This is a genomic window from bacterium, from assembly GCA_019637795.1.
Lineage (GTDB): Bacteria > Desulfobacterota > Binatia > HRBIN30 > CADEER01 > JAHBUY01.
The window spans coordinates 171898-229014 of sequence record JAHBUY010000002.1; the positions used below are offsets into that span (position 1 = coordinate 171898).

General features: G+C 72.0%; 45 protein-coding genes and 1 pseudogene. 17 read left to right on the forward strand and 29 right to left on the reverse strand.

All coding sequences use genetic code 11. The annotated features are described in order from the left end of the window. Nucleotides 1-661: 661 nt before the first annotated feature. The 10 genes from KF840_06140 to KF840_06185 form a co-directional block, all read right to left on the reverse strand. Nucleotides 662-1858, reverse strand: a complete 1197-nt coding sequence (locus KF840_06140; protein ID MBX3024473.1) for a tyrosine--tRNA ligase — start codon at nucleotides 1856-1858, stop codon at nucleotides 662-664. Continuing rightward, nucleotides 1855-2643: a TIGR00282 family metallophosphoesterase gene (locus tag KF840_06145; protein ID MBX3024474.1), complete on the reverse strand. Its 789-nt coding sequence runs from the start codon at nucleotides 2641-2643 to the stop codon at nucleotides 1855-1857. Before KF840_06145 ends, KF840_06140 begins: the two co-directional genes overlap by 4 nt. 97 nt (nucleotides 2644-2740) lie before the next feature. Next, nucleotides 2741-4303 carry a ribonuclease Y gene (gene rny / locus KF840_06150; GenBank protein MBX3024475.1) on the reverse strand — a complete coding sequence of 521 codons (1563 nt, stop codon included), beginning with the start codon at nucleotides 4301-4303 and terminating at the stop codon, nucleotides 2741-2743. After that, nucleotides 4215-4913 (reverse strand): 5-formyltetrahydrofolate cyclo-ligase, encoded by a 699-nt coding sequence (locus tag KF840_06155; protein MBX3024476.1) that lies wholly within the window; start codon nucleotides 4911-4913, stop codon nucleotides 4215-4217. Before KF840_06155 ends, rny begins: the two co-directional genes overlap by 89 nt. Nucleotides 4914-5168: 255 nt before the next feature. Beyond that, nucleotides 5169-5477 carry a cell division protein ZapA gene (locus KF840_06160; GenBank protein MBX3024477.1) on the reverse strand — a complete coding sequence of 103 codons (309 nt, stop codon included), beginning with the start codon at nucleotides 5475-5477 and terminating at the stop codon, nucleotides 5169-5171. Between the two features lie 4 nt (nucleotides 5478-5481). Continuing rightward, entirely contained in the window at nucleotides 5482-5778 is a 297-nt protein-coding gene (gene zapB / locus KF840_06165) for a cell division protein ZapB (GenBank protein MBX3024478.1), read from the reverse strand. Nucleotides 5779-5836: 58 nt separating this feature from the next. Continuing rightward, nucleotides 5837-6868: a signal recognition particle-docking protein FtsY gene (gene ftsY, locus KF840_06170; protein ID MBX3024479.1), complete on the reverse strand. Its 1032-nt coding sequence runs from the start codon at nucleotides 6866-6868 to the stop codon at nucleotides 5837-5839. 8 nt (nucleotides 6869-6876) lie between these two features. Then, complete coding sequence (smc, locus tag KF840_06175; protein ID MBX3024480.1) at nucleotides 6877-10455, reverse strand: chromosome segregation protein SMC; 3579 nt, start codon at nucleotides 10453-10455, stop codon at nucleotides 6877-6879. Nucleotides 10456-10569: 114 nt separating this feature from the next. Continuing rightward, on the reverse strand, nucleotides 10570-11166 hold the full coding sequence (locus KF840_06180; GenBank protein ID MBX3024481.1) for an HNH endonuclease: 597 nt from the start codon (nucleotides 11164-11166) through the stop codon (nucleotides 10570-10572). Between the two features lie 80 nt (nucleotides 11167-11246). After that, nucleotides 11247-11621 carry a hypothetical protein gene (locus tag KF840_06185; protein MBX3024482.1) on the reverse strand — a complete coding sequence of 125 codons (375 nt, stop codon included), beginning with the start codon at nucleotides 11619-11621 and terminating at the stop codon, nucleotides 11247-11249. Nucleotides 11622-11846: 225 nt separating this feature from the next. On the opposite strand from KF840_06185, the gene KF840_06190 reads away from it, so the two are divergent. From KF840_06190 to KF840_06205, 4 genes are all read left to right on the forward strand, one after another. Beyond that, nucleotides 11847-14663 (forward strand): TIGR03960 family B12-binding radical SAM protein, encoded by a 2817-nt coding sequence (locus tag KF840_06190; GenBank protein ID MBX3024483.1) that lies wholly within the window; start codon nucleotides 11847-11849, stop codon nucleotides 14661-14663. A 7-nt stretch (nucleotides 14664-14670) separates the two neighbouring features. Then, on the forward strand, nucleotides 14671-16236 hold the full coding sequence (locus KF840_06195) for an Rne/Rng family ribonuclease (protein MBX3024484.1): 1566 nt from the start codon (nucleotides 14671-14673) through the stop codon (nucleotides 16234-16236). 237 nt (nucleotides 16237-16473) lie between these two features. Beyond that, nucleotides 16474-18360, forward strand: coding sequence for a 2-oxoacid:acceptor oxidoreductase subunit alpha (locus KF840_06200; GenBank protein ID MBX3024485.1), 1887 nt, complete (start codon nucleotides 16474-16476; stop codon nucleotides 18358-18360). Beyond that, nucleotides 18357-19373 carry a 2-oxoacid:ferredoxin oxidoreductase subunit beta gene (locus KF840_06205; protein ID MBX3024486.1) on the forward strand — a complete coding sequence of 339 codons (1017 nt, stop codon included), beginning with the start codon at nucleotides 18357-18359 and terminating at the stop codon, nucleotides 19371-19373. Before KF840_06200 ends, KF840_06205 begins: the two co-directional genes overlap by 4 nt. A 57-nt stretch (nucleotides 19374-19430) precedes the next feature. On the opposite strand, the gene KF840_06210 is transcribed toward KF840_06205, so the two are convergent. From KF840_06210 to KF840_06220, 3 genes are read right to left on the reverse strand one after another with little or no spacing between them, the layout of a single operon-like run. Further along, entirely contained in the window at nucleotides 19431-19826 is a 396-nt protein-coding gene (locus KF840_06210; protein ID MBX3024487.1) for a DoxX family protein, read from the reverse strand. Nucleotides 19827-19854: 28 nt separating this feature from the next. Further along, a complete protein-coding gene (locus tag KF840_06215) occupies nucleotides 19855-20517 on the reverse strand; it encodes an HAD family phosphatase (protein MBX3024488.1) in 663 nt (220 codons plus the stop codon). Then, entirely contained in the window at nucleotides 20514-21086 is a 573-nt protein-coding gene (locus tag KF840_06220) for a peptidyl-prolyl cis-trans isomerase (protein ID MBX3024489.1), read from the reverse strand. Before KF840_06220 ends, KF840_06215 begins: the two co-directional genes overlap by 4 nt. A gap of 117 nt (nucleotides 21087-21203) precedes the next feature. Between KF840_06220 and KF840_06225 the strand changes: the two genes are divergently transcribed. Beyond that, complete coding sequence (locus KF840_06225; GenBank protein MBX3024490.1) at nucleotides 21204-21554, forward strand: Rieske (2Fe-2S) protein; 351 nt, start codon at nucleotides 21204-21206, stop codon at nucleotides 21552-21554. 45 nt (nucleotides 21555-21599) lie between these two features. Here KF840_06225 and KF840_06230 read toward each other — a convergent pair whose 3' ends face one another. Beyond that, nucleotides 21600-22445 carry an SDR family NAD(P)-dependent oxidoreductase gene (locus tag KF840_06230; protein MBX3024491.1) on the reverse strand — a complete coding sequence of 282 codons (846 nt, stop codon included), beginning with the start codon at nucleotides 22443-22445 and terminating at the stop codon, nucleotides 21600-21602. Nucleotides 22446-22647: 202 nt separating this feature from the next. Between KF840_06230 and KF840_06235 the strand changes: the two genes are divergently transcribed. Continuing rightward, nucleotides 22648-24267: a hypothetical protein gene (locus tag KF840_06235; GenBank protein ID MBX3024492.1), complete on the forward strand. Its 1620-nt coding sequence runs from the start codon at nucleotides 22648-22650 to the stop codon at nucleotides 24265-24267. Between the two features lie 19 nt (nucleotides 24268-24286). Beyond that, on the forward strand, nucleotides 24287-25243 hold the full coding sequence (locus tag KF840_06240; protein ID MBX3024493.1) for a threonylcarbamoyl-AMP synthase: 957 nt from the start codon (nucleotides 24287-24289) through the stop codon (nucleotides 25241-25243). Between the two features lie 406 nt (nucleotides 25244-25649). Here KF840_06240 and KF840_06245 read toward each other — a convergent pair whose 3' ends face one another. Further along, nucleotides 25650-25973 carry a hypothetical protein gene (locus KF840_06245; GenBank protein MBX3024494.1) on the reverse strand — a complete coding sequence of 108 codons (324 nt, stop codon included), beginning with the start codon at nucleotides 25971-25973 and terminating at the stop codon, nucleotides 25650-25652. A gap of 75 nt (nucleotides 25974-26048) precedes the next feature. Then, nucleotides 26049-26924 (reverse strand): phosphoribosylaminoimidazolesuccinocarboxamide synthase, encoded by an 876-nt coding sequence (locus KF840_06250; GenBank protein ID MBX3024495.1) that lies wholly within the window; start codon nucleotides 26922-26924, stop codon nucleotides 26049-26051. Nucleotides 26925-27039: 115 nt separating this feature from the next. Here KF840_06250 and KF840_06255 point away from each other — a divergent pair, with 115 nt between their 5' ends. Beyond that, complete coding sequence (locus KF840_06255; protein ID MBX3024496.1) at nucleotides 27040-27474, forward strand: hypothetical protein; 435 nt, start codon at nucleotides 27040-27042, stop codon at nucleotides 27472-27474. Next, entirely contained in the window at nucleotides 27471-28046 is a 576-nt protein-coding gene (locus KF840_06260) for a YIP1 family protein (protein MBX3024497.1), read from the forward strand. The genes KF840_06255 and KF840_06260 overlap by 4 nt, the downstream gene beginning before the upstream one ends. Before the next feature lie 7 nt (nucleotides 28047-28053). Here the strand turns inward: KF840_06260 and KF840_06265 are convergent, their stop codons facing one another. Further along, on the reverse strand, nucleotides 28054-28521 hold the full coding sequence (locus KF840_06265; protein MBX3024498.1) for a nuclear transport factor 2 family protein: 468 nt from the start codon (nucleotides 28519-28521) through the stop codon (nucleotides 28054-28056). A 116-nt stretch (nucleotides 28522-28637) separates the two neighbouring features. On the opposite strand from KF840_06265, the gene KF840_06270 reads away from it, so the two are divergent. Both KF840_06270 and KF840_06275 read left to right on the forward strand, forming a co-directional pair. Beyond that, nucleotides 28638-29942, forward strand: coding sequence for an acyl-CoA dehydrogenase family protein (locus KF840_06270; protein ID MBX3024499.1), 1305 nt, complete (start codon nucleotides 28638-28640; stop codon nucleotides 29940-29942). A 274-nt stretch (nucleotides 29943-30216) separates the two neighbouring features. Next, entirely contained in the window at nucleotides 30217-31212 is a 996-nt protein-coding gene (locus tag KF840_06275; protein ID MBX3024500.1) for a phosphotransferase family protein, read from the forward strand. A gap of 171 nt (nucleotides 31213-31383) precedes the next feature. Here the strand turns inward: KF840_06275 and KF840_06280 are convergent, their stop codons facing one another. Beyond that, a complete protein-coding gene (locus KF840_06280; protein ID MBX3024501.1) occupies nucleotides 31384-35496 on the reverse strand; it encodes an HYR domain-containing protein in 4113 nt (1370 codons plus the stop codon). A 149-nt stretch (nucleotides 35497-35645) separates the two neighbouring features. Continuing rightward, a pseudogene (locus KF840_06285) lies at nucleotides 35646-36655 on the reverse strand (IS630 family transposase). A 98-nt stretch (nucleotides 36656-36753) separates the two neighbouring features. Here KF840_06285 and KF840_06290 point away from each other — a divergent pair. Beyond that, complete coding sequence (locus tag KF840_06290) at nucleotides 36754-39573, forward strand: AAA family ATPase (protein MBX3024502.1); 2820 nt, start codon at nucleotides 36754-36756, stop codon at nucleotides 39571-39573. Nucleotides 39574-39633: 60 nt separating this feature from the next. Here the strand turns inward: KF840_06290 and KF840_06295 are convergent, their stop codons facing one another. Then, nucleotides 39634-41217 carry an AarF/ABC1/UbiB kinase family protein gene (locus KF840_06295; protein MBX3024503.1) on the reverse strand — a complete coding sequence of 528 codons (1584 nt, stop codon included), beginning with the start codon at nucleotides 41215-41217 and terminating at the stop codon, nucleotides 39634-39636. Nucleotides 41218-41348: 131 nt separating this feature from the next. On the opposite strand from KF840_06295, the gene KF840_06300 reads away from it, so the two are divergent. From KF840_06300 to KF840_06310, 3 genes are all read left to right on the forward strand, one after another. Continuing rightward, on the forward strand, nucleotides 41349-41783 hold the full coding sequence (locus tag KF840_06300) for an OB-fold domain-containing protein (protein MBX3024504.1): 435 nt from the start codon (nucleotides 41349-41351) through the stop codon (nucleotides 41781-41783). A 26-nt stretch (nucleotides 41784-41809) separates the two neighbouring features. Continuing rightward, nucleotides 41810-42940, forward strand: a complete 1131-nt coding sequence (locus KF840_06305; protein ID MBX3024505.1) for a thiolase family protein — start codon at nucleotides 41810-41812, stop codon at nucleotides 42938-42940. Nucleotides 42941-43132: 192 nt separating this feature from the next. Beyond that, a complete protein-coding gene (locus tag KF840_06310) occupies nucleotides 43133-43942 on the forward strand; it encodes a CPBP family intramembrane metalloprotease (protein ID MBX3024506.1) in 810 nt (269 codons plus the stop codon). An 18-nt stretch (nucleotides 43943-43960) separates the two neighbouring features. On the opposite strand, the gene KF840_06315 is transcribed toward KF840_06310, so the two are convergent. Genes KF840_06315 through clpS form a run of 3 tightly spaced genes read right to left on the reverse strand, consistent with a single transcriptional unit; the run spans nucleotide 43961 to nucleotide 48081 of the window. Next, nucleotides 43961-45391: an arylsulfatase gene (locus KF840_06315; GenBank protein MBX3024507.1), complete on the reverse strand. Its 1431-nt coding sequence runs from the start codon at nucleotides 45389-45391 to the stop codon at nucleotides 43961-43963. A gap of 52 nt (nucleotides 45392-45443) precedes the next feature. After that, nucleotides 45444-47735 carry an ATP-dependent Clp protease ATP-binding subunit ClpA gene (gene clpA / locus KF840_06320; protein MBX3024508.1) on the reverse strand — a complete coding sequence of 764 codons (2292 nt, stop codon included), beginning with the start codon at nucleotides 47733-47735 and terminating at the stop codon, nucleotides 45444-45446. 28 nt (nucleotides 47736-47763) lie between these two features. Continuing rightward, complete coding sequence (gene clpS, locus KF840_06325) at nucleotides 47764-48081, reverse strand: ATP-dependent Clp protease adapter ClpS (GenBank protein ID MBX3024509.1); 318 nt, start codon at nucleotides 48079-48081, stop codon at nucleotides 47764-47766. A gap of 108 nt (nucleotides 48082-48189) precedes the next feature. Here clpS and KF840_06330 point away from each other — a divergent pair, with 108 nt between their 5' ends. Continuing rightward, on the forward strand, nucleotides 48190-49206 hold the full coding sequence (locus KF840_06330; protein MBX3024510.1) for an aldo/keto reductase: 1017 nt from the start codon (nucleotides 48190-48192) through the stop codon (nucleotides 49204-49206). 51 nt (nucleotides 49207-49257) lie between these two features. Here the strand turns inward: KF840_06330 and KF840_06335 are convergent, their stop codons facing one another. Beyond that, a complete protein-coding gene (locus KF840_06335) occupies nucleotides 49258-49851 on the reverse strand; it encodes a hypothetical protein (protein ID MBX3024511.1) in 594 nt (197 codons plus the stop codon). 223 nt (nucleotides 49852-50074) lie between these two features. Further along, nucleotides 50075-51526, reverse strand: coding sequence for a beta-N-acetylglucosaminidase domain-containing protein (locus KF840_06340; protein ID MBX3024512.1), 1452 nt, complete (start codon nucleotides 51524-51526; stop codon nucleotides 50075-50077). A 76-nt stretch (nucleotides 51527-51602) separates the two neighbouring features. On the opposite strand from KF840_06340, the gene KF840_06345 reads away from it, so the two are divergent. Next, the gene (locus KF840_06345; GenBank protein MBX3024513.1) at nucleotides 51603-52604 is read left to right on the forward strand and encodes an LLM class flavin-dependent oxidoreductase; all 1002 of its coding nucleotides are present in this window, start codon (nucleotides 51603-51605) and stop codon (nucleotides 52602-52604) included. A 1-nt stretch (nucleotide 52605) separates the two neighbouring features. Here the strand turns inward: KF840_06345 and KF840_06350 are convergent, their stop codons facing one another. The 4 genes from KF840_06350 to KF840_06365 all read right to left on the reverse strand — a co-directional run bounded on the left by KF840_06350 (nucleotide 52606) and on the right by KF840_06365 (nucleotide 57077). Next, nucleotides 52606-53634: a tRNA-dihydrouridine synthase gene (locus KF840_06350; GenBank protein MBX3024514.1), complete on the reverse strand. Its 1029-nt coding sequence runs from the start codon at nucleotides 53632-53634 to the stop codon at nucleotides 52606-52608. Nucleotides 53635-53703: 69 nt separating this feature from the next. Further along, a complete protein-coding gene (locus tag KF840_06355; protein ID MBX3024515.1) occupies nucleotides 53704-54552 on the reverse strand; it encodes an LLM class F420-dependent oxidoreductase in 849 nt (282 codons plus the stop codon). Between the two features lie 46 nt (nucleotides 54553-54598). Then, on the reverse strand, nucleotides 54599-56128 hold the full coding sequence (locus KF840_06360) for a sulfatase-like hydrolase/transferase (GenBank protein ID MBX3024516.1): 1530 nt from the start codon (nucleotides 56126-56128) through the stop codon (nucleotides 54599-54601). A gap of 1 nt (nucleotide 56129) precedes the next feature. After that, entirely contained in the window at nucleotides 56130-57077 is a 948-nt protein-coding gene (locus tag KF840_06365) for a hypothetical protein (protein ID MBX3024517.1), read from the reverse strand. Between the last annotated feature and the right edge of the window lie 40 nt (nucleotides 57078-57117).

Here is a 57117-nt window from a genome sequence, read left to right on the forward strand (position 1 = left end):
CGGCGCGCCGCCCGCCGACTGCCGCCCGCCGGGCAAGGCCCTGCTCCGGCTGCAGCGCGCCGGCAACGCGGCGAGGAACCGGCTGCGCTTCGGCTGGCTCGCGGGCGCCGCGGTCGCCGCCGGCGAGCTCGGCGACCCGCGGCAGACGACGGACTACGCCATGTGCGTCTACGCCGGACCGTCGCGGACGCGCATCGCCGCCCTGACCGTCGCGGCCGGCGGCGGCAAGTGGTCGCCCCTGTCGCCGGCCGGCTTCGCTTACAAGGACGCGGCCGGCAGCGCCGCCGGCGTGACCCGCGTCCGCCTCAAGCCGGGCGCGGCCGGAAAGGCGCGCGCCCAGTTGCTCGGCAAGGGGACCAACCTCGCCCTCCCTTCCTTCGGCAATCTGCCGCTGCCGGTGCGCGTCGAGCTGCTCAACGACGAGACGGCCACCTGTCTCGCCGCCACGTTCGCCGCCGACGACGTGCGCCAGAACGACGCCGGCCTGTTCGGCGCGGTGGCGAAGTGACGCGTGCGCAGGGAGCCGCGCCATCACCGGCGGCGCGGTTCCCTCCCGGCGCCGCCGTGCCCGTGGGGGCGGGCACGCGTCAGCCCCCGCTCCCGGCTCGCGCCGGCACGCCGTCACCGATTCGAGCGGGACAGGCCGGGGGCCAACGCCGGGCTAGGCGACGCGGACGCGGAGCGCGCGGCGCTTGCCGACCTCGAGCACCAGCTCGGCGCCGGCGGCGCAGGCGAAGCGCTCGCTCTCGACGGTGGCGCCGTCGATGCGCACGGCGCGCTGCTTGAGCAGGCGGCGCGCGTCCGAATTCGACTTCACCAGCTTGGCCTGGAACAGCAGGCCGGGCAGCCAGAGGGCGCCGTCCTGGCGGCTGACGGCGATCTCCTCGAGCGAGGCCGTGTCGAGATGGCGTTGCTGGAAACGCTCTTCGAAACCGCGCCGCGCCAGCGTCCCCGCTTCGGCGCCGTGGAAGCGAGCGGTCAGGGTCTCGGCGAGGCGCTTCTTGGCCTCCATCGGATGGGTGGCGCCCGACTCGAGATCGCGTCGCAGGGCCAGCAGGTCGACGTCGGTGAGCAGCTCGTACCAGCGCAGCATGAGCTCGTCGGAGATCGACATCACCTTGCCGAAGATCTCGCCCGGCGCTTCGGCGACGCCGACGTAGTTGCCGAGCGACTTGCTCATCTTCTGCACCCCGTCGGTGCCCTCGAGCAGCGGCAGGATGAGCGCCACCTGCGGCGGCTGGCCGGCGTCCTTCTGCAACTGGCGGCCGAGCAGGATGTTGAACGTCTGGTCGGTGCCGCCGAGCTCGACGTCGGCGCGGATCTCCACCGAATCGTGCGCCTGCATCAGCGGGTAGAGGAACTCGTGGATGCCGATCGGCGCGCCCTCGCGATAGCGGGTCGCGAAGTCGTCGCGCTCGAGCATGCGCGCGACGGTGCACTGCGCCCCGAGGCGGATGACGTCCTGGAAGGGCATCCTGGCGAACCACTCGCCGTTCCAGCGCACCTCGGTGCGGGCGCGGTCGAGGACCTTGAACACCTGCTCCTGATAGGTCTGCGCCGCCGCCTCGACGGCGGCGCGGGTGAGCTGCGGGCGCGTCGCCGAGCGGCCGCTGGGGTCGCCGACCATGGCGGTGAAATCGCCGATGATGAGGATCGCGGTGTGGCCCAGATCCTGGAACTGGCGCAGCTTGGTGAGCCCGACGGTGTGCCCGAGGTGGATGTCGGGGGCCGTGGGGTCGACGCCGAGCTTCACCCGCAGCGGCCGCCCGGCCGACAGCTTCTCGAGCAGCTCCTGGCGCGGAATGATGTGGATCGTGCCGCGCTCCAGGCGCGCGAGCTGTTCGTCGGGACTGATCATGGGCGGTCGACGACCTCCTGAATGCGGCGGATGTCCGTGGCGCGGCCGCTCGTGTCGTCGATGGCGATGACCGCGCCCTGCACCCAGGTCGCGCCGCTGGCAGGCTCGAAGCGCACCGGCAGGTGGGTGACGAAGCGGCGCAGCGCCAGCTCGGCCTTGACGCCGATGATCGAATCGACCGGCCCGCACATGCCCGCATCCGTCATGAACGCGGTGCCGGCATCGAGCAGGCGTTGATCCGCCGTCTGCACGTGGGTGTGGCTGCCGACCACGCCGCTGACGCGGCCGCCGAGGTGATACGCCATCGCCGCCTTCTCCGAGCTCGCTTCGGCGTGCATGTCGACGAAGATCACCGGGGTTTTCGCCCGCAGGTCGCGCACCAGCGCCTCGCCGGCCTGGAAGGGACAGTCGACGGCATCCATGAACACCCGGCCGATGAGATTGACCACCGCGACGGTGGTGCCGCCCGCGGTGCTGAAGGTCGCCGCGCCGCGCCCCGGCGCGCCGGGCGGGAAGTTCGCCGGCCGCAGCAGGCGCGGCTCGCGCTCGAGATAGTCGGCGATCTCCTTGCGCCGCCAGATGTGGTTGCCGGAGGTGAGCACGTCCGCCCCGGCGTCGAAGAGCTCGCGGCAACTGTCGGGATCGACGCCCGCGCCATGCGCCACGTTCTCGCAGTTGGCGACGACGAAGTCGGCCCGTTCGCGATGGATCAGCTTCGGCAGCCGCTGCCGCACCGCGAGACGACCGGGCTTGCCGACGATGTCGCCGAGGAAAAGGAGGTTCATGAAGGCAGGTTGTTAGTTGCTAGGTTGCTAGTTGTTAGGTTGCCGAGGATCAGCGCCCTTCTGACCTAGCAACCTAACAACGTAACAACCTAACAACCTACTTGGCGAATTCCGACGCCCGGATCTCGCGAATGACCGTCACCTTGATCTGCCCCGGATAGGTCATCTCGCTCTCGATCTTGCGCGCCACCTCGCCGGCGAGCATCGCGGCCTGGTCGTCGCCGACCACGCTGGGCGCGACGATGATGCGGATCTCGCGCCCGGCCTGCACGGCGAAGGAGCGCTCGACGCCCTTGAACGAGTTGCTGATGCGCTCGAGGTCCTCGAGGCGGCGGACGTAGCTCTCGAGCATCTCCCGCCGGGCGCCGGGACGGGCGCCGGAGAGCGCATCGGCGGCGTCGACCAGGGGCGCCAGGATCGTTTCCGCCTTCACCTCCTCGTGATGGGCGGCGATGGCGTTCACGATCTTGGCCGATTCGCCGTACTTGCGGGCGATGTCGGCGCCGATCAGGGCGTGCGAGCCCTCGACCTCGTGGGTCAGCGCCTTGCCGATGTCGTGCAGCAGCGCCGCCCGCCGCGCCTGTTTCTCGTTCAGGCCGAGCTCGACGGCCATGGCGCCGCAGATGAACGCCGCCTCGATGGAGTGGCTGAGCACGTTCTGGGCGTAGCTGTAGCGGTACTGCAGCATGCCGATGAGCTTGACGATCTCGGGGTGGACGCCGTGGATGCCGACCTCGAGCACCGCCTTCTGGCCGGCCTCGCGGACGCTCTCCTCCACCGACTCCTCCGCCTTGCGCACCACCTCCTCGATGCGGCCCGGATGGATGCGGCCGTCGGAGATGAGCCGCTCGAGCGCCCGCTTGGCGATCTCGCGGCGGATCGGGTTGAAGCAGGAGATCACCACCGCCTCCGGCGTGTCGTCGATGATCAGGTCGACGCCGGTGGCGGCCTCCAGGGCGCGGATGTTGCGCCCCTCGCGGCCGATGATGCGGCCCTTCAGATCGTCGCTCGGCAGGTGGACGACCGACACCGTCCGCTCGGCGACGAATTCGCCGGCCAGGCGCTCGATGGCGATGGAGACGATCTTCTTCGCCTGCCGGTCGGCGCTCTCCTTCGCCTCCTGCTCGACCAGGCGGATCTGCTTGGCGGCCTCGTGGCGCGCCTCGTCCACCATCGAGGTGATGAGTTGCTTGCGCGCCTCGTCGCGGGTCAGTCCGGCGGTCTGCTCGAGCTGGTTCCGGGTCTGCTCGACCAACCCCTCCAGCTCCTCCTGCCTGCCGGCGATCGTCTGTTCGCGGTCCTTGAGCGACTGCTCGCGCCGCTTCGACTCGGCGTCGCGCTTGTCGATCTGCTCGGCGCGCCGATCGAGCGTCTCCTCGCGCGCCGCCAGACGCCGTTCGCTCTGCTGGATCTCCCGCCGCTGCTCCTTAACCTCCTGTTCGAACCCCTCCTTGGCCTGTAGGACCGCTTCCTTTCCCTGGAGCTCCGCCTCCTTGCGAATCGCCTCTGCTTCGTTGCGCGCCTCGGCCAGCACGCGTTCGGCCGCCTCCTGGGTGGCCTTCGTCTCTCCGTCAGCCTGCCGCCGCCGCAAGACGTCGAGCAGGACCGCCAGCACGGCGCCGATCACCACGCTGGCGATGATCATCCCCACGGTATCCATTGGTGTCTTCAACCTCCTTGCGGTTCGGGGACGCGGCGTCCCCCGTCCAGCATTCGGCCACCCCGCGCTCGCTGACGACGCCGTCGAGCCGCACGTCCCAGGGATCGTGCGGCACGCGGGGCAGATGCTGGAACGCGTAGGCGAGCCCGAGCAGGCACCGGGGCCGGGCGGGACCCGCGAAAGCGCGGTCGTAGTGGCCGCCGCCGCGGCCGATGCGGCCGCCGGCGTCGTCCCACGCCAGGACAGGGAGCACCGCCACGGCCGTCGCCAGCAGTCCGGGCTCCCCGGGGTCGCCCTCCGGCTCCGGGATGCCGAAGGCACCCGGCCGCAGGGCGGCGCCGAGCCGATGCTCGGCGAAGGTCATCCGGTCGCCGTCGAGGCGCGGCAGGAACACGCGCTTGCCGGCGGCCAGGGCCGACGCGATCAGCGCGTCGGTGGGAATCTCGTTGTCGTGATCGACGTAGGCGAGCAGCGCCGGCGCGGCGCGCACGACGCCCAACGCCAGCACGGCGTCCGCCACGGCGGCGCCGGCGGCGGCCACGTCAGTCGGCGCGAGCGCGCGCCGTCGCCGGCGCATCGCAAGCCGAATCGCTGCTTTGCTCTCGTCCATCCCAGTTCGACGCTGTCGAATCGGGACGGGGATCCACGGTCGGTGCCCTATGAGGTCTCGCGCGCGAGCTGCGCGGCGCCGTCCCCCCACGGCCGGCGCCAATCGCTCCTTCTGCCACTCGTGACTGCCATCAACCCCGCTGCGTCAGTTCCCGATGTCCGTTGCGCGTTCAACCAATCCCGAGAAGTGAACCGGCTTGCCCTACCGCTCCACCGCACCGACCGTCCGCGCCGCCCCGTGTTGACGAGCGGCCCATCACCCGTTCCGAATCGCTCTCTCCTTTATAGCGCCCGTCGCATCCCCGGCTGTCGCCAGCCGGTCCGCCAAGCGCTCAATCGCGGCATCCGTCTCCGCGACAGTCTGGCGCAGTTTGTGCCATTCGCTGGCAATATTCAATGCAGCGAGCACGGCGGCGGTGAAGGAGGACACCACCTTGCCGCGGCTGGCGATCTCGCGCATCGTCCGGTCGACGTGGGCCGCGACCTCGCGGACGTGCTCTTCCCCGTCGTCACTGGTGACGGAGAAGGTCTGCCCCATGATCACGACCTCGACCGGTTGCGGCATCGGCTCAGCTCAGGTCGAGCCCCTCGAGTCGGCCGAGAATGCTCTCCACCCGGGCCCGGATCTGGCCCCGCTCCTTCTCGAACGTCTCGAGCTGGGCGGTGAGCTCGGCGATGCGGGCCTGCGCCGCGCGCAGCTCCGACTGCAGACGGTCGCGCTCCGTCGCGATGGCCGCGTGGCGGGCCACGACGTCGTCGACCCGACTCTCGAGAACTTTCAAGCTGTCAAGGCTCATGGAGCGATGATCTTCAACAATTGCTTCAGTGGCGTATACGCCCTGCCCATTGCCGTTTTCAAGCGCCATCGGTTTCTCCTCCCCCGGTTGTGCGGATCAATTGCCCTGCCTAGCAGGCGCTACTCCACTAGCCATTGCCGTCGTCGTCGCTGAACAGCGCGTTCGCGAACGCCTCGGCGTCGAACGGTGCCAGGTCGTCGGGCTGCTCGCCGAGGCCGACGTAGCGGATCGGCAGGTCGAGCTCGCCGCGGATGGCGAGGGCGACGCCGCCCTTGGCGGTGCCGTCGAGCTTGCTGAGCACGACGCCGGTGATGCCGAGCGCCTGGTTGAAGGTGCGCGCCTGCGCCAGCGCGTTCTGGCCGCTGGTGGCGTCGATCACCAGCAGCACCTGGTGCGGCGCGTCGGGCACCAGCTTGGCGGTGGTGCGAGCGATCTTCTTCACCTCTTCCATGAGGTTCGCCTTGACGTGCAGCCGGCCGGCGGTGTCGACGATCACGACGTCGGCCTGGCGGGCCAGCGCCGCCTGGACGCCGTCGAAGGTCACCGCCGACGGATCGGCGCCGTGCTGGTGCTTGACGATCTCGGCGCCGACCCGCTCGGCCCAGGCGGTGAGCTGCTCGATCGCCGCGGCGCGGAAGGTGTCGCCGGCGACCAGCACCACCTTGCGGCCCTGCTGGCGGAAGCGATGCGCCAGCTTGCCGATGGTGGTGGTCTTGCCGACGCCGTTGACGCCGACCACCACGATCACCTCCGGCGGCTGCGCCGGCGCCGACGGCGCGGGGGCCGCGAGCAGATCGCGCACGGCATCGCGCGCCGCGGCGCGCAGCTCGCCGGCATCGCGGGCGGCGCGGCCGGCGGCGCCGAGGCGGCCGAGCAGCGCCTGCGTCGCCTTGATGCCGACGTCGGAGCTGAGGAGGATCTCCTCGACCTGCAGCAGCCAGCCGTCGACGTCGCCGCTGCCGCTCCAGCTCTCGAACAGCCGCCGGGCGAGGTGGCCGCGCGTCTTGGCGAGGCCACTGGTCCAGGACGCGCGCCCCGCGCCGCCGCCCGCCGCGGCGCGCCCGCGCCGGCGGCGGGCGAGCAGCAGCAGGAGACCGACCAGCAACAGCAGGGCGGCGCCGGCGGCCGCCAGCGCGACGAGGTGCTCCTGGCCCTGCATCGCGGCGATCAGTTGATGGCGACCGAGATCACCTTCGACACGCCGGGCTCCTGCATGGTGACGCCGTACAGGATGTCGGCGCTCTCCATCGTCCGCTTGTTGTGGGTGATCAGGATGAACTGCGAGTGGGCGCTCATCTCCTTGATCATCTGGCTGTAGCGGCCGATGTTGGCGTCGTCGAGCGGGGCGTCGACCTCGTCGAGAATGCAGAACGGGGTCGGGTTGATGAGGAAGAGCGAGAAGATCAGGCTCACCGCCACCAGCGCCTTCTCGCCGCCCGAGAGCAGGCTGACGGTGTCGAGCCGCTTTCCCGGCGGGCGGACGACGATCTCGACGCCGCTCTCGAGCAGGTCGTGCTCGTTGGTGAGCACCAGTTTGCCCTCGCCGCCGCGGAACAGGCGCGGGAAGACGCGCTGGAAGGTCTCGTTGGCCTTGGCGAAGGTCTCGGCGAACTTGGTGCGGGAGGCGCGGTTGAGCTTCTGGATCGTCCGCTCGAGGTCGGCGAGCGAGGCCTGCAGGTCGTCGCGCTGGGTGCGCAGGAACGTGCCGCGCTCCTCGAACTCCCGCAGCTCGTCGATGGCGCCGACGTTGACCTCGCCCAGGCGCAGCAGGCGCTGGCGCACCGCGTCGACCCGCGCCCGCTCCTCCTCCTCGTTCACGTCCTCGTCACTCGCCACCGGTTCGAGGGTGGCCAGGTCGACCTCGTATTTCTCGCGCATCGCCCCGACCAGGTGCTCGCCGCGCAGGCGCGCCTCCGAGCGCGCGATCTCCGCCTGGCTCTGCGCCGTCCGCAGCTCGTCGATCGCCGCCTGCAGCTCCCGCCCCCGCTGTTCGGCGGCGCGCAGGCCGCCACCCGCCGCCTCGACCGCGACCGCGCCGGCGGCCACCGCCGCCTCGAGGGCGGCGCGCTGCGCGACCTGCTCCACCTCGCGGGCGCGCGCCGTGGCGACGTCCTGCTCCAGTGTCGCCCGCTCGCCCTCCGCCTGCTCGCGCTCGGCCTGCAGGGCGGTCAGCCGCTCGTCGAGCTCGCGCTGCTGGCGGCGCAGCGCCTCGACCGCCGCCGCGGCGGCGGCCTGGCGTTCGCGGCGCTCGGCGACGCGCACCTTCACCGTCGTCACCTGGCTGGTCAGCGCCTCGGCGCGCGCCACCGCCTCGTCGGTCTCGGCGCGGCGCTCGATCAGCGCCTGCTCCAGCGCCTGGTGCTGGCGGGCGAGCTCGTCGTGCCGCTGGCGCAGGGCCACCTCGTCGGCCGCGGCGGCGCGCTCCTCGTCCAGCAGGCTCTCGATCTCGTAGCGCACGACGTCCCGCCGGCTGCAGCACTGCGGGCGCTCGATCTCGAGGCGCTCGATGTCCTTCTCGGCGGCGACGATCTGCACCGTCAACTGGTGCGCGCCCTCGCCGAGCGACTGCACCGCCGTCTCGGCGGCGGTCATCGCGTGCCCGACCTCCTCGAGCTGCGCCCGCACCTCCGCGAGCTCGCGACCGCTGCGCGCCGCGCTCTCGCGCAACTGCTCGATCTCCCTCCGGCGCGCCAGCAGCTCCTCCTCGATCGGCCGGTCCGACCCGCCGGTGATGACGCCGCTCGGATCCAGCACGTCGCCGTCCGGCGTCACCAGGGTCACGCGCACGCCATGCTGGCGCCACATCGCGATCGCCGTCGCCAGATCCGGCACCAGCACCACCTCGCCGAGCAGCGCCTGGGCGACGCTGCGGTACTCGTCGCGCACCCGCACCAGGTCGAGCATCTGGCGCGAGGTGCCGTTCAGGCTCTGCACGGCGGCGAGGTCGGGCACGCGCGGCTGCAGGGGGATGAAGCTCGAGCGCCCCATCGCCTCCTGGCGCAGGCGGTCGACCGCCTCGGCGCCCTCTTCCTCGCCGCGCACGATGACGTACTGCAGGCGCTCGCCGAGGACCGCCGCGACGGCGCGCTCGTACTGCTGTGGAATGTCGATGACGTCGGCGACGACGCCGAGCACGCCGTCGGGGTGCTGTTCCTCGCGCATGATGGCGCGCACGCCGCGATGATAGCCCTCGTAATTCGACTGGATCTGCTCCAGCGAGGCGAGGCGCGACCCCGCCTGCACGAACACGCCCTCGACCTCCACCGCCTGCCGCTCCCAGCGCCGGCGCGCCTCGGCGAGGGCGCGCAGCTCGTTGGCGCGCGCCTCCTGCTCGCCGGTGGCCTGCGCCAGCTCGCCGCGCAGCCGCTCGAGGTCGGCGCGGCGGGTCGTCAGGTGCGCGTCGATCTCCTCGCGCCGCTGCTCCAGCGCGCGCTCCTCGCCGCGCAGCTTGTCGAGCTGGCGGGCGATCTCCTCGCGCCGCCGGGTCAGGCTGGCGAGGCCGTTGCGCACCTCCACCTCGCGGGTGACGTGCTCGACGAGCGCGCCCTTCGCCGCCTCCAGCGCCGCCGACAGGGTCGCCAGCGCGTTGCGCCCGGCGGCCAGCGCCTCCTCGCACTTCAGGAGCTCGCCCTCGTCGAACGCCAGGTACTGCGCCGACGCCTCGCGTTCGCGTTCCGCCTGCCGCACGCGCTCGCTGGTCGTCGCCTGCGCGGCGCGCGCCGCGTCCGCATCCTCGCCGAGTCGGACCGAACGCCGCTCGCGCTCGGCGCGCTGCTCCTCGAGCATGGCGATGCGCTGCTGAACGCTCAGCCGCTCGGCCTCGAGCACCGCGAGCTGCTCGCGCGCCGCGGCGTGGCGATGCTCGGCGTCGGCCACGGCGGCGGCCGCCGCCTGGTGCGCGTCCTGGTTCGCGTCCAGCTCGCCGCGCAGGCGTTCGGCATCGCCGGCCAGGCGCTCGCGGGTGGCGTCGAGCGCCGCCAGATCCCGCTGCAGCGCCTGCCACTGCCGGCCGCTCACCCGCAGCTCGAGGCCGCGCAGCTCCTCGACCAGGCGCTTGTGCGCCTCCGCCTTCTTGGCCTGGCGCTCCAGGTACTGCGTCTGGCGATCGATCTCGTGCAGGATGTCGTTGACCCGCGACAGGTTCTCGCGCGTCCGTTCCATCTTGCGCTCCGCCGCCTGCTTGCGGGCGCGGTAGAGCGTCGTGCCGGCGGCCTCCTCGATGAACAGGCGACGATCCTCCGGCTTGGCGTTGATGAGCTGTTCGACGCGCCCCTGCTCGATGATCGCGTAGGCCTTCGAGCCGACGCCGGTGCCCAGGAACAGCTCGGTGATGTCCTTCAGCCGGCACGGCATGCGGTTGATCAGGTACTCCGCCTCGCCGGAGCGAAAGTAGCGGCGGGTGATGGTGATCTCGGGCAGCTCGCGGATGTGCGCCGGCAGGGTCGACACCTCGAGGTCGAGCTCGCTCGGCGGCGCCAACGGACGGTCGTTGTCGAAGGTCAGCGAGACCTCCGCCATCCCCAACGGGGACTGCCGCTCGTTGCCGTTGAAGATGACCGCCTCCATGGCATCGCCGCGGAGGTGTTTCGGGCTCTGCTCGCCGAGGACCCAGCGGATGGCGTCGACGATGTTCGACTTGCCGCAGCCGTTCGGCCCGACCACCCCGGTCACGCCCGAAGGGAAGTCGAGGACGGTTCGCTGGGGGAATGACTTGAACCCAACCAGCTCGAGCTGCTTGATCCGCATGCCGCTTCCTCCCCCTCCGCCTCGGTTTCCGGCTCCATCGCACAGGCCGTGGAAACGGTCAAGAACTTGGGGAGTCGGGACACGGATTCCCCCATATATTGTGGATGGGGGTAGCTACGGCTGCAGCTCGGTATTCCAGTACGCGGCGTCGACCGTCGACAGGAACGGCAGCCACTCGCGGTAGCGGCGCAGGCTGAAGGTCTCGAGCATGAAGGGGGTCCACTCCGGGCGGCGGGGTGGATGCAGCAGCTTCATCCCGGCTTCCTTCGGGGTGCGACCGCCCTTGCGGCGGTTGCAGGCATGGCAGGAGCAGACGATGTTCTCCCAGGTGGACATGCCACCCTGCGAGCGCGGGATGACGTGGTCGAGGTTGAGCTCGACCCGCGGCAGGCGCTGGCCGCAGTACTGGCAGGTGTTGCGGTCGCGGGCGTAGACGTTGAAGCGGTTGAACCGCACCTGGCGCCTGGGGATGCGGTCGTAGGTCAGGAGCAGGATCACCCGCGGCACGCGGATGACGCGGTCCACGAGACCGATCGTGTCCTCGTGCACCGATGCCGACAGCGCCGACCAACTGTCGAAATCGAACGTGCGGTACTGATCGTCGACCGCCTCGGCGAGCCCCTGGTACAGGAGGGAGAACGCACGGCGCACCGAGGTGACGTGAACCGGAAGGAAATTCCGGTTGAGGACCAACACCTTGGTGTTGAGCACTACCGCCCCCGCCACCATTGGCACGCAACCTCCTCGCCGTGGTTACTTCCGGCGAGCGTTACTGAGCCACCGTTTTGAAGTCAAGGCGCGCGGCGCTTGCAGCGGCCCTCGAAGCGCCAGCCGGCCCGATACTCCATGACCTTCGTGGTCAGACGGTTTATGACCAGTCCCTCGCGCCGTCCCGCGTTGCGGTTGTCGCAGGCGATGGTCTCGTCGATGCACTTGCAGCGCGCCGCCGACCACGGGGCCACCGTGCAGCGCCTGGTGTCGACGTCGTAGCGGCGCGTGTCGGCGGTCACCTGGCCGTCGGCCGTGGTCGTCCCGTGGCAGTCGAGGGTGAACGCCCCTTCGCCGCTGAAGCGCGGGGTCGGCGCGGGCCCGGCGGCCGCCCCCGCGGGCGGTGCCCCCAGGAGGAGCAGGGCCAGGGCGACGACGGCGCGCGGGAGCGAGGACACCCGCGTCGGATGGCCGCCGCCGCGCGGTGTGTCAACCGGCAGCGCCGCCGCAGCCGGCGCTCCGCGGCCGCTCAGCCAGGGCCGCGCGGGTCATTTTCAGTCGCAATCGTAGGACCTTATGGCCCGCGCTTCGCGCTGCATTGCGCCTCTGGCGGGCGGTCGGTTGCCCCCATCGTGGCTTGCCCATATCATCCGGCGCCCGAGGACCGCCGAGGACCGCTGTAGATGCCCGTGTGCGCCGAGACCTACGAACGACTGCTGGCCCGCGTCGAGAAGCCGGGCCGCTATCTCGGCAACGAGCTCGGGGTGGTGCGCAAGGATCCGGCGGCGGTCGAGCTGCGCTTCGCGCTCGCCTTCCCGGAGGTCTACGAGATCGCGCAGTCGCACCCCGGCCTGCAGCTCCTCTACGACCTGCTGAACCGCCGGCCCGATGTCTATGCGGAACGGGTCTACGCGCCCTGGTTCGATCTCGAGGCGGTGCTGCGGCGGGCCGGCCATCCGCTGGTCTCGCTCGAAACCTATACGCCGCTGCGCGAGTTCGACCTGGTGGGCTTCAGCCTGCAGTACGAGCTGACGTACACGAACATCCTGGCGATGCTCGACCTCGGCGGCATCCCGCTGCGCGCCGCGGCGCGCGGCGCCGACGATCCGTTGGTCGTCGCCGGCGGCCCCTGCGCCTTCAATCCCGAGCCGATCGCCGACTTCCTCGACGCCGTGCTGCTCGGCGACGGCGAGGAGGCGATCCACGATCTGTGCGAGGCGTACAAGCGCTGGAACGGGCGCGACCGCGGGGCGCTGCTGGCAGCGCTGGCCGAGGTGCCGGGCGTCTACGTGCCGGCGTTCTACGCGCCACAGCGGGACGCACGCGGTCGCCTGGTCGCCGTCGCGCCGCGGCGGCCGGAGCTGCCGCCGGTGGTCGAGAAGCGCATCCTGCGCGACCTCGACGCCGTGCCGATCGCCGACACGCACGTGGTGCCCAACATCCGCGTCGTCCACGGCCGGCCGTCGCTGGAGGTGATGCGCGGCTGCGTCAAGGGCTGCCGCTTCTGCCAGGCCGGCTACATCTACCGGCCGCTGCGCGAGCGCGACCCGCGCCGGGTGCTGGCGCAGGCCGAGCGCGCCGTGGCGGCGACCGGCAGCGACGAGCTGTCGCTGCTCAGCCTGAGCACCGGCGACTACAGTTGCGTCAACCCGGTGCTCACCGAGCTGATGAACCGCTTCGCCGGCGAGCGCGTCGCGGTGTCGCTGCCCTCCACCCGCGTCGACGCGCTGGCGCCGTCGCTCCTCGAGCAGATCCGCCGCGTCCGCAAGACCGGCTTCACGCTCGCCCCGGAGGCCGGCTCGCAGCGCCTGCGCGACATCATCCAGAAGGAGTACGAGGAGGAGGAGCTGATCGAGGCGGCGCGGCAGATCTTCGGCCTCGGCTGGCGCGCCCTGAAGCTCTACTTCATGCTCGGCCTGCCGGGCGAGGACGAGACGGACCTGGTCGCCATCGCCGATCTCGCCGCCAAGGTCGCCGCCACCGGCAAGGGGCGGGTCGAGGTGACCGCCAGCGTGTCGACCTTCGTCCCCAAGCCGCACACGCCGTTCCAGTGGTCGGCGCAGATCGACGTCGCCGAGACCGAGGCCCGCCAGTCGCTGCTGCGCCGCGAGCTCGGCAAGCGCCGCATCCGCTTCAAGTGGCACGATGCCCGGACCTCGTACCTCGAGGGCATCTTCTCGCGCGGCGGCCGCGAGCTGGCACCGCTGCTGCTGGCCGCCTACGCGCGCGGCTGCCGCTTCGACGGCTGGACCGAGCACTGCCGCTTCGACGCCTGGGAGGCAGCGCTGGCCGAAACCGGCATCGAGCCCAGCGACTACCTGCGCCGCCGCTACCTCAACGAGGCCCTGCCCTGGGATCATCTCAGCAGCGGCGTCACCAAGGCCTACCTGCAGCGCGAGCTCGCCTACGCCGTCGAGGGGCGGCTGACCCCCGACTGTTCGATCGAGCGCTGCACCTACTGCGGCGCCTGCGACTTCACCCAGGTGCGCAACGTCACCTACCATCTGAAGGGCGCCAAGGGCGGCGAGCATCGAGGCGCGGTGGTCGACAACTGGGCCCACGTCGCGGTCGGCGGCGAGTTGCCGGCGGCGCCCGGGAGCTGGGAGCCGCGCGGCTGGCAGAAGCTGCAGCAGAAGCAGGCGGCCGGCCGCCGCGCGCAGCGGCCGCGACAGCCTGCGAGCGTCGCCGCGCCGCCGCCGCCGGCCGCGCCGGCGCCCGCCGCCGCGCAGCCCGGACTCGGCAACGCCGAGGAGTGGATCAACGCCGGCACCGAGGCGCTGGCGCCGCCGATCGCGATCCTGCCGCCCCGCATGCGGATCCGCCTCACCTACGCCAAGCGCGCCCGCGCCCGCTTCATCAGCCATCTCGAGCTGATCGAGGTCTTCGACCGCGCCTGTCGGCGCGCCCACCTGCCGCTCGCCTTCAGCCAGGGCCACCGGCCGGCGCCGCGCCTGCGCTTCAGCCCCGGCCTGCCGGTCGGCGCCGAGAGCGACTGCGAAGCGGTCGACATCGACCTCACCGCCGCGCTGCCGGTGGACGAGATCGCCCGCCGCTTCGGCGCCCACCTGCCCGACGGCCTCACCATTCTCGCCGCCGAGGCGATCGCCCTGCGCGCCCCCAGCCTGGAGCACGACCTGGTCGGCTTCCGCTATCGCGTCGACATCGGCGAGCTGTTCAACGGCGACGGCGGCGCCTGGATCGACGCCCGGCTCTCCGACTTCCTCGCCCGCGACGCCTTCCCGCTGCGCAAGCGCGGCGGCCGGACCGAGAAGACCGTCGACGCGCGCCCGCTGGTGCATCGCCTGATCCGCGTCGCGCCGCACCTGGTGGAGATCGACGTCGCCTTCTCGCCCGCCGGGTCGCTGAAGCCGACCGAGCTGCTGGCGGCGTTGCTCGACCTCGACGTCGAGACGGCCCGCGCCCTGCCCCTCACCAAGACCCACGCGTTCCGGCGCGGCGCCGACGCGCCGCAGGTCGCGGCGGCGAGCGCCTCGGCGTAGGTCGTTCGTGGCGCGGCAGATCATCATCAACTCGACGCCCCAGGAGGCGCGCGTCGCCACGATGGAGAACGCCCGCCTGCTCGAGATCCAGATCGAGCGGGTGCGCGAGCGCAGCCTGGCCGGCAGCATCTGCAAGGGCCGCGTGCTGCGCGTCCTGCCGGGCATGCAGGCCGCGTTCGTCGACATCGGCCTGGAGAAGGCCGCGTTCCTGCCCGGCGCCGACTTCTTCCCGCTCAGCGCCGACGAGTACGCGCTGCGCGAGACGCCCCCCGACACGCCGGACACGCCGCCCGGCGATGACGCCGCGAGCGCGGGCGCCGAGGACGCCGGCGGCCGCCGCGCCCGCGTGCTGCCGCCGATCGAGGAGCGGCTGCAGAAGGGTCAGGACGTCATCGTCCAGATCAGCAAGGAGCCGATCGGCAGCAAGGGCGCGCGCCTGACCTCCAACATCTCCCTGCCCGGCCGCTACCTGGTGTACCTGCCATACAGCAACCAGATCGGCATCTCGCGGCGGCTGGCGAGCGAGGAGGAGCGGCAGCGCCTGCGCGAAGCGGTGGAGGCCGTCGCCTCGGAGAGCGGCGGCATCATCATCCGCACCGCCTGCGAGGGCGTGTCGAAGCGCGAGATCCAGTCCGACCTGCGCCTCCTGCGCCGCCAGTGGCAGCACCTGTCGCGCAAGGCGGAGAGCCTGCCGGCGCCGGCGATCCTGCACCAGGAGCTCGACGTGATCCTGCGCACCATGCGCGACCTGTCGGCGAGCGACGTCACCCGGGTGATGGTGGACAATCGGCGCGACTACCAGCGCATCCTCGACTTCACCGACGAGGTGATGCCGCGCGCCCGGCCGCGCGTCGAGCTCTACGAGCTGCCCGAGCCGATCTTCGAGCGCTACGGCATCGAGGCGCAGATCAACAAGGCGCTGGAGCGCAAGGTGTGGCTGAAGTCGGGCGGCTACATCGTCATCGACCATACCGAGGCGCTGACCGCGATCGACGTCAACACCGGCCGCTTCATCGGCAAGACCGACCAGCGGGAGACGGCGCTGCGCACCAACCTCGAGGCGGCGCGGGTGATCGCCGACCAGCTCCGCCTGCGCAACATCGGCGGCCTGATCATCATCGACTTCATCGACATGGACCATGCCGAGGACCGCAAGGCGGTGCTGGCGGCGCTCAACGAGTCGATCAAGGGCGACAAGGCGCGCGCCACCATCCTCGGGATCTCCGAGCTCGGCCTGGTCGAGATGACCCGGCAGCGGACGCGCGAGAGCCTGGCGCAGCGCCTGTGCGAGCCCTGCCCGACCTGCAATCAGCGCGGCCTGGTGAAGGGCGTCGCCACCACCGCCTACGAGGCGCTGCGCCGCATCCGCCGGGAAGCGACGCTCAACGGCGCCGTGCAGCGGCTCGAGGTCGCCCTCCCGGGCCCGGTGCTCGCCTTCCTCCACCAGTACGAACCCGCCGCGCTGCGCGAGATCGAGCGCGAGCTGGGCGTGCCGATCGCCGTCAGCGAACGCAGCGATGCGTCGGTCGACTACGCGATCCTCCCGGTGGTCGCCAAGGAAGCCGCCAAGTAGCCGCGGCCCGGGGGCGCATGGCCGGCGCCCGCGTCCCCCCGGGTGGCAACCCGTCCGGGGCATCCTCGCGGCGGCGCAAGCCCCCGCGTCGGGGGCGCACGGAGGCGCTGCCAAACCCCGTTGAATCGCTGTCAGGGCGTCGATATAGCTGCGAGTCGACGTTGCGCGGTGCGGCGTCGACCCTTGGGGTGCGGTGCGGCGGGGCGGGCGGCGGACGAGAGGCGAGGACCAAGCAGAATGGAATCAGACAGCGCCACCGCGGTGGCGGCAGGGGCCGGCGCCAGCGGCGCCAAGGCGATCGAAGAGCGCGACGAGGTCGTCATCCGCTTCGCCGGCGATTCCGGCGACGGCATGCAGCTCGCGGGACAGCACTTCACCAACGAGACCGCGCTCGCCGGCAACGACCTGAGCACCCTGCCCGACTTCCCGGCCGAGATCCGCGCTCCGGCGGGCACCCTCGCCGGCGTCAGCGGTTTTCAGCTCCACTTCTCCAGTCGCGACGTGTTCACGCCCGGCGACGCGCCCGACGTGCTGGTGGCGATGAACCCGGCGGCGCTGAAGGTGAACATCGGCGACCTGCAGCCGAACGGCATCCTCATCGTCGACAAGGAACAGTTCAACGAACAGAACCTGCGCAAGGCAGAATACGCGAGCAATCCGCTCGCCGACGATTCGCTCAACCGCTTCCAGGTGTTCCAGGTCGACATCACCAAGCTCACCATCAACGCGCTGAAGGACCTCGGCCTGCCGACGCGCACCATGATGCGCTCGCGCAACTTCTTCGCCCTCGGCCTGACGTCCTGGCTGTTCCAACGGCCGATCGAACCGACGATCAAGTGGATCCAGGCGAAGTTCGCCAAGAACGCCGCCCTCGGCGACGCCAACGTCCGGGTGCTGCGAGCGGGCTGGAACTTCGGCGAGACGGCGGAGATGTTCCGCACCGCCTACAAGGTCGGCCCGGCGACCATCGCCCCGGGCCGCTATCGCAACATCACCGGCAACCAGGCGGCGGCGCTCGGCTTCGTGGCCGCGGCGCGGCGCGCCGGACGGCCGCTCTTCCTCGGCAGCTATCCGATCACGCCGGCGAGCGACATCCTGCACGAGCTGGCCACCTACAAGAATTTCGACGTCCTCACCTTCCAGGCCGAGGACGAGATCGCCGGCGTCGGCTCGGCGCTCGGCGCGGCGTTCGGCGGCGCCATCGCGCTGACCACGACCAGCGGTCCGGGCATCTGCCTCAAGTCCGAGGCGATCAACCTCGCGGTCGCCACCGAGTTGCCGGTGGTCATCGCCGACATCCAGCGCGGCGGCCCGAGCACCGGGCTGCCGACCAAGACCGAGCAGGCCGACCTGCTGCTCGCCATGTTCGGCCGCAACAGCGACTCGCCGGTGCCGATCCTCGCTCCGGCGACGCCGGCCGAGTGCTTCCAGATGGCGTTCGAGGCGGTGCGCATCGCGGTCGCCTACATGACGCCGGTGTTCTTCCTCTCCGACGGCTACCTGGCGAACGGCGCCGAGCCGTGGGCGATCCCGCGCGCCGCCGACCTGCCGGAGATCCGCGCCGTCTTCCGCACCGATCCGAACGGCTTCTATCCCTACCTGCGCGATCCCGAGACCCTGTCGCGCCCGTGGGCGATCCCCGGCACCCCGGGCCTCGAGCACCGCATCGGTGGGCTGGAGAAGGACTACCTCACCGGCAACGTCAGCTACGCGCCGGCCAATCACGAGCAGATGGTGCGGGTGCGGGCGCGCAAGATCGCCGGCATCGCGCGCGAGATCCCGCCCACCGAGGTGCGCGGCGCCGGCGAGGGCGACCTGCTGCTGCTCGGCTGGGGCAGCACCTACGGCTCCCTGGAGGCCGCGACGCGTGTCCTGACCGCGCAGGGCAAACGGGTCGGCCACGCCCACCTGCGCTTCCTGAATCCGCTGCCCGGCGACCTCGGCGAGGTGCTGGCGCGTTTCAGGCGCGTGCTGGTGCCGGAGCTCAACATGGGCCAGTTGGTGCGGCTGATCCGCGCCGAGTACCTCGTCGACGCCGTCGGCCTGAACAAGATCCAGGGCCAACCGTTCAAGGTCAGCGAGGTGGTGAGCAAGGCCACCCGGATGCTGGAGTCGTCCCGATGAGCACCATCACCGCGCCGACGGCGCTGTCGCGCAAGGATTTCGTCACCGACCAGGACGTCCGCTGGTGCCCCGGCTGCGGCGACTACTCGATCCTCGCCCAGGTGCAGAAGGTGATGCCGGAGCTCGGCATCGCGCGCGAGAACGTGGTCTTCGTCTCCGGCATCGGCTGCTCGAGCCGCTTCCCGTACTACATGAACACCTACGGCTTTCACTCCATCCACGGCCGGGCGCCGGCGATCGCCACCGGCCTGAAGGCGGCGCGGCCGGAGCTCTCGGTGTGGGTGGTGACCGGCGACGGCGACGGCCTCAGCATCGGCGGCAACCACATGCTGCACGCGCTGCGGCGCAACATCGATCTCAACCTGCTGCTGTTCAACAACCGCATCTACGGCCTCACCAAGGGCCAGTACTCGCCGACCTCGGAGATGGGCAAGGTGACGAAGTCGACCCCGCTCGGCTCGATCGACTACCCGCTCAACCCGGTGTCGGTCGCGCTCGGCGCCGAGGCGACGTTCGTCGCCCGCACGGTCGACGTCGACGCCAAGCACCTGCAGGAGATGATCCGCCGCGCCAGCCAGCACCGCGGCACCGCGTTCGTCGAGATCCTGCAGAACTGCAACATCTTCAACGATGGCGCCTGGTCGGCGATCAGCGACAAGGACAGCAAGCCGGACAACGCGCTGGTGCTCGAGCACGGCAAGCCGATGCTGTTCGGCAAGCAGCGCGACAAGGGCATCCGCATGAACGGCCACCGGCTGGAGGTCGTGCAGCTCGGCAACGGCATCACCGCCGCCGACCTGCTGGTGCACGACGAGCAGGACGCCACCCTCGCCTTCCTGCTCGGCGCCATGCACACGCCGGCCTTCCCGGTGCCGCTCGGCGTGCTGCGCGCCGTGCAGCGCCCGACCTACGACGAGGCGATCAACGCCCAGGTGGCGCAGGCCAAGGCCAAGCTCGGCGCCGGCGACCTCGACGCCCTCTTCGCCCAGGGCGATACCTGGGACGTGAGCTGATTTCACCGCGGAGACGCGGCGGCGCAGCGCTCGCTCCGCGCCTCCGCGGTGAAGGCTTCAGGCGAAGAAGAGCAACCCCACGAGGTCGACGGCGACGTACGCCGCCACCACTGCGGCCCCGGCGTAGTCCTTGGCGAAGCGCTGGCCGGTGATCAGGGCCAGCAGGGCCAGGCCGGACACCGTCAACCCGAGCGAGGCGAGGTTGACGCCGGCGCGGGTGAAGCTGAAGAACACGATCCCGAGCCCGCACAGCACCCCGGCCAGCGCTTCCAGCGCGGTGAGGATCCAGAACATCCGCGTCACCATCGCCGGCGGGAACGGGCTGTTCTTGAAGTGCCCGGCCAGGAACTCGAGGTTGCCGGCCGAGTCGGTCAGCTTGTCGAGCGCCGATTGCAGGAAGACGACGGCGAAGAAGGCCGTCACCAGGAATCGTCCCATCACCTCTGGATCCATCGCTTGCCTCCGTGTGTGCGCCGCGCGGTCAGTGGAGCACGCCTTGAACCAGCTCCACCGTCAGCTCGTCCAGCGAGCGGATCACCGCCTGCGCCGAGCTGGTGTCGTTGTCCGCCGTGTAGTCGTGCGGGAAGGCGATGCAGGCGCAGCCGGCGGCGGCGGCGGCGCGGATCCCCTTGGTCGCGTCCTCGATCACCACGCAGCGCGCCGGGGCGAGCCCGAGTCGCGCCGCGGCGGTGGCGAACGCGTCCGGCGCCGGCTTGGCCTCGACGTAGTGCTCGCGGGTGACGACCGCCGTGAACAGGGGCGTCAACGCGAAGCGCGCGAGCACGAAGTCGACGTCGGTGGCGTGCGAATTGGTCGCCACCGCCAAGGGGAAGCGGGGGCGCAGGCGCTCGAGCGCCGCGCGCGCGCCGGGGATGAGCTGGATCTCGCGCCGCAGCAGCTCGTGGTAGACGGGATCCTTCAACCGCCGCAGCTCGCTCGCCGAGATCGGCAGGCCGAGCTCGCGCACCGCGTACTCCGGCCCGCGCCCGGCGGCGATCCACTCGCGGCCGTAGACGACCGCGTCGACCTCGATGCCGAAGCGCCGCAGCACCAGGTTGTAGGCCCGGTGCTGCAGCGCTTCCGAATCGATGATGACGCCGTCGAGGTCGAAGATGACGCCGGCGTCGGGCGTCGCGGTGCTCACTTCTTCTCGACCACCACGCTCTCGATGACCACCGGCGTCACCGGCACGTTCTGGTGCGGCAGCTTGGTCGTGGTCGGCACGGCCGAGATCTTCTCGACCACGTCCATGCCGTCGACCACCGTGCCGAACACCGCGTAGCCGTACCCCTGGACGCTGTCGTCGCGGTGGTCGAGGAAGGCGTTGTCCTTGGTGTTGATGAAGAACTGCGCCGTGGCGCTGTTGGGATCGCTGGTGCGCGCCATGGCGACGGTGCCCTTGGTGTTCTTGCGCCCGTTACCCGCCTCGTTCTTGATCGGCGCCTTCGTCGTCTTCTGGTTCATCTCCTTGTCGAAGCCGCCGCCCTGGATCATGAAGTCGGGGATGACGCGATGGAAGATCGTGCCGTCGTAGAACTTGTCGTTCACGTAGGCGATGAAGTTCTCGGTCGACACCGGGGCCTTCTCGCGGTCGAGCTCGATCTTGATCGTCCCCATCGAGGTCTTCATGACCACGACGGGGTTGCTGTCCGCGCCCCGCGCCCCGGCCGCGCTCAGACCCACCATCAACACTGCCACCATCAATGCCCGCATCACCGACTCCTCGCCTGTGGAATAGCCGCTGTTCTTACCAGCCCGCCCTGCCCCCGCCAAGCGCGCCCCGCCGGCCTGCGGTGCCGCTCGGTGATGAAACCTGATAGCGTCCCGCCGATGAGCGAGCGGACGATGGTGGCGCGGGTGGCGGATCTGCCGCCGGGTCGGACGGCCAAGTTCGTGCTCGTCCGCGACGGGCGCGAGGTCGAGGCCTTCGCCCTCAACCACGGCGGCCGCCTGGTCGCCTACGTCAACCGCTGCTGCCACATCCCGATGACCATGGACTGGGTCGAGAACCAGTTCCTCAGCGACGACGGCGCGCACATCCTCTGCGCCACCCACGGCGCCCTCTACGAACCCGCGAATGGCGAGTGCGTCGCCGGCCCCCCGCTCGGCAAGTGCCTGACCCCGGTCCCGCTCGAGGTCCGCGACGGCCACATCTGGGCCGGCTGGCCGGAAGGGGAATGAGCGCGGAGCACCACGGCGACCGCCGTGGACCTCCGCGGGGACCGCTCAGCCGACGTCGCCCAAGCGTCTGCCCTGCGCGGCGCGGGCACGCGCCCGATCGAGGAGCTCCGCCGGCACCGGCTCGGTTTTGCCCATGCCGAAACGCAGCACGCCGGGCAGGAACAGCCGCAGGATGCGCGCCGTGATCAGCATCGGATGGCGGCGCGGAATGGTCACCTCGTAGCGGCGCTTCTCGATCACCTCGAAGATGGCGTCGACGACGATGGCGGGCGGATACTTGGGGCCGTGGTATGCGGGCGGTTCGTCCTCCTTCTCCCAGATCTCGGTGTCGATCGGGCCCGGATTGACGATCGCGACGTGGATGTTCGAGCCCGCGAGGTCGTTCCACAGACCTTCGCTGAAGGCGTTCATCGCCGCCTTGGACGCCGCGTAGAGGCCCTCGCGCGGCGGCGACACCTTGGCGGCGAAGGACGAGACATTGACGATGAACCCGCCGCCCTGGCGCAGCATCGGCGGGATCGCGGCGTAGGTCGTCCAGACGCAGGACATGAAATTCACCCGCATCACGACGTCCGCCTCCTCGGCGCTGGTGTGGTAGGTGTGCTTGTGCTTCGAGATGGCGGCGTTGTTGACCAGGATGTCCAGCCGCCCATGACGCCGCACGGCCTCGTCGACCACCTGCTCCGCCAGCGCCCGCTCGCCGAGGTCGCCGGCGATGTAGAACGACTGCGGCGACGCCGCCTGACACTCGCCGATCAGCTTCTGCAACAGCGCCTCGCGCCGCGCCACCGCGACGACGATCGCGCCGCGCTGGGCGAACGCCTTGGCCGCCTCGTAGCCGATCCCTGACGACGCGCCGGTGACGACGACGACCTTGTTCCGATAGTCCATGCCGGCTCCCTTACGATGGGCGGGCGGCGGAGGCCAGCAACCCGCCGGCGGCATCGGTGCCTCCGTCGGCGCCGGTCGGCGCTGATCCTCGAGTGGGCGCCGAAGGGGGCGGCCGTCCACCGACCCGTCGCGGCCGCCGCGCGCGCGCACCTCCGCCGCGCGCGCTTGCCTCGCTCCTCGCGGCTCGGCTAACCCTCGCCCGATGGACGGGACGCTCAGGGGCCTCGTCGGGCTCGTCGAAGGCACCCACGTCGAGGCGCGCTGCGCGGCGCTGGTGGTGCTGACCCAGCTCGGCATCGACGAGGAGCGGGTGGCGCGCGCCGTCGCCGCGGCGGTCGCCAGCCCCAACGTCCTGGTGCGCGACTTCGCGCTCGGCTACTTCGAGCGCGTCCGCTCGCCGCAGACCGTGCCGGCGGTGCTGCCGCTCCTCGACGCCGAGGACGAGCCGGTGCGCCAGCGCGCCGTCGCCCTGCTCGCTCCGCATGGCGCCGCGGCGGTGAACGCGGCACGCAAGCGGCTCGCCGACGCGCCGCGCCGCCGCCTGACGGCGATCGTCGAGCTCTGCGCGCAGGTGCGCAGCGCCGCCGCCCTCGACACCCTCTTCGAGCTCATGGCGAGCGACGACCTCGACAGCAACCGCGTCGCCTGCGATGCGCTCATCGCCGCCATCCCGGGCCTCGCCGAACGCGAACGCGCCGATCTCTTCCGCCGCGCCGAGACGCTCGCTGCCGACGCCAGGGGACATCGCACCCGGCTGGTCGCCGCGGCCAAGCTGCTCGGCGCCCTCGCCGACGCCAAGGCGCGCAAGACCCTGTTCGCCATGCTGCACGAACGCGAGCCGCACGTCGTCCACACGCACGCCCTCGCCGCCCTGACGCAGTGCCTGCGCGGCAAACCGCTCAGCACGCGCGAGATCGACCTCCTCCTGCCGCTGCTCGGCCACGAGGACGAAGTCGGCATCATCCGCCCCGTCGTCCGCCTGCTCGAGGACCAGAGCTTCGACCGCGCCTACCTGGCGCGACTCAACCAGCTCGCCGAGAGCCCGCAGCCGATCGTCAAGCGCTTCGCCGTCGGCACGCTCGGCGGCTTCGAGTCCGGCGGCGTCGTCAAGACGCTCATCGGCTATCTGACCGACGACAGCTACGCGCGCCGCGACCAGGCGATCGCCACGTTGAAGACGCTGCCGGCGGCGCGCCTGCCCCTGATGAAGGAGCTGCTCGCCTGCGACGACGAGCGCAAAGCGTGGACCATCGCCGACATTCTGCTGCTGCACGACCGGGGCTGGAAGCGCGACACCCTGACGGCCCTCTGGGCGAAGATGGAGACGGCGCTCGAGCAGCGCGAGGATCGGCTGCATGCCGCCCTCCACCACGTCCTGGTGGCGCTCGACGCCGAATGGCTGCGGGAACGGATCCGCGCCCGCGCCGAGAAGAAGCGCAAGAGCAAGCAGTTCGCCGACAGCGCCCGCTGGCTGCTGCTGCTCAAGGACACCCCGGCGTGGGACGACGAGGCCCGCTTCGCCTACGCGGTGGCGACGCTCAAGACCCACCGCCACCCCCTCGGCAGCTCCGCCCGGCCGCGCGACCCGGCGCTCGACACCTTCCGCGCGCTCGCCGACTCGCCCTTCCCGCTCGCCGACCGGCTACGGCGCGAGCGCGCGGTCGATCCCGAGGACGCCTACTACGTCGCCTTCGCCCTGGCCGAGCAGCGCGGCGAGGCCCGCGGCGTCGCCGCCGAGATCCTGGCGCATCTGGCCGACGCGCATGGTCGCACCAAGGTGGGCAAGGCGGCGAAGAACAAACTGCAGCTCCTCGGCCGCTGAGCGCCGGCGAACGACGACGATGATCGCTGCCGCCACGCCGGAGCACATCGCGCGCGCCGCGGCGTTGCTGCGCGCCGGGCAGGTGGTCGCCTTTCCCACCGAGACCGTCTACGGGCTCGGCGCCGACGCGACCAATGCCGCGGCCGCCGCCCATGTCTTCGCCATCAAGCGGCGGCCGTCCTTCGATCCGCTGATCGTGCACCTCGCCGCGGCCGCGGGGGTGGATCGCGTCGCGGCATCGGTGCCCGACCTGGCGCGGCGCCTGATCGCCCGCTTCTGGCCTGGGCCGCTCACCCTCGTGCTGCCGAAGCGCGACGGCATCCCCGACATCGTGACCGCCGGGCTGCCGTCGGTCGCCGTGCGCGTCCCCGACCACGCCGTGGCGCGCGCCCTGATCGCCGCCGCCGACCGCCCGATCGCCGCGCCCAGCGCCAACCCGTTCGGCTACGTGAGCCCCACCACTGCCGAGCACGTCGCGGCGCAGCTCGGCGACGCCGTGCCGCTGATCCTCGACGGCGGCCCGTGCCGGGTCGGGGTCGAGTCGAGCATCGTGTCCTTCGTCGAGCCGACCCCGGTGCTCCTGCGGCCGGGCGCGGTGACGCTCGAGATGCTCGCCGCCGAGATCGGACCGCTGCGCATCGGCGGCGACGCCGCCCTGCCCACCGCACCCGGCCAGCTTCCGCGCCACTACGCGCCGGGCACGCCGGTGGAGCTGGTCGACGACCCGGCCGCCATCCCCGCGTCCCTGCGCCGCGGCGCCGCCCTGCTCGCCTGCGCGCCGGTGACCGACGGCGCCGGCTTCGCCGCCGTCGAGATCCTGTCCGCCAGCGGCGATCTCGAGCAGGCGGCGACGCGCCTGTTCGCCGCCCTGCGCGCCCTCGATGCCGGCGGCTTCCGCCGGGTCTACGCCGTCGCCGTCGCCGACGCGGGCATCGGCCGGGCGATCATGGACCGCCTGCGCCGCGCCGCGAAGTGATCGCCGGCGCGCGCTCTGACGCGGCGGGCGACGCTCCGCCGAGCGCGTTGATCACCGCCTCGCTGGCCGGCGGCTCGCAGCGCGGCTCGCGGATCAGCGCCGAGAGGTAGTCCTGGCCACCTCGAGGGCCAGGATCGTCTTGCCGACCTGGCGCGGTCCGAGCAGCGCCACCGCCGGCGCTTCGGACAATGCGGTCGCGAGGTCCGCCAGAAGGCGGCGGGGGATCATGCGTGCAATTACGGAGTGTCGCTCCAGGAATGCAAGGATACCCGGGGCCGCGCCCGCGACGGACCCGCCTGGACCGGAGTCTCCGAGTCCGACGTGGCCTGGCGAGACGACGGCCCGTTCGCAGCGGAGGAAGGCGGAACAGCTCCCCAGCTCTCCCGCCGAGGCCGGAACGGGCCGCTCACGTGCGCCGCAGCGGCACCACGACGCCGGTGTTCGGCGGCGTGGCGACGTCGGGCGCCACCCGCCGCAGCAGGCCGGGCGCTACCCGCCAGCGCTGCCCGTCGTCGGTGACGACGGTGACCGATTTCCGGTTGTAGCGCGTCAGCATGCCGACGACCGCGGACACGCCGTCGGCCGCGAAGGACACGCGATCGCCGATGCGGAACTCGAGCATCTGCGAATGCGCCCGCATCTGGCGGAGAAACCGCAGCCGCTCGACGACGCGATGGTTGAGGTCCACCAACTCCGCTTCGCTCAGACCGTCGATATCGATCGTGCCCACCGTTCGCCTCCAGCGCGGTCCGTCGACCCGAACGCCGCCGGCGCGCAGCGCGCCGGCGGCCCGTCGTTGATCCCGCTACTCGGTGAGGCGCTTCAGCGCCTCGCGGTACTTCTCCGAGGTCTTGCGCACCACCTCCTCCGGCAGCTCGGGACCGGGGGGCTCCTTCTTCCAGCCGATCTGCGTCAGGTAGTCGCGCACGTACTGCTTGTCGAAGCTCGGCGGCGAGGTGCCGGGGCGGTACTCGCTGCGCGGCCAGAAGCGCGACGAGTCGGGCGTCATCACCTCGTCGATGAGGATGATCTCGTCGTCCAGCAGCCCGAACTCGAACTTGGTGTCGGCGATGATGATGCCGCGCTGTTCGGCCCAGTCGGCGCCGAAGCGGTAGAGGGCGAGGCTCAGGTCGCGCACCTGCGCCGCGCGCCCCGCGCCGAGCAGGCGCTCGGCGTCGGCGAACGAGATGTTCTGGTCGTGCTCGCCCTGCGGCGCCTTGGTGGACGGCGTGAAGATCGCCGCGGGCAGCTTGTCGGCCTGGCGCAGCCCGGCCGGCAGCGGCTCGCGGCACACCGTGCCGTGGCGCGTGTACTCCTCCCATCCCGAGCCGACGAGATAGCCGCGCACCACCGCTTCCACCGGCAGCGGCTTCGCCTTCTTCACGATCTGCGAACGATCGCGCAGCCGCTCCACCCATGCCGGCGGCACCGCGTCCTCAAGCCGCCGTTCGAGCAGGTGGTTGTCGACGATGTGCCGCGTGCGCGCGAACCAGAACGTGGACAGCGTGTTCAGCACGCGGCCCTTGTCGGGGATCGGCGTCGGCAGCACCACGTCGAACGCGGACAGCCGGTCGCTGGTGACCACCAGCAGGGCGTCGCCGAGGTCGTACACGTCGCGCACCTTGCCGCGGAACAGCAGCGGCAGCTCTTTGATGTCGCTCTCGAACAGCACGTCGCTCATCGGGCTTGTCCTACCGAAAAACCAGCCGCAGAGGAACACGGAGGGCCGCGGCGCCGATCGGGAGATGGGTGGCGGCCCGGTAGCCCCGCGCCAGCCCCTTCGGTATGACAGCGGCATGTCGCGTTCCCTCTGGCTCGGGCTCGCCTGCCTGCTCGCGGCCTGCACGCGCGGCGCATTGGATTCCGTGCCGCCACCGGCCTATGGCAGCGCCGCCTGCGCCACCTGCCAGGAGGTGATCGGCGCGCCCCGGCACGCGGCGCAGTTCGTGCGCGCCGACGGGACGGTGCTGTCGTTCGACGCGCCCGTCTGCCTGTTCCGCGCCCTGCGGCGCGAGTCCGCGCCGCCGCGCGCCATCCGCTTCCACGGTCCCGACGAGGCCTGGATCGCCGCCGACGACGCCTGGTTCGCGGCGCTGCCCGGGGCCGAGACGCCGCACGGCGCCGGCTGGACGGCGTTCGCGAGCTTCGGCGCGGCGCAGGACGCGGTGGCGCAGGCGGGCAGCGGCGAGATCCTCGCTTTCGCGCAGGCGCGCGAGCGGCTCGGGCAGTGACCTCCGTTCCGCCCCCGGCGCCGGCCTCCGTCGGCCCCACCAGCGGCCCGATCGCCGCCCGCGTCGGCGCCGCGCTCCTGCTGCGCCGCGACTTCTACGAGCGCGCCGCCGCGGATCAGACCGCCACCGGCCCGGCCGGCGCGATGGTCTGTCTGGTGACGCTGGCGCGCGAGTCGGTCGTCATCTACGAGCTCAGCCAGGTCGAGAAGCTCTGGGGGCTCATCCTGCCGGTGCTCGTCGCCCTGGCCCTGATCGCCTGGCTGCTGCTCGGCGCCGTCGCCTGGCTGGTCACGCGGCTGACGGCGTCGCGGCCGGCGTTCCGGCGCCTGCTGCGCTGTCTCGGGTTCGCGCAGACGCCGACGATGCTGCTCGCCACCCTGGCCGCCGCGTCCGATCCGACGCTCTACCTGGCGCTGTACGGGCTGCTGATGCTGTGGGCCTTCGCGGCCCTCGTCGTCGCGCTGCGCGCCGCCGCGACGGTGACCACCGGGGCGGCGATCCCGCTCGCCCTGCCGGTCTTCCTCGCCCAGCTCGCGCTGCTGCTGCTCAGCCGCTACGTCGCCCTCGGCTGACGGCGCGTCAGGGCGCGAACGGCAGCGCCCAGCCGCGATAGCGCGCGATGCGGCCGTCGCGAAAGCGGTATTCCAGCATCCCCCGCTCGTCGAACTCCTCGCCGTTGTGGCGCCAGTGGCCGCGCTGGCGGATGATCATCACCACCACGTCGCCCTGGGCGGCCAGGGTCTCGATCTCCACCCACTCGAACGTCAGGACGCCGAAGTTGCGCCGGATGCCCTCCTCCACCTCGGCCAGACCGCGCCCCGCCATTCGGAAGGGCACCGGTCCGCCGGCGTACAGCGCGTAGCTGGCGTCGGGATCGAGGTAGCGCATGGCGCCCGCGTAGTCGTCGGCGGCGATGGCGGCGAACAGCTCGCCGAGGCAGCGCACGTGTTCGGTCTCGACGCGCTTGTCGGTCGCCGCGCCATCGCCGCGCTCGAACGCCTCGACGAGCTGTGCCGCGAGACGAACGAAGCCGGGTTGCATCGCCATGGACCCCCGGCGCCTTTGAGCGCGCCGCCCGGCGTGCTGTCAACCGCGGGCTCGGTTTGCGCCCAGCGCGCGTCCCCAGGTACTACCGACGCCCGTCGTTCGACGGAGGAGGCGCGATGCCCTGGGATTTCGAGACCGAGCCCGACTTCCAAGCCAAGCTCGACTGGATCGACGCCTTCGTGCGCGAGCAGGTCGAGCCGCTCGACCTCGCCTTTCGCGACCCGGCGGCGCCGTACGTGCGCGACAATCCGACCTACCAACGGGTCACCGCGCCGCTGAAGGCGGAGGTCCGCCGCCAGGGGCTGTGGGCCTGCCACCTCGGCCCCGAGCTCGGCGGACCGGGGTACGGGCAACTCAAGCTGGCGCTGATGAACGAGATCCTCGGCCGCTCCAACTGGGCGCCGACGATCTTCGGCTGCCAGGCGCCCGATTCCGGCAATGCCGAGATCCTCGCCCACTACGGCACCCCGGAGCAGAAGCAGCGCTACCTGCAGCCCCTGCTCGACGGCGAGATCGTCTCCTGCTTCTCGATGACCGAGCCGCAGGCCGGCGCCGATCCGCGCGAGTTCCGCTGCCGGGCGGTGCGCGATGGCGACCATTGGGTGATCAACGGCGAGAAGTACTTCTCCTCGCACGCCGATCTGGCCAGCTTCCTCATCACCATGGCGATCACCGATCCCGAGGTGCCGGTGCACCAGGGCGCCTCGATGTTCCTCGTCCCTCGCGACACCCCCGGGCTCCACATCGTCCGCAACGCCGGCCTCGCCGGCGAGCCGCTCGGCGAGGGGCACCACGCCTACATCCGCTACGAGAACTGCCGCGTGCCCGCCGACGCCGTGCTCGGCGGTCCGGGGCAGGCCTTCGCCATCGCCCAGACGCGCCTCGGCGGCGGCCGCATCCACCACGCCATGCGCACCGTCGCCATGGTGAAGAAGGCGCTGCGCATGATGTGCGAGCGGGCGCTCTCGCGCCGCACCCAGGGCGAGGCGCTGGCGGCGAAGCAGATGGTGCAGCAGTACATCGCCGATTCGTTCATCCAGCTCGAGCAGTTCCGGCTGCTCGTCCTCTACACCGCCTGGCACATCGACAAGGGCCACGCGCGCGAGGCGCGCACCTACATCGCGGCGGTGAAGGTGCAGATGGCGGAGGTGCTGCACGACGTCGTCCGCCGCGCCGTGCAGGTGCACGGCGCCATCGGCTGCTCCAACGAGCTGCCGCTGATGTCGCTGTGGTCGGCGGTGCCGGTGCTCGCCATCGCCGACGGCCCCACCGAGGTGCACAAGCTCACCGTCGCCAAGGCGGTCCTGAAGGCGTACCAGCCGTACGACGGCCTGTGGCCGCGCGACTTCCTGCCCGACCGCGTCGCCGAGGCGCGGGCGCGCATCGCCAACGCCCTCGAGCGCGAGGCGGGCAACCTGTAACCTCGATCTCACAAAAATAAGCTCACCACGGAGGCACGGAGACACGGAGAGTACAGCGTCGGGATGGCTGGTTGGCGGGAATCCGTACGGTCCTTGCCGATGGGGTTGGGATCCCCGCCCCGTGCCCCTCGTTCTCCGGCTGTTCCGCGTCTCCGTGCCTCCGTGGTGAGAGTGCTGTTGTCTGATCAACGCTAACCAGGGAGCGCACGGAGGCGCACAGAGGATGGACGAGCGGATTCGCGAGCTGCTCAACCCCGACGCGTTGGCGCGCTGGATGGACGAACGCCGCCTGCCCGGCGCGGGATCGCCGATCGAGGCGCGCTTCATCAGCGGCGGCGCCTCGAACGAGATCTTCGAGATCATCCGCGGCGACGCCCGCCTGGTGCTGCGGCGGCCGCCCCGCCAGGTGCCCAAGGGGCGCAACGAGTCGATGCTGCGCGAGTACCGGGTGCTGGCGGCGCTGCGCGACAGCGACGTGCCGCACACCCGGGTCCTCGCCGCCTGCGACGACCCGGACCTGCTCGGCGCCTGCTTCTACCTGATGGAACACGTCGACGGGTGGTCGTGCATGAATCTCGACGGCTGGCCGCCGCCCTTCGACACCGACCTGGCGGCGCGCGCCGGCCTGGCCAACGAGCTGGTCGACGCCATCGCGCGGCTCAGCAGCGTCGACTGGAAGGCGCGCGGCCTCGAGGGTTTCGGCAGGCCGGAGGGCTTCCACGAGCGCCAGGTGGACCGCTGGCTGGCGCATCTCGCCGGCTTCAAGTTCCGCGACCTCCCCGGCCTCGACGACGCCGCCGCCTGGCTGCGCGGCTATCTGCCGCGCTCGTACGTGCCGGGGATCATCCACGGCGACTACCAGTTCGCCAACGTCATGTTCCGCCACGGCGCGCCGGCGCGCCTGGCGGCGATCGTCGACTGGGAGATGAGCACCATCGGCGATCCCCTGCTCGATCTCGCCTGGGTGGTGATGGCGTGGCCGAACCCGGACGAGGAGCGCGCCACCTCCGGCTACGTCGATTACACCGGCATGCCGAGCCGCGAGGAGCTGCTCGAGCGCTACGCGCGGGTCAGCGGCCGGCCGGTCGACGAGATCGATTACTACGTCATCCTCGCCCGCTTCAAAATGGCCGTCGTGCTCGAGGGCGGCTACGCCCGCTACGTCCAGGGCGGCGCCGACAATCCGAAGATGCGGATGTTCGGCGACGTCGTCCTCGACATGGCCCGCAAGGCCGGCGAGCTGGCCCGATCCACGCGCCTCGGCCGCTGACCCGGCCGCCGGCTTGTGGGGGGCGTTCGCGGTCGAGGCACGCCCCCCGTCGCCGAACGTGCAGCCTGTGCGCGAGCCGCGCCACGGCTCGGCGCCTACGCGGTGCGGGCGGTCGGGCGCGGGGCGACGAGCTGGCGGCCGCACGCGGGCGCGCCGCTCGTCGCCGCCGTGTCACTGGTTGTGCGGCACGGTCACGGCGATCGCTGTCGTGCTGGCGTTGCCGGCGGCGTCACGGCAGGCCACGTCGATGGTGTACGTCCGCCCCCTCCCGGTGCCGCTGCGCTCGGCTCGGAGTTGGAGCGCCAGCGGTCCGGTCACCATCCAGTCCGCTGCCGTGGCGCCGTCGCCGCGACCATCCTCCGGCTCGTTCGAGCGCACGCCGGTGATGGCGCACGTCCCGGGCTGGCCGCTGCAGAGATCGCGGGAGTCGACCGTCAGCGCGATCGGCACCATCTTGTGGTTTGGCGGCCAGAGCACCGCCGGCGTGGCGGTGCTGGCCGCGATGGCGGGCGGCGTGGTGTCCTGCACCGTCACCCGGCCGCTGCACCGCGCGGTCAGGTGGACGCCGTCGGTGGCGACGTACGGCAACGTCGTCGTCCCGAGGGCGAAGTCGGCGCTGGGGTGCGACGTGACCGCGACGTCGCCACAGACGTCGGACGCGACGGCACTCCCCGGCGTCACGCGCGCGCCGTGCGGCCCCTCGCACTCGCGCACGACATCGGCGGGACAACTGATCGTCGGCGGCGTCGTGTCCCTGACGGTGACGCTGCTCTCGCACGCCGCGGTGAGGCCGGCGCCGTCGGTGGCGACGAACGTGAGCGGCGTGGTGCCGAGCGGATAGCTGGCGGTCGGGTAGCTGGTGACACCGGCGGCGCCGCAGAGGTCGGAGGCGCTGGCGGCGCCGGGCGTGACCGCGGCCTGCTGGTTCCCCGTGCACTCGGCGACGACGGGATCCGGGCAGATGACCGCCGGCGGCGTGGTGTCGCGGACGATCACGTCGCTGCTGCACGTGGCGGTGAGGCCGACCGCGTCGGTCGCCGTGTAGCTGAGCGCCGTCGTCCCGAGCGGGAAGGTGCGCGCCGCCTGCGTGCTCACGCTGATGCCGCCGCAGACGTCGGCGCCGGTGGCCGCGCCCGGCGTGACGCTGGCGCCCTGCGGGCTCGTGCACTCGCGGGTGATCGCGCCCGGGCAGGTGATGGTCGGCGGCGTGGTGTCGCGCACGGTCACCGGGAAGCTGCAGGTGTTGACGTTGGGCGTCGGGCTCGCGGCGTCGCGAACGCCGCACGTCACGGTCGTCGTGCCGAATGCGAACGTCCCCCCGGCGGCGGGGTTGCAGCCGGTCAGCGTCGCCGGGCCGCAGTTGTCGCTGCCGGCGACCGGCGAGCCGAATGCGACCGGCGTGCCGGCGCCGGCGCATTCGGCGGCCACCGCCGCCGGGCAGGTGATTCCCGGCGCCGTGGTGTCGCGCACGGTGACCACGGCGTTGCACGACTCCGGCTGCGCGCCGCAGGCGTCGGTCTGCGTGGTCGAGAGGGTCACCGAGGTGCCGCCCAGCAGGTACGGGCCCGCCGGCGCCTGCACGAGCTGCTCGTAGGCGGCCGCCGTGGCGGCGTCGGCGATCGAGATGCCGGCGGCCCTGCAGGTCGCGTCGGCCGACACGCTGCGGTCCTCGCAGCCGAGCCGCGTCGTCGAGCCGCCGCTGGGCTCGTCGCCCGCGGCGCGCGCCCAGACGTCGACGAAGCCGATGGCCGAGTCCCACAGCGGCTCGAGGTCGCTCGCCCCGAGGCCGAGGCGGCCGAGGTCCGCGACCAGATCGGGCAGCAGGCCGACGTGGGCCAGGCCGTCGACGTTGAAGTCGAACGTCTTGAGCCCGGTCGTCTGCTTCTCGAAGGTGCCGAAGCCGGGCAGCGTGAACGGATAGCCCAGGGCGTTGCCGGCGCGCCCCTGGATGCTGCGCTCTTCCGCGTCCTGGCCGCAGGCGTCGAAGCCGAAGCGCGGGCCGACGTGGCCGGCGACGCCGTTGAAGTCGCTGCCCATCGCCACCGGTCCGCCCATGACGTCGCTGGCGTACTGGTACATCTGCGCCCAGGTCTTCGACGAGTGGCGGCAGTCGTCCGCGATGCCCTTCCCCGACGGCGGCACGTACGGCAGGTTCCACTTGCCGCCGACGTCGTCGGTATCCTGCTTGTCGTCCTTCAGCATGGCGGCCACCATGCCGCCGCTGTCGCGGATGCGCTCCAACTGCGGCCGCGTCCGCATGCGCTCGTGGCGCTTCTCCTGCCGCATGAGCTCGTAGAACTGCACGTGGCTGGCGATGACGGGCCGCGCTTCCTCGCCGGCGATGTCGAGGGCGGCGTCGAAGGCGTGATTCGACATGTGGTCCACGTCGACGACGATGCCCTTGCGCATCAGCGAGCGGATCATGTGGTCGCCGAGCGGGGTCAGGCCGTGCCGATTGCAGGACACCGAGACGTTCGGATCGATGAGCGGAACGACGAGCTCGCCGAAGCCGAACAGGTTGATGATGAAGGGAGTGAAGCCGCCGAGCCTGAACCCGTAGGCGTCCGGGCACTGCTCGGCGTCCCACCAGGATCCTTCGGAGACGTAATTGCCGGCGTGGATCGCATCCTGCCACGTCGCCGGCCCGCCGAAGGCGTTGTCGAAGTTGTGGATCGGGAAGATGACGCGAACGCCCTTGTCGTAGTATTCGTCGATCTTGCGGTCGACGTAGGCGGCGTCGCTCTCGCCGGCGTTCTTGCCGCTGCAGCCGCCGCGCTTGCAGTTGAACAGGTTCGCCACCTCGATGCCGAGCACGACCGCGAGCTTGCCGTCGCGGATGGCCTGGCGCGCCGCCGCCGGGGTGGTGACGACGCGGAACCAGCCCATGCCGGCGCCGCCCGCCGCGGCGTCGATCACGTCCTGCAGCGCCCAGGTCGCCTGGAGCTGGGCGTCGACCGGCGCCATCTCGTCCTCGCAGTCGGTGTGGCGCAGGCGCTTCGAGCTCTTGCAGAGCGCCTCGTTGGTGACCGCGAGCTGGACCATCAGCCGCAGGCCGCCGCGCCAGGCGCGCTCGAGCCACTTGTAGTACATCTGCTGATGGGTGGTGCTGCGCCAGGTCGGCCAGCCGTTGAACAACGGCGCGCCGAGGTGGGAGCCGGCGCCGACCAGGCCGAGGGCGAGCGGCAGCCCTTCGCGGGTGCCGGCCCCGAGGGCGTGGTCCGTCAACGTGTGGGCGCCGTGGAACTGCAGGAAGCCCGGCGTGCCGCAGTCGGGGTACAGCGTCGGGTCGCAGGCGGCGGCGAGCAGGTCGGCGCCGTCCTTGGCGACCAGGTCGCGGTAGCTGCCGAAGTCCTGCCGCAGCGCGGCGTTGATGCCGCCCGGCGCGTAGGGCTCGCCGGCGAGCACGCCGCCGCCGTGGCCGAGATCGGCGAAGAGGTGGGCATGCAGGTCGGCGTAGCCGCGCGCCGCGCAGGTCTGGTCGGTGGCGCCCGTCGCGCTCCAGCCCGCGGCGGGCTCGGCGATGGGGCGCAGGAGCGCATCGGCGCTGGCGCAGGTCGACAGCGACGGCGTGCCGTTGCCGATCAGGTCACCGATGCCGCAGGAGAAGTCGCCGCTGGCGCCGGGGATCTCGCGCAGTCCAGCGGCGCATCCGGGGGGCCCCTTGATGTCGCCGAGCAGGCAACAGGCGCGCTGGCCCTCGCCGCCGCACGGCGTCGGCCGATAGCACCAGCCGGACGAGGGGCCGCAATCGAGGTCGCGGCAGCCGCCGAGCTCGATCAGCCCCTCGGCGCAGGCGGGCCGCCCGTCGTCATGCAGCACGCTGCAGGCGCGCTCGCCGGCGCCGCCGCAGGGCGTGCGCTTCCAGCAGGTGCCGGCGTCGGCGCCCACCGCCAGCGCCGGGTAGGCGCAGGCGCCGCCGACGGCGCCGAGCTCGATGGCGCCCGTGTCGCACGGATTCCCGAGCGGCGATTCACCGACGCAGCAGGCGCGCTGGCGGTCGCCGCCGCAGAAGGGAAGAGCGTCGGGCGACGCGCCGCCGCAGGTTCCGGCGGGGAAGCCGCCGCAGACCGTGGGGTGGGCGATGGCGCCGGTCTCGGACAGTCCCTGGTCGCACGAGGGCACGGCCTCGAGCAGGCAGCACGCACGCTGCCCGTAGCCGCCGCAGTAGTCGAGATCGTCGGCGGTGGTCGCCAGGCCGCGGCCTGGCACGGCGAAAGCGAGCAGACCCGCCAGGGCCGCCGCCGCGGCGCTCAGCTTCTCCCGATTCGGCAATGGACTGCGCATGCCCGATCCTCCAGAGTACCCGCTCGCGGTCGGCCCGCGCCGCGTGTCGGGCGCATGACGCCCACGCGGGGCGGCCGCGGTCGACGCTGGAACTGTTCATTTCGCGTTCAATCCGGGTTATTGAGTCTCGCAGAATATAGTGACGGGATCTAGAACAGCTCCGCTTGCTGCCAGAAGGCGGTCACCAGCGTGGGGCGGCGCTGCATTCGGCGCAAGGCGCGGCGCGCCACGGTGGTGAGCTGCGAGAAGTCCTTCGGACAGAAGTTGGGCAGCTCATGCTTCTTCCAGTACCCCCAGATGTATTCCACGGGGTTCAGCTCCGGCGCGTAGGCGGGCAGGTACTCCAGGTGAATCGCGCCGCGCTGGCGAGCGATGAAGTCCTTCACCAGTCGACTGCGGTGCTGCCGCAGCCCATCCCAGATGATGAGCAGCTTGCCGGGGAGGGCCCGTTGGAGACGGCCCAAGAAGTCGACGATCTCCGGACTCTTGATCGTGCCGGGGTACAGCCGGAAGTAGAACTGCCACCACGTTACGCCCGCGATCGCCGAGAGCGTCTTCCAGTGGAAGTGATACTGGAGGACCGGGGTCTGCCCCCGCGGCGCCCATGTCCGACAGCGGTGCGGGCGCTCACTGAGTCCGCTTTCATCGATGAAGACGATGGTGCGCCGCTCGCGGCGGGCTTTTTTTTAAGGGCGGGCCAGTGCTCGCGTTTCCACCAGCGGATACGGGCTTCGTCGCGCTCCAGGGCGCGCCCGGTCGGCCGCTGGCAGCTCCACCCGAGCTGCCGGAGCAAGCGCCAGACGTGGCCGGGATGGAAGCGCTCCGCGAACTCCTGCTCGATCAGCTCCGCGACGCGCCCGGTGGTCCACAACCCGGTGGGGTATCCGAGCGCTTCCGGGCCGCGCTGCAGGGCGCGTTCGAGCTGGCGGCGTTGCGAGGCGGTCAGGCGCGGTGGGCGCCCCGCGCGCCCCGCCTTCTTCAGCCCGGCCCGCCCGTGGGTCGCCAACTGCTGCACCCAGCGACTCACCGACTGGCGATGGACGCCCACCCGCCGCGCCACCTCGGCCGGTTTCACCCCGGCCTTCAGTAACCGCGCGGCCTCCAGTCGCCGCCGTTCCAACTCATCAAAATCCCGCTTCACCCCCGCCGGATTTCCCATGGATCGTCGTGTATCACATCCGCCGCTCAATGTCACTATATTTTACGATACTCAATAGCTCGGCAGTCGGATCGAACCGCGGACGCGGCTTTTCTCTCATGCTGACCTTCGGGGCCTTCTCTCTCGACGAAGAATCCGGGCAACTCTGGCGCGGCGGGCTCGAACGGCCGCTGCGCGCCAAGTCGTTCGCCGTCCTCCACCGGCTGGTGCTGCGGCGCGGACGGCTGGTGACCAAGGAGGAGCTGTTCCGCGCCTGCTGGCCCGACGCGGCGGTCAGCCGGACGGTGCTGCGGGTGTGCATCGCGGAGATCCGCGCCGCGCTGGCCGAGGATGGCGACGCCTCGGTGCTGGTCGAGAGCGTCGGTCGGCGCGGCTACCGGCTGACGGCGCATCCGGGGGGGAGCGAGTCCCCGCCCGCCGCGCTCGTCGGCCGCGCCGGCGAACTCGCGGCGCTGCGACGCGCGCTGCGCAGGGCCGACGGCGGAGTGCGCCAGGTGGTCCTCGTCACCGGCGAGGGCGGCATGGGAAAGACGACGCTGCTCGAGCACTTCGCCGAGGAGGTGCGGGCCGGCACCCGCGCCCGCGTCGCCGGCGGGCAGTGCGTGGAGCTGACCGCGGGCAGCCAGCCGTATCTGCCGGTGCTCGATCTGCTGGCTCAACTTTGCGCCGACGACGCGACCGACGCGGTGCGGACGGCGCTCGCCCAGCGGGCGCCGAGCTGGCTCCTCCAGATGCCGGCGCTGATCGACTCGCGAACGGCGGAGAGCCTGCGGGCGCGCGTCCCGAGCCCCAATCGCGATCGCATGCTGCGCGAGCTCGGCGACGCGATCGACGCCATCGCCGCCGAGGGGACGGTGGTGCTGGTCGTCGAGGACCTGCACTGGAGCGACCCCTCGTCGATGGACGCCCTCGCCTACCTGGCGCAGCGGACGATGCCGGCGCGTCTGCTCCTCCTCGCCAGCTACCGGCGCGCCGATCTCCTCCAGGACGAGGCCCTGCGGGGATCCGTGCAGAGTCTGGTGGCGCGGCGGCGCGCCGTCGAGCTCCCGCTGCCGCCGCTGAGCCCCTCGCAGGTCGAGGAGTATCTCGCGCGGCGCCTCGCCGGCGCGGCGCTGGACGCGACGCTCGTCTCGGAGGTGCAGGCGCGCGCGGGCGGCAACCCGCTGTTCGTCGCCGCGACCGTCGACGTCCTGCTCGAGCGCGGCATCCTCGTCGCCGTCGACGGTCGCTGGCGCCTCGGCGAGCCGCTGGCCGGCATCATCCCCGACAGTCTGCGGCAGTTGGCCCTGCGCCAGATCGAGCGCTTGTCCGCGACCGCCCGCCGGGTGCTCGACGCCGCCAGCGTGGCGGGCGGGGAGTTCGCGGTCGCGGCCGTCGCCGCCGCGTCCGGACTGCCCGTCGCCGAGGTCGAAGCGGCGTGCGCGGCGCTGAGCGCGAGCGGCGAGCTGGTGGTGCCGACCGGTGTGGCGGCCTGGCCCGACGGCACGATCAGCGGCCTCTACGCATTCCGGCACGCGCTCTATCGCGAGGTCCTCGACGCCGCGCTGCCGGCCGCCGGCCGCGCCCGGCATCATCGCGCCATCGCCGAGCGTCTCGAGACCGCCTATGGCGGCCGCGCGGCGGAGATCGCGGCGGAGTTGGCGAGTCACTTCTCCGCCGCGGGCGATCCCGAGCGCTCGGTCCGCTACCACCGCGCGGCGGCCGACGGGGCGCGGGCGCGCTTCGCCGACCGCGAGGTCGTCGTCCACCTGCGCGCCGCGCTGGCGCAGCTCCCGCGGCTTCCCGCGTCGACCGAGCGCACGCACACCGAGCTCGAATGCCTGCTCGCCCTCGGCGGCGCGCTGGTGGCCATGCGCGGCGGCGGATCCGCGGAGGCCCTCGCCGTGCACCGGCGCGCCCTCGAACTGGCGGACGCGCTCGACCAGCCGTTGGCCCGCATCCAGGCGAGCGGCGCCTGCTTCACCTTCCTGATCATGCGCGCCGATCTGGACGCGGCGCGCGCCGTGGCGGCCGACATGCTCGCCACGGCGGCGCGGATGCCCATGCCCTTCCTCACCTTCATCGGCCACGTCTCGCTCGGCTCCGCGCTCTTCAACCTCGGCCAGATGGCGGCGGCGCGCCGGGAGCTCGAGGAGGCGCGGTCGCTCTGGCAAGCGGACTTTCCGACGCTCCTCCTCGACCCGACGATCATCTGCCGCTCGATGCTGGCCTTCACGGCGCTGGTGCAGGGCGAGCCCGGATACGGCGCGGCGTCGCTCGCCGCCACCCTGGCGCACGCCCGGGCGCTGGCCAGTCCCTATGGCGTGTCGTACGCCAGCGAGCTCGCCGCCCAGTACCACGCGACCGCCGGCCAGCGAGCCGAGGCGCTCGAGTATGCCAGCGCCGCGGCGCCGCTGGCGGGCGAGCACGGATTCGTCGTCCACGGCGCCGTCGCCCAGCTCGTGCGCGGGTGGGCCGAGGGCGACCCCGGCGCGCTGCGCGACGGCATCGCCGCCTACGAGGGCGCCGGCCAGTACGTCGGCACCTCCCTGTTCCGCGCCCTGCTCGTCGAGGTGCTGCTCGCAGAGCGGCGGGCACGGGCGGCGCTCGACGAGCTCGACGCGATCTTCGCCTTCGTCGAGCGCTCGGGCGAGCGGCGGCACCTGGCCGAGCTGCACCGGCTGCGCGGCGAATCCCTGCGTCTGATCGGGCAGGCCGACGCCGCCGGCGCCTGCTTCGGCGAGGCGCTGTCGATCGCTCGCGCGAGCGGCGCCCGCCTCTGGGAGCTGCGGGCGGCGCTGTCGCTGGCCCGCCTGCGGGCGTCCGACGGCGGCCGCGCCGAGGCGCGGCAGCTCCTCGACGCCGCCGTGCGGTCGTTCCCCGCCGACTGCGCGCTGCCCGATCTGCGGCAGGCGCTGGCCCTGCGCGCCGAGCTCTGACGCGCCGGGACAATCGCGCCGCCGGCGCGCTCGGCTCGCTGACCCGACTGCGCGCGGCGCTCAGACGCGCGGCAGGCCGCCGGCGGCGTCGATCTGGCGCTGGATCTGGCGCCGGCGCTGCTGCAGCTCGCGGTGGGTGATCGACTCGACCTCGCCCTCGAGGCCGAGCTGGGCGCGCATGTTGTCGAGGTTGAGCGGGGTGCGGCTCGGATCGATGCCGACGTCGCGCTCGATGCGCTCGGCGTGGGTGGCGGCGAAGTAGCCGTAGATCTTCGCCACCTCCTCGAACATGTTGAGGTCCGGCGCCAGGTGGGCGATGGCGCCGTCGAAGAACAGCGTGTTCTTGACGTAGAGCATCAGGTGCTTGGGCAGGCGCGCGCCCTGGGCGAGCAGGCCGCGCAGGACGTCCTGGATCTCGCGCACGAGCTGCTCGGGCGCCATCTTCGTCGGGTCCTGGATGGGCTGGTCGACCTTCAGCAGGGCGAGGATGCCGTCGATGTCGGCGTCCGCCGGCAGCGCCCCGAGGTCGCGGAAGGCCTCCACCTGGCCGCGCACGTCGTTCATCGCCCCGGTCATCATCATGCGCAGGAAGGCGAGCCGCTGCGGCTCGTCCATGCGCCCGGTCATGCCGTAGTCGAAGAGCGCCACCCGTCCGTCCGGGCGCACGAAGAGATTGCCGCCGTGCAGGTCGCCGTGGAAGACGCCGAAGATCATCGCCCCTTCGAGGAACGAGATGAGCAGCGAGCGCAGCACGGTCGCGCCGTCGATGCCGGCGGCGCGCATCCCCTCGAGGTCGTCGTACTTGAACCCCGACAGGCGCTCCATCACCAACACCCGTTCGGTCACCAGCTCGGGGTGCGGACGCGGCACGACGATGATGGTCTGGCCGGCCTCGCGCAGCAGGCGGGCGATGTCGAGCATGTTCTCCGCCTCGAGGCGGAAGTCGAGCTCCTCGGTGATGGTCTCGGCGAACAGCTCGACCAGGGCCGGCGGATTGGCCAGGGCGGCGATCGGCAGCCGCCCGACGAGATGGGGAGCGATCCAGGCCATGGCGGCGATGTCGCGGCGCACGCGCTGCTCGACCCGCGGCCGTTGGACCTTGACCACCACCTCCTCGCCGCTGCGCAGGATGGCGGCGTGCACCTGGGCGATCGACGCCGCCGCCAGACACGACTCGTCGAAGCGGGCGAAGATCGCCTCCAGCGGCCGGCCGAGCTCCGCTTCCACGACGGCGCGCACCGCGGCGAACGGCTCGGGCGGCACCTGATCGCGGCACGCCTTGAACTCCTCGACCAGCTCCTCGGGGAAGAGGCCACGGCCGGAGGAGATGATCTGGCCGAGCTTGATGTACGCCGGCCCCAGGCGCTCGAAGGCGCGCCGCAGGCGGCGCGACAGGCCGGCGCGCGAGACGGCGCCGCCGCGGCGGCGTTCGCGCAGCAGCCAGCCGGCGAGCCCGGCGCCGATCAGCGCACTGGCCTCGGTGAAGCGCCAGAGCGGCGGCAGCATGGCGGGACGCACCAGCTCGGGCACCAGGGCGCGTGAACGCGCCCGCAGCGCGTCGACGTTCGCCCGCCAGGCGCAGCGCTCGAGCGCGATCTCCCACGGCGGGGTGTCGCTGAACGCCCAGGTCTCGAGGTCGCGCATCCGGCGCACGCTACCGGCCGGGCAGCGCGTCCGCAATCGCGATTCCGGAACGAACGCCCGACGCGGCGCCGCGGCGGTTGACCCCACCCGGCGCGGCTGCGAGAAATCGCCCACCAAGGGGGCGCACCGACATGGCAGACACCGCAGCGGCGGCCGAGCAGCCGAAGGGACCGCGGCCGATCATTCCCTTCCTCGTCCTCGACGACCCGCCGTACCTGGCGGGCATCCGCTGCACGCACTGCGGCGCCACCTATCTGCGCAGCGGTCGGGTCGCCTGCGCCAAGTGCGGCGAAGCGGGCCCGTTCGACGACATCCGCCTCAGCGATCACGGCACGCTCTACGTGTACTCCATCGTGCACCAGTCGGCGCCGGGCATCCCGGTGCCGTACGTGGCGGCGATCGTCGACCTGCCGGAGCAGGTGGCGGTGCGCTGCACCATCGTCGACGTCCGCCCCGACCCCGCCGCCCTCCCCTACGGCATGCCGGTGAAGATGATCACCCGCACGGTGCGCACCGACAAGGAAGGGCGCGACGTCGTCGCCTTCTTCTTCACGCCCGCGAGCTGACGCAGCAGGATCACCGAGGAGCGACCATGCGCGACGTATTCGTCATCGGCGTTGGAATGATCAAGTTCGGCCGCTATCGCGACAAGGACGTGCACGAGCTGGCCGGCGAGGCGGCGCGCCTGGCGCTCGCCGATGCCGGCATGACGATCAACGACGTCGAGCTGCTGGCGTCCGGCAACCTGCTGCAGGCCGGCAACATGATCGGCCAGCGCATCATGCAGCAGATCGGCCAGACCGGCATCCCGGTGGTCAACGTCGCCAACGCCTGCGCCACCGGCTCGAGCGCCTTCCGCGAGGCCTACGTCGCGGTCGGCTCGGGCGAGTACGACGTGGCGATGGCGGTCGGCTCCGAGCAGATGGGCAAGGCCGGCCTGCTCGGCGGCGGCGGCAGCGGCGAGAGCGTCGAGGGGATTCTCGGCAGCGGCCTGATGCCGGCGGTCTTCGGCATGGCCGGGGTCGAGCACATGCGCACCTGGGGCACGACCCCGGAGCACTTCGCCAAGGTGTCGGTGAAGAACCACCGGCACTCGACGAAGAACCCGCTGTCCCAGTACCAGGTCGAGGTGTCGCTCGAGGACGTGATGAACGCCCGCATGGTGGCGTATCCGAACACCCTCTACATGTGCTGTCCGACCGGCGACGGCGCCGCCGCGGCGATCGTCTGCTCGCAGGAGATGGCGAAGAAATTCGGCCGCAAGGCGGTGAAGGTCGCCTGCTCCGTCCTCACCTCGGATCCGTGGACGCCGCGCGATCTCACCATGCCCGACGTCAACACGCTGACCCGCAACGCCGCCCGGATCGCCTACGAGCGCGCCGGCGTCGGCCCCGACGACCTCGACCTGGTCGAGCTGCACGACTGCTTCGCCACCGCCGAGCTGCTGCACTACGAGAACCTCGGCCTCTGCGCGGAGGGCGAAGCCGGGCGCGCCGTCGACGAGGGCTGGTTCGAGCACGGCGGCCGCACGCCGGTGAACGTCAGCGGCGGTCTGCTCTCCAAGGGCCACCCGCTGGGCGCCACCGGCGTCGCCAACATCTACGAGATCGTCACCCACCTGCGGGGCGAGGCCGGCGACCGCCAGGTCGCCAACGCCACGGTCGGCCTGGCGCACGTCATCGGCCTCGGCTCGGCCTGCACCATCCACATCCTGACGGCGTAGTCGGCAGCCCGTTGAAAAGCAGCTCGGCCACTGCGGGCGAGTCTCGTGCGCCAGCGCTGCGTCGCCGAATCCTCGACCAGGCCGACCGCTCTGCCTCCGGTTCGGCGCCTCGATCCGGCGCACAGTCCCTCGCCCTCGCCGCGCCGCCTGTCTGGCAGCTAGCCCGATGACGACGCGTCGACCGCCTTCCGCATGCGACTCCTCCAGCCGGCGCTCATCCTCCTCTTCACCACGCTGACCTTCCTGGCGCTCGGCTGGACGGGCCGGCTGCGGCGCCTGCGCGAGGAGTTCCCCACTCGCTGGCGCTTCGCGCTCGGCCTGGCGCTGTTGGCGGCCATCCTGGCGATCGTCGTCTGGGGGCCCACCGTGTCGCCCGGCGAGGCGGCAGCGGTCGATCCGGAGACGATGTGGTTTCCGGAGCTGTTCACCGGCCAACTGTTCATCGCCATCTTCCTGCAGGCCTGGTGGATGCTCGGCTGGCCGATGCCGCTGCGCCGCTTCCTGCGCCTCGAGGGGGCGACGGCGCGCGACGTGCGCTTCGGCCTGTTCGTCGGCGCTCTCGGCTGGCTGCTGGCGATCGTCGCCAGCTCGCTGACGAGCGGGCTCATGTACCTCGCCAACTGGCCGCCGGCGGCGACCCCGGGCAGCGAGCTGTTCGAGGTGCCGCCGCTGATGGCGTGGCTCAGCGATCTGCCGATCGCGCACAAGCTGGTGGTGGTCGCCGTCGCGATGACCGTCGAGGAGGGCTTCTACCGCGCCTTCCTGCAGCCGCGCATCGGCTGGATCGCCTCGAGCGTGTTCTTCGCCCTCAGCCACGCCGGCTACGGCATGCCCAACCTGCTGGCCAGCGTGCTCGCCATCTCGCTGGTGCTCGGCTGGGCCTTCCGCCGCGCCGGCAACCTCCTGCCCTGCATCGTCGCCCACGGCGTCTTCGACGCCGTGCAGCTCCTGGTCATCATGCCGCTGGCGATCGAGGAGCTGCGCCGGCTCTCTCCCGGCTGAGCGCCCGCCGCGCCGGGCTCACGGCTCGCCGTCGAGCTCCAGCTCGGCGCCCGGCAGCGCCGGCGGTTGCGCCAGTCGACCGCGCACCGCCTGGAACTCCGCCGCCAGCAGCGGCGACGGCACCATCGCGGTCGCCAGCTCGTTGGCGCGCCGCTGCAGGGCGGCGACGATCTCGGGATGGTCGGCGGCGACGTTGGTCTGCTCGCCGGGATCGCGCGCCAGGTCGTAGAGCTCGACCACCTGCGGCAGCGGCGTGCGCCACACCAGCTTCCAGTCGCCCTGCCGGATGCCGGCGCGGAAGACCTCCACGTTGTACACCACCTCCGTGCGCGGCGACGGGCGGCCGCCGCTGATCGTCGGCCACATGTCCATGCCGTCGAGCGGCTTCGACTTCGCCGTCGAGCCGCCGGCGAGGCCGACCAGCGTCGGATACATGTCGACGACGTGCATCACCTCGTCCACCGTACCGCCAGCCGGCACGTGCCCCGGCCAGTTCACGAAGCCGACGACCCGCGTTCCGCCCTCGTACAGCGTGCCCTTGCCGTCGCGGTACGGGCCGTTGTCGCACGGGATGGTCGCCTTCGACATGTCCATCTCGCCGGTGAACATCTTGTTGCGGGTGCCGCCGTTGTCGCTCTGGAAGACGATCAGCGTGTCGTCGCGCATGCCGCGGGCGGCGAGCGCGGCGACGACGCGGCCGATCTGCTCGTCCATCGCCGTGATGCTGGCCGCGTAGGCGCGGCGGCTGGGGTCGGCGATGTCGCGATAGCGATCGAGGTACTCCTGCGGCGCCTGGTACGGCGTATGCGGCGCGTTGAAGGCGAGGTAGAGGAACAGCGGCACCGCCGGGTCGTGCCGCTCGATCAGCGCGACGGCGTCGTTGCCGAGCAGCGTGGTCGAGTAGCCCTCCTCCTGCACCGGCTCGTTGTCGCGATACCAGTCGAGCACGCCGTGCTGCTGGTGCGTGAAGTAGTCGATCTCGCCGATCAGCGGCCCGTACTGATGATCGAACCCACGCTGCCGCGGCCAATAGGCGCGATCGGCATGACCGAGATGCCACTTGCCGACGATCGCGGTCTGGTAGCCGGCGTCGTGGAGCGCCTGCGGCAGCAGCCACTCGTCGGTCGGCAGCCCGTAGGTGTGCGACGAGGGGATCACCAGCGTCTGCAACCCGTAGCGGAACGGATAGCGGCCGGTCAGCAGCGCGGCACGCGTCGGCGTGCACATCGGCTGCGCGTAGAGCTGCTCGAGGCGCGCGCCGCCGGCGGCCAGTTGATCGAGGGTCGGGGTCCTGATGTCGGAGCCGTGGAAGCCGACGTCCTTCCAGCCGAGATCGTCGGCAACGATGTAGAGGATGTTCGGCCGGCCGGCGGCCGCGAGCGCCGGCGTGGCGCACCACAGCAGGGCCGCGGCGAGGGCGAATCGGATCGAGGACGGCACGGAGGGCATCTCCCCCTATGCCGTCATGGATCGTTCAACGGCAAGCCGGATGGACGGCTGGCTAGGCCTCGGCGGGCGGCGCCGGCGCCGGCGCCGGGGCCTCGTAGCGGAAGACCAGCGCCCCGTCGGCGGCGTCGACGGTCACCGCGCCGCCCTGCTGCAGGCGGCCGAACAGCAGCTCGTTGGCCAGCGTCTGCTTGATCTCGTTGTGCACCAGCCGGGCCATCGGACGAGCGCCGAAGGTGCGGTCGTAGCCCTTCTCGGCGAGGTACTTGCGGGCCGCCGGGGTGAGGGTCAGCGACACCTTGCGCGGCTGCAACTGCAGGTCGAGCTCGTTGATGAACTTGTCCACCACCTGCTCGATGACCTCCGGGCTGAGCGGCTCGAACTGCACCACGGCGTCGAGGCGGTTGCGGAACTCGGGGCTGAACAGCTTCTCCAGCGCCTCGCCGCCGCGCTCGGCGCTCGAGCGGCCGCCGAAGCCGATCGCCCGCGCCGCCATCTCGCGCGCCCCGGCGTTGGTGGTCATGATCAGGATGACGTGCCGGAAGTCGGCCTTGCGGCCGTTGTTGTCGGTCAGGGTGGCGTGGTCCATCACCTGGAGCAGGACGTTGAACAGGTCGGGATGCGCCTTCTCGATCTCGTCCAGCAGCAGCACCGCGTGCGGATTGCGGGTGATCGCCTCGGTGAGCAGCCCGCCCTGGTCGAAGCCGACGTAGCCCGGCGGGGCGCCGATCAAGCGCGACACGGTGTGCTTCTCCATGTACTCGCTCATGTCGAAGCGGTGGAAGCTGACGCCCAGCACGTGCGCGAGCTGCTTGGCGACCTCCGTCTTGCCGACCCCGGTGGGCCCGGCGAACAGGAAGGAGCCGACCGGCTTGTCGGGTCGCCCCAGGCCGGCGCGGGCGACGCGGATGGCGGTCGCCAGCGCGTCGATCGCCTTGTCCTGGCCGAAGACGGTCAACTTCAGGTCCTCGTCCAGCCGCTCGAGGCGGGTCTTGTCGGAGGTCGAGACGCTGCGCGCCGGAATGCGCGCGATCTTGGCGACGATGCGCTCGACGTCGCCGGCGCGCACCGTCTTCTTCTGCTTCGACGCCGGCAGGATCTTCATCGCCGCCGCGGTCTCGTCGATGACGTCGATCGCCTTGTCGGGCAGCCGCCGGTCGTTGATGTGCTTGGCCGCCAGCTCGGCGGCGGCGCGCAGCGCCGCGTCGGTGTACACCACCCCGTGGTGCGCCTCGTAGTGCGCCTTCAGCCCCTTGAGGATGCGATAGGTCTGCTCGACCGTCGGCTCCGCGATCTCGATCTTCTGGAAGCGGCGCGCCAGGGCGTGATCGCGCTCGAAGTAGCTGCGGTACTCGTCGTAGGTGGTCGAGCCGATGCAGCGGATCTTGCCCGAGCTGAGCACCGGCTTGAGGATGTTCGAGGCGTCCATCGAGCCGCCGCTGGTGGCGCCGGCGCCGACCACGGTGTGGATCTCGTCGATGAAGAGGATGGCGCCCTCTTCCTTCTTGAGCGCCGTGATCACCGCCTTCAGGCGCTGCTCGAACTCGCCGCGGTACTTGGTGCCGGCCAGCAGCGCCCCCATGTCGAGGGCGTAGATGGTCGAGTTGGCGAGCACCGCCGGCACCTGGCCGCGGTGGATCTTCAGCGCCAGGCCCTCGGCGATCGCCGTCTTCCCGACCCCGGCGTCGCCGACGTAGAGGGGATTGTTCTTGCGCCGCCGGCAGAGCACGTGGATGGTGCGCTCGACCTCGTCCTCGCGCCCGATCAGGGGATCGATGTCGCCCTCGGCGGCGCGCGCGTTCAGGTTCACCGTGAAGGCGTCGAGCGCCTTGCGCGGCTGCCGTTTCGGCTCATCGCCGCCCTCGCCACCCTCGTCCTCCTCCTCGTCGTCGCCGGCGTCCTCGCGCCCCTCGCCGATCTTGGACAGGCCGTGCGAGATGTAGCGGACGATGTCGTAGCGCTCGATGCCCTCCTTGTTGAGCAGGTAGACGGCGTGCGAATCGCTCTCGCGGAACATCGACACCAGCACGTCGGCGCCGCCGATCTGTTCCTTGCCGGCCGACTGCACGTGCAGCGCGGCCCGCTGCAGCACCCGGCGGAACCCGATGGTCTGCGTCGGCTCGACGCGCTGCGCCTGCTCGAGGCGCTCCAGCTTGTCCTGCAGGAACTGGTCGACCTCCTGCTTCAGGCGATCGACGTTGCCGCCGCAGTGGCGGATGACTTCCGAAACCTCGTGATCGTGCAACAGGGCGAACAGCACGTGCTCGAGCGTCAGGTACTCGTGGTGGCGGCGCACCGCCTCGCGCAGCGCCAGCCCCAAGGTCACTTCCAGCTCGCGGCTGATCATCATCGTCGAACGGACTCCTCGTGTCTCGTCACGCCTCTTCCATCGAACAGAGCAGCGGGAACTCGTGCTTGCGCGCCAGCGCCTCGACCTGCGCCACCTTGGTCTCGGCGACTTCGTGACTGTAGACGCCGGCCACCCCGATGCCCGTGCGGTGCACGTGCAACGTGATCTGCGTCGCCTCGGCGTGCGACTTGTGGAAGACGCTTTCCAGCACCTGCACCACGAACTCCATGGTCGTATAGTCGTCGTTGTGGAGCAAGACCTTGTAGAGCGGGGGCACCTTCACCCGCTTCTCGGTCTCGGTCACCACCCCGACCTCGCGCTCGTCAACCGGTCCGTCGCTCATGGTTCCCCGCCTGTATAACCCATGGCGGCGGGTTCCGCGACGGGATCGCGCCCGCGCGGGTCGGCGATGGCGGTGGCCCCGCGGCAACCGCTGTGGTTAGAGAGACGCATGAAGCAGCGCCGCTTGGGCCGCACCGGCCTGGTCGTATCCGAGATCTGCCTGGGGACGATGACCTTCGGCAACCAGGCCGACGAATCCACCAGCCGCGCCATCCTCGACCGCGCCCACGAGGCCGGCGTCGATTTCCTCGACATCGCCGAGGTCTACCCGGTGCCACCGGACTTCAAGTACGCCGGCCGCAGCGAGGAGTTCGTCGGCCGCTGGATGGCCGACAAGCCGCGCGACGGCCTGGTCATCGCCACCAAGGTCGCCGGCCCCGGCTCGGGATGGTTCGTCGCGCCGGTGCGCGCCAACCGCACCGCCCTCGACCGGCACCACATCGTCCGCGCCGTCGAGGGCAGCCTGCGCCGCCTCGGCACCGACTACATCGACCTCTACCAGACCCACTGGCCGGATCGCGGCGTGCCGATCGAGGAAACCCTGGAGGCGCTCACCAGCCTGGTCGAGTCCGGCAAGGTGCGCTACGTCGGCTGCAGCAACGAGACGGCGTACGGCCTCACCAAGAGCCTCTGGGTCAGCGACCGCAACGGCCTCGCCCGCTACGAGACCATCCAGAACAACTTCAGCCTGCTCAACCGGCGATTCGAGGACGAGCTGGCCGAGGTCTGCCGCCGCGAGTCGGTGAGTCTGCTGGCCTACAGCCCGCTCGGCGGCGGCGTGCTGAGCGGCAAGTACCAGGACGACGCCCGCCCCGAGGGGGCGCGCTTCACCCTCTACGAGAAGGGCTCGCCGCGCGGCCAGACGATGACCCGCCGCTTCGTCAACCCGGGCACGCTGGGCTCGACGGCGCGCTTCACCCGCATCGCCCAGGAGGCCGGTCTGTCGGTCGGCACCCTGGCCATCGCCTGGTCGCTGGCGCACGACTTCGTCGGCGCGACGATCATCGGCGCCACCACCCCCGACCAACTCGCCGACACCCTGGCCGCGGCGGAGGTGAAGCTCAGCGCCGACGTGCTGGCGGCCTGCAACGAGGTCTCGCGCGAGATCCGCTACCCGATGGGGTGAGCGCGACCGCCGCGGCACCGCGGCCGCGGGCGTCCGGTCGCCGTCGACGTCTCACGGGTCGACGCAGAGCCCGATGAACCCCTCGTCGCCGAACGGCGTGCAGAAGCACCCCGCCACCACCGACCGGTCGCTGCAGAGGCCCTCCCGCACCGCGCCGCAGTCGCTCAGCGGGCTGATGCAGAAGCCGAGGCAATCGCCCGACGCGCGACAGGCACAGCCGCGCTGCCCCGTCGGGCAGAAGCACCCCAGCCTGCCGCTGAACGGATAGGGCCCCCACTCGCCGCCGGCGCCCACGCACTGCGCCTGGCTCTGACTGCGGACGCAGTCCCGGTAGCGGTCGGCGACCGCCGCATCGCCGCACGCGGCGGTCGCCGTCGGTGTCGCCGCGGGGGGACAGCCCGTCAGGGCGAAGCCGACCGCCGCCATCAATTCCGCGATGGAGACGTTCAGGTCGGCATCGGCGTCGCTCGCCGCGCAGTCGGCGAGCGGACGCCGTTCCAACGCGATCGAGACGCCGGTGACGACCTCCGCGATCGCCACCGCGCCGTCGCCATCGCAGTCCCCGACGCACGGCGCGGGCGCCGCGTCGATGCGGGCATCGCAGAGGATCAGCATCGTGGTCGCGAACAGCAATCTCCGCAGCATGAGGCTCCTCCCCGGCAGCATGCGTTTCGCTCGTTGCCGCGCCCGATACCCGCCGCGCCTAGCAGTCCGTTGAAGAACAGGCGGCGTAGCGAGGGCGCGGGATTGTGCGGCAGATCGAGGCGCCGAACCGGAGGCAAACCGGTCGGTTTTGTCGAGGATTCGGCAACGAAGAGCTGGCGCACAAGACCCGCCCGCAGTAGCTGACCTGTTCTTCAACGGACTGCTAGCCCGCGGCTCGCCCCTCGAGCGCCCGCAACGCGACCTCCTCGGCGAACCGCACCACCTCGTCGGCCAGGCAGCGATCGACGAACAGCGCCTGGTCGGCGCCGAAGCGGGCGTCGTCGTCGCGCATCGAAACGAGCTGCGGGTAGAGGACGCGGCGCGGGCCGTAGCTGGCGGTGGCGACGGGCACGATGCGGCTCAGCATGCCCTCGAGCCGGAACAGGGCGAAGACGCGCTGCATCGGCTGCTCGTCGCCGCAGAACGACTCCAGCAGATCGACGGCGGCGAGCATGCGCTCGCTCTCGGCGCGTTGCGAGATCAGCCAGGGCTCGATCTCCTCGGCGAGGGCGCGGTCGTCGAGGCCGGCGCGCAGCGCCTCCGCGGCGTCGACCCGCGGCTCGAGCGCGTCGCGCAGCGCCGTCACCGCCTTGAGCGCGCCGCGGCCGGTGGCGAAGGCGGCGCGCACGGCATCGAACAGGTCCTCGAGCTGGCGGTCGCGGTCGTCGGGCGCCGACGGCGAGAAGCAGTGCGCCGCGGCGAACAGGGCGAACGGCGCCGAGGCGCCGGCGCCCGCCTCCTCGACGGCCGTCGCCCAGGCGCGCTCGGGGTCGTAGGCCGCGGGGTCCGCCATGTAGACGGCGGCGGTGTGCAGCGCCACCGTCGACGCGTGGCCCTGCGCCATCGGATTGAGGAGCAGGCCGCTGACGTGCTGCGGCAGCGCGCCGTCGCGGCCGCGGTACGGGCCGAGATGGAGCATCGGTCGCATCGGCCCGTCGGCCACCGGGACGTTGTCCCACACCAGCAGGCGCCGGCGCAGCGTCGCGGCGCGCGCCGCCGCCTCGGCGGCGGTGATGGTCGGGCTGATCACGGTGCGGCCCGTCCAGCCGACCTCGATCGCCGGCGCCAGCTCCGCCCCCAGGGTCGCCAGGTAGTCCGTCGCCGCGGTGCCGACGTAGTCCGTCGGCACCATCCACAGCGTCGACTCGTCGCCAACCGCCTCGGCGACCGCGTGCGTCAGCGCCACGTGCGCCGCCGCCAGGGACGGGAACCGCTCGGCGTCGCCGGCGTGCAGGAAGCCGGTGGGCACGTCGTCGAGCGCCAGGCAGAAGAAGCGGGCGCCGAGGGCGTGGAAGGCGCGGAACTTCTCCTGCAGGGCGCGGACGTCGGCCGCCGACCCGTACTCGATCGTCAGCCCGGGCGACACCGCGAAGCCGACCGCCACCCCGAGCGCCGCGCCGCGCTCGACCAGCGCGCCGAGCTCGCGCAGCATCGCGCCGCTGTAGGCGGTGCGCCACTGGGCGCGGTGCAGCGGGTCGTCCTTGGGCGCGTAGACGTAGCGGTTCATCCCCCAGCGCGCCATGCGCTCCAGCAGCCACAGGCGATCGGCGTGCGCGTACGGCGCCCCGTAGTAGCCCTCGATCACGCCGCGATGGACGAAGTGATGGTCGCTCACACCGGCCTCAGAGCACACCGCGGCCCGGGGGTGAAGCCCTCTGTGGACCTCGCGCGCCGCTGTGGTAGAGACCCGCATGCCTCTCAAACAGGGTGTCGTCGCGTTCTGGAAGAACTACGACCGCAAGGCGGTGGTCCGCGCCGCGCAGCTCGCCGAGGAGCTCGGGTACGATTCGATCTGGATCCCCGAGGCCTGGGCCTACGAGCAGTTCCAGCTCCTCACCGAGATCGCGCTCAAGACCAAGCACATCAAGGTAGCGACCGGCATCGCCAACGTCTTCAGCCGCTCCGCCGGCCTGCTGGCGATGAGCGCCGCGACGCTGGACGAGATCTCCGAGGGCCGCGCCATCATTGGCCTCGGCACCAGCGGCAAGCTGGTGGTCGAGAACTTCCACGGCGTCGCCTACGAGAAGCCGCTCACCCGCCTGCGCGAGACCATCGGCATCATGCGCGCCCTGTGGCGCGGCGAGCGCCTGCGGCCGGAGCTGAGCACCCTCTTCGACGCCCGCCAGTTCAAGCTCGAGATGACGCCGTTGCGGCCGACCATCCCGGTGTACGTCGCCTCGCTGCAGGAGAAGGCGATCCGCGAGATCGGCGCCATGGCCGACGGCTGGCTGCCCACCTTCTGGCCCTATCGCGATCTCAAGGACGGCGTGGCGCTGATCCGCGACGGCGCCGCCAAGGCCGGCCGCGATGCGAGCGCCATCGAAGTGGCCCCTTTCGTCGGCGTCGTGCCGATGGACGACGTCGCCGCGGCGCGCGCCATGATCAAGCCGCTGGTGTCCTTCTACATCGGCGGCATGGGCACGTATTACCACGCCATGTTCTGTCGCTACGGCTTCCAGGAGACCGCCGATCGGGTGCGCGAGCTGTACAACACCGGCAAGCGCCGCGAGGCGAGCGAAGCGGTGAGCGACGAGCTGATCGACGCCATCGCCATCTGCGGCCCCGGCCAGCACTGCCGCGAGCAACTGCAGGAGTGGCACCGCAACGGCGTCGGCACGGCGCTGATCAACCTGCCGACCGGCATGCCGGCCGAGATGACGGAGATGTTCCTGCGCGAGCTGGCGCCGCGATAGCCTAGGCGGCGCTACAGGATTCGTCGGGGAGGTCGGCCGGCGCGCCGATCGAGCCGGCGAGCGGGAAGAAGCGCTCGACCACCTCGCGGAACTCCGCCGGCGTCTCGGCGCGGCAGATGTGGTCGCGGAAGCCCCGCGCCCCGGGCATGCCGGTCAGGTAGCGAACGGCGAACTTGCGCATCGCCACCGTGCCCCAGCGCTCGCCCTCGCGCTCGATCATCTCGGCGTGATGGCGCAGCAGCAGCGCCCGCTGCTCGAGATGGCTGGGCGGCGCCGGCACCGGCTCGCCGGCGAGCGCGGCGGCGATCTCGCGGAACACCCACGGTCGCGTCAGGCAGCCGCGCGCCACCATCACCCCGGCGGCGCCGGTGCGCCGCACCGTCTCCACCGCCGAGGCGGCGTCCTGGACGTCGCCGTTGGCGATCACCGGCACGTCCACCGCCTGGACGACCTCGGCGATCATCTCCCGATTGCACGGCACGCCGTAGCCGTCCCCGGCGGTGCGGCCGTGGACGGTCACCGCGGCGGCGCCGTTGTCGGCCGCGGCGCGCGCCACCGCCGGCGCGGTGCGCTGGTGCACGCTCGGCCCGAGGCGGATCTTCGCCGTCACCGGCACGCCGCCGGCGCCGCGACGGGTGGCGGCGACCAGCCGGCCGACCGTCGCCGGATCGCGCAGCAGCGTCGCTCCGGCCGCATGGGTCCCCATGATCCGCTTCTTGGGACAGCCGAAGTTGAGGTCGATGACGGTGATGCCGAGGTCCACCAGGCGCCGCGCCGCCTCCTCGAGCGGCGCCTCCTCGCGGTCCCAGAGCTGGACGCCGAGCGGCCGCGCCTCGTCCTCGACCCGGCTCAGGCGATCGGGCGGGATGTTGCCCTGCACCCAGCCGCCGGCCGACACCATCTCGGTGTAGATCAGGCCGCAGCCGCCGAAGTCGCGCACGATGTCGCGGAAGATCCGGTCGGTGAAGCCGGCGATCGGCGCCGACAGGACCGGATGCGCCAGCGTGACGGGTCCGATGCGCAGGGTCATTGCCCTACCTAACCACAGAGATTCCCGAAGCGACACCGGGGCCTGCGCGGTGCCCGGTCTCCAGCGGGGTCACCGCAGCACGCGTTCGGCGAGGCGGTCGAGGGCCTCGTCGGCCTCGCGGGCGCGTCGCCATGGCAGCGAGACGACGCGCGTGATGCCGGCATCGGCGTAGCGGCGGACGTCGTCGGCCGTCAGCGCGCCGCCGCCGTGACTGACGGTGAAGTCGAACGGCGCGTCCGCGCGCCCCTGCTCGGCGAGCAGCGCGCGCAGCCGCCGCGCCTGCGCGCCGGCGCTCTCCGGGGTGTGACCGACGCCGTACCAGCCGTCGCCCAGCGCCGCGGCGCGGCGCAGCGCCGCCTCGCTCTCGCCGCCGACCAGGATCGGCGGGTGCGGCCGCTGCGCCGGCTTGGGCTCGAAGCGGACCGGCTCGAAGGCGACGTATCGGCCGCGGAAGGACGCGACCTCCTCGGTCCACAGCGCGCGCAGGGCCCGGATCGCCTCGCGGCCGCGGCCGGCGCGGCTGGCGAAGTCGATGCCAACGGCGCGGAACTCCTCCTCCAGCCAGCCGAGGCCGACGCCGAAGCTCACCCGGCCGCCGGACAGCACGTCGAGCGTGGTCACCATGCGCGCCACCGCGATCGGATGGCGCAGCGGCAGGATGTAGACATTGGTGCCGAGGCGGATGCGCTGCGTGCGCGCGGCCACCTGCATCAACACCAGCAGCGGATCGAGCAGCGGCGTCGCCGGATTGATCGGCGGCACGCCCTCCTGCGCGTACGGATAGCGGCTGCGGATCTCGGCCGGGAACACCAGGTGCTCCGCCACCCAGACCGATTCGAAGCCCAGCGCCTCGGCACGGACGGCGACGTCGGCCATCTGCTGCGGGCGGAGCATGAACAGCGGGATGCCGATGTTCATGCGCCAGCGTCCAGGGCGCGCGCGGCGCGGCGTGTGCGGTGGTCCGTCATGAGAGCCCCAATCGCGCGAACTGCTCCGGCGGCGCTTCGACCGACTGCAGCGCCGCGCGCAGCGCCTCGGCCGCGTCCCGCTCGCCCGCCGTGCCGGCGAGATTGCGGGTCTCGTCGGGATCGTCGCGCAGGTCGTAGAGGTGGTTGCCGCTGAACTCGCCCCAGGCCCAGAACGGCAGCAGGTCGCCGGCGGCGAAGGGCTGGCGGATCACCGGCACCGTCGATCCCGGCATGCGCGCCAGCGTCGCGCGATCGTCCGGCAGCGGCAGCCGCAATTGCGGCGCGCGGTGCACCGGCATCGTCGACCAGCGGTTCGACCACAGGCCGAGCGGCGCGTTGTCGCCGACCGGCGCCCGCGCGTACTTGCGGCGTTCGTCGATCAGGTGCACCTCGCGCCCCCACACCCCGGACAGCGCCCACTCGCGCACCCGGGCGACCTCGCCGCGGATCAGCGGCAGCAGCGACCGGCCGTGGGTGCGGTGCGCGAAGCCGACGCCGAACAGCTCGGCGAGCGTCGCCGGGATGTCGACGTTGGTGGTCAGCGCCGCGACGACGCCGGGCGCGACCCCCGGCCACGCCACCAGCAGCGGCGTGTGGCCGAGCGGCTCGTACACCGGTACCGCCGGCTTGCCCCAGATGTCCTTCTCGCCCAGGTAGTGGCCGTGATCGGTGCAGACGATCACCGCCGTCGTCTCCCACAGCCCGCGGCGGTCGAGCACGTCGAGGACGCGGCCGAGCCAGGCGTCGATCATCGTCAGCTTGCCGCCGTAGCAGGCGCGCACCTGGCGCGCCTGCGCCGGCGAGAGCACGCCGGCGGCCTGCGCGCCGCGCATGTAGGGCGGCCAGATCAGATGCGGACCCCGCCACGCCGGGTCGTAGAGCGACGCGTACGGCTCCGGGGTGTCGAAGGGTTCGTGCGGATCGAACTCGTCGACGAACAGCAGGAAGCGCTCGTGCGCCGGCGCTTCCTCCTCCAGCCAGCGCGCCGCCGCCGCCATGGTGCGCGGCCCCGGGAAATCGGCCTCGTCCCGGAACCAGCCGCGCGAGTCGTCGTAGGGGGTGTGGCCGCGGTGGAACGAGGGCGCGCCGAGCCAGCTCGGATCGGGGCGGCTGCGCCAGGGATCGCTCTCGTGGCCGCGCTGGTAATCCCAGGCGGTGAAGTCGCAGTGGTAGTTCTCGCCGCCGATCTCGAACAGGTGCGGATGATCCGACACCAGCTTGGTCACCACGCCGGCCTGCCGCAGGTGGGCGGTGAGCGGCTGCTCCCAGATCTCGATCGAGCCCCACGGCCGCCAGAGGAAGTCGAGGGCGCCGCACAGGAGATCGTGCCGCGCCGGCATGCAGGGCAAGGCGCCGGCGTAGTGGCGCTCGAAGCGCAGGGCGCGGCGCGCCAGGCGATCCAGGTTCGGGGTCGCGAACTCGCGCCCCCCGTAGGGACCGATCATGTGGCGGTTCAGACTGTCGAGCAGCAGGACGATCGCGTGCCGCGGCGGCGGCGGCGTGGCGGACGGCGGCGCGGTGCTCATGTCAGTCCCCGATCACATCATCCGCCTGCGCGAGCAAGCCGAGCGGCAGGCCGACGCCGGCCTGCTCCGCCGCCTCGGCATTGAGGATGAGGCGCGCCGCCGTCACTCGTTCGAACGGCTCCAGTTGCGGGCGCTCGCCGCGCATCAGCGCCGCGGCGCGCCGGCCCGCCGCGACGGCGGCGGCGCGCTGGTCGGCGGCCAGCGTCAGCACCGCGCCCGCCGGCGCGTGCGCGGCGCGGGTGCCGAGCACCAGCATGCGGCAGGCGCGCGCCCCGGCCACCAGGTCGGCGAGCGCCGCGTCGGTGCTGCGGTCGCCGAGCAGCACCAGCGTCCGCGCATGCCGGTCGCACAGCCCCCGCACCGCCGCGGCGGCGCCGTCGCCCAACGGCTGGCTGAGCACCGGGTGACGGGTCAGGGCGCGGAGCTGGTCGCGGTAGGCGACCGAGTCGGCGTCGCCGGCGGCGAACACCGCCCCGAGCGCCGGCGCCGGCAGCAGCGGCTCGGCCGCGTCGAGCAGGGCGCCGAAATCGTTCACCGCGTAGGCGCCGGCGAGCGGCGGGCCGCTCGGGGCGAACAGCGCCGGCAGCCAGCGCGCCAGCAGCGCCGGCGGCGTGGCGCCGCCAGCGGCCGGATCGGCGACGTCGGTGAACACCACCGCCGGCGCGCTCGGCCGCGCCGCCGCCAGGGCGGCGGTGGTGACGGTCAACACCAGGTCGGCCCCGGCGGCCAACTCCTCGCGCAGGCGATCGGCGAGGGCGGCGGCCGGCGCGCGGACGGCGCGCAGGCTGCGCTCCGGCGCCGCGCCGGCGCCCTGGTCGACGCCCGCCAGCAGCGCCTCGCGGCACTCCGCGGGCGGCGGCGGATCGTCGGGTTCGAGCACCACCACCCGCCATGGACCGTCGTGGGCCGGCGGTTGCTCGCAGGCGGCGAGGGCCAGCAACAGGACCACCGCCGGCCGCCGCCATACCCTTCTCGCCCGGATCGCTCGC

Bases quoted from the DNA above. Each gene is read 5' to 3' on its own strand.
- KF840_06140 (MBX3024473.1), bottom strand. From the start codon at position 1,858: ATGATCAGTCCCGACGAACAGCTCGCGCGCCTGGAGCGCGGCACGATC.
- KF840_06145 (MBX3024474.1), bottom strand. From the start codon at position 2,643: ATGAACCTCCTTTTCCTCGGCGACATCGTCGGCAAGCCCGGTCGTCTC.
- rny (MBX3024475.1), bottom strand. From the start codon at position 4,303: ATGGATACCGTGGGGATGATCATCGCCAGCGTGGTGATCGGCGCCGTG.
- KF840_06155 (MBX3024476.1), bottom strand. From the start codon at position 4,913: ATGGACGAGAGCAAAGCAGCGATTCGGCTTGCGATGCGCCGGCGACGG.
- KF840_06160 (MBX3024477.1), bottom strand. From the start codon at position 5,477: ATGCCGCAACCGGTCGAGGTCGTGATCATGGGGCAGACCTTCTCCGTC.
- zapB (MBX3024478.1), bottom strand. From the start codon at position 5,778: ATGGCGCTTGAAAACGGCAATGGGCAGGGCGTATACGCCACTGAAGCA.
- ftsY (MBX3024479.1), bottom strand. From the start codon at position 6,868: ATGCAGGGCCAGGAGCACCTCGTCGCGCTGGCGGCCGCCGGCGCCGCC.
- smc (MBX3024480.1), bottom strand. From the start codon at position 10,455: ATGCGGATCAAGCAGCTCGAGCTGGTTGGGTTCAAGTCATTCCCCCAG.
- KF840_06190 (MBX3024483.1), top strand. From the start codon at position 11,847: ATGCCCGTGTGCGCCGAGACCTACGAACGACTGCTGGCCCGCGTCGAG.
- KF840_06200 (MBX3024485.1), top strand. From the start codon at position 16,474: ATGGAATCAGACAGCGCCACCGCGGTGGCGGCAGGGGCCGGCGCCAGC.
- KF840_06205 (MBX3024486.1), top strand. From the start codon at position 18,357: ATGAGCACCATCACCGCGCCGACGGCGCTGTCGCGCAAGGATTTCGTC.
- KF840_06210 (MBX3024487.1), bottom strand. From the start codon at position 19,826: ATGGATCCAGAGGTGATGGGACGATTCCTGGTGACGGCCTTCTTCGCC.
- KF840_06220 (MBX3024489.1), bottom strand. From the start codon at position 21,086: ATGCGGGCATTGATGGTGGCAGTGTTGATGGTGGGTCTGAGCGCGGCC.
- KF840_06225 (MBX3024490.1), top strand. From the start codon at position 21,204: ATGAGCGAGCGGACGATGGTGGCGCGGGTGGCGGATCTGCCGCCGGGT.
- KF840_06230 (MBX3024491.1), bottom strand. From the start codon at position 22,445: ATGGACTATCGGAACAAGGTCGTCGTCGTCACCGGCGCGTCGTCAGGG.
- KF840_06235 (MBX3024492.1), top strand. From the start codon at position 22,648: ATGGACGGGACGCTCAGGGGCCTCGTCGGGCTCGTCGAAGGCACCCAC.
- KF840_06240 (MBX3024493.1), top strand. From the start codon at position 24,287: ATGATCGCTGCCGCCACGCCGGAGCACATCGCGCGCGCCGCGGCGTTG.
- KF840_06250 (MBX3024495.1), bottom strand. From the start codon at position 26,924: ATGAGCGACGTGCTGTTCGAGAGCGACATCAAAGAGCTGCCGCTGCTG.
- KF840_06255 (MBX3024496.1), top strand. From the start codon at position 27,040: ATGTCGCGTTCCCTCTGGCTCGGGCTCGCCTGCCTGCTCGCGGCCTGC.
- KF840_06265 (MBX3024498.1), bottom strand. From the start codon at position 28,521: ATGGCGATGCAACCCGGCTTCGTTCGTCTCGCGGCACAGCTCGTCGAG.
- KF840_06270 (MBX3024499.1), top strand. From the start codon at position 28,638: ATGCCCTGGGATTTCGAGACCGAGCCCGACTTCCAAGCCAAGCTCGAC.
- KF840_06275 (MBX3024500.1), top strand. From the start codon at position 30,217: ATGGACGAACGCCGCCTGCCCGGCGCGGGATCGCCGATCGAGGCGCGC.
- KF840_06280 (MBX3024501.1), bottom strand. From the start codon at position 35,496: ATGCGCAGTCCATTGCCGAATCGGGAGAAGCTGAGCGCCGCGGCGGCG.
- KF840_06290 (MBX3024502.1), top strand. From the start codon at position 36,754: ATGCTGACCTTCGGGGCCTTCTCTCTCGACGAAGAATCCGGGCAACTC.
- KF840_06295 (MBX3024503.1), bottom strand. From the start codon at position 41,217: ATGCGCGACCTCGAGACCTGGGCGTTCAGCGACACCCCGCCGTGGGAG.
- KF840_06300 (MBX3024504.1), top strand. From the start codon at position 41,349: ATGGCAGACACCGCAGCGGCGGCCGAGCAGCCGAAGGGACCGCGGCCG.
- KF840_06305 (MBX3024505.1), top strand. From the start codon at position 41,810: ATGCGCGACGTATTCGTCATCGGCGTTGGAATGATCAAGTTCGGCCGC.
- KF840_06310 (MBX3024506.1), top strand. From the start codon at position 43,133: ATGCGACTCCTCCAGCCGGCGCTCATCCTCCTCTTCACCACGCTGACC.
- KF840_06315 (MBX3024507.1), bottom strand. From the start codon at position 45,391: ATGCCCTCCGTGCCGTCCTCGATCCGATTCGCCCTCGCCGCGGCCCTG.
- clpA (MBX3024508.1), bottom strand. From the start codon at position 47,735: ATGATCAGCCGCGAGCTGGAAGTGACCTTGGGGCTGGCGCTGCGCGAG.
- clpS (MBX3024509.1), bottom strand. From the start codon at position 48,081: ATGAGCGACGGACCGGTTGACGAGCGCGAGGTCGGGGTGGTGACCGAG.
- KF840_06330 (MBX3024510.1), top strand. From the start codon at position 48,190: ATGAAGCAGCGCCGCTTGGGCCGCACCGGCCTGGTCGTATCCGAGATC.
- KF840_06335 (MBX3024511.1), bottom strand. From the start codon at position 49,851: ATGCTGCGGAGATTGCTGTTCGCGACCACGATGCTGATCCTCTGCGAT.
- KF840_06345 (MBX3024513.1), top strand. From the start codon at position 51,603: ATGCCTCTCAAACAGGGTGTCGTCGCGTTCTGGAAGAACTACGACCGC.
- KF840_06350 (MBX3024514.1), bottom strand. From the start codon at position 53,634: ATGACCCTGCGCATCGGACCCGTCACGCTGGCGCATCCGGTCCTGTCG.
- KF840_06355 (MBX3024515.1), bottom strand. From the start codon at position 54,552: ATGAACATCGGCATCCCGCTGTTCATGCTCCGCCCGCAGCAGATGGCC.
- KF840_06360 (MBX3024516.1), bottom strand. From the start codon at position 56,128: ATGAGCACCGCGCCGCCGTCCGCCACGCCGCCGCCGCCGCGGCACGCG.